Below are 57,671 nucleotides of genomic sequence, written 5' to 3'. Positions count from 1 at the left end.
CTCTTTACGAGCTCTTTCTGGTTTTCCATAAATTTTAACACATTTATCTGAAGATATTCTAAAAACGGCTCCTTGTGCCCCCTTGCCGATTAGCGGATACGACGTTGGATTATTTTTTACTTCTACTTCATTTATCCCTTGAACTACACAAATAGATTTAAAATCCTGCACAAATTCATCAACTCCTTATTGCTATTTTATGTATGTTATGCTTACGGTTTGAGTTTGCAATAGACAGAAGCCATTCATGATAAAAGAGCCTTTCAAAAATGAAAAGGCTCTTACTCACTGTTACATCTTATTTTTTCCTCACAAGTAGTGAACAACATTCCAAATGGCTTGAGTAGTGGTCACAGTAATAATGATGTAGTAGTACTTAACTAAATAACGACTAACTCTAAATAAAAAATATATCTGAAGGTATATAAAATCAAATTCTTCAACCATCACGCCCGATTGTTGAAGAATTTGATACACGGTAAAGTATTAACATGCAGAATAGTTATCTATTTTTTATTACCAAGGTAGCCTAAATTCTAACCAGCATGTGGCCTAAAATTTAATTGATTTACATATGGTTAAAGAATTTCCTCAATATATGTGTCAGTATCAGATTCACTATACTCTTTTGATGACACAGCCAGAATAATCAACGGATCAATGTATTCGTTGTTAAAAGCGTGTACCATATAGGGAGGTATCTTTAGTACAACGTTGTCATCGGCAGACATATAAAACTCCTCACGTACCCCTTGAGACAAATCCTTCAAAGCCACCTTTGCTTTACCACAGATAACCGTGAAATACTCAAAGGTATTTTTGTGATAATGATTTCCTCTAACACTATTTTGGTTTGAGTATAGCAAATATACTTCCCCAACTTCACTACTATCCGGCAGCTGACTTTTCTTGATTATTTTTTTTAGCATGCCTCTTTTATCTTGAAACGGATCAATGTTGATAAATTCACCTAATCTCCCCATAAAAATCACTTCTTTCCGAAAAAATTTGTAGGAGCTAAGCTAACCCTACACCAATATATCTCACGCAAGCTTCTTCTAGTGCCATTTTATTCAGCACTCTGCGACCATCTATTACAATGGATATCCATCAACAAACTATAACCTTTTGGAAGAATATTAATGAACCATGCCATGATGGTTCATCATGACAAGCTCGTGGTCCCTTACAGGATACACTGCCGTTATATTTTTCTGATGTAAGAAAGTTTCGTGGTTGGGTCCACATAAATTTCACCTGTGGAGAAAGATAAAAAGCTCTTAGTATTTTTATTTCTTCCGAGGTCCATTTTACATATATTTTTCTTTGTTTCTTTGATACCACTGTATTGTTCTATCCAGACCTTCATCAAAACCTATTTTAGGAGCCCATCCTAATATTTTTTGTATTTTACTTATATCAGGGTGGGGCTTCCAGACTTCTCCTGACCTGTAGGGTATAGCTCCATAATTAGGCTTCTTAACAGTTTCCATTTTTTCAAAAACCTTATCAACATAGTATTTTAAAGGATGAATTATTCCAGTACCTATATTAAATATCTCGTTTTTTACTGCATCATTTTGAGCAGCCAAAACAAAACCATCGATGAGATTCTCTATATAACTATAATCTCTGTATTGCTCACAACCTGTTAAATCAACATCTGCATTATTTAGAATTGATAAGATAATATGGGGGAAAAACTTATGATTTCCTTCATTTTCTCCAAAAACCCCATAGGCCCTTAAAGTAACAATATCAATATTGTTTTCTCCAGCAATTTGGTGTGCCAAAATAGTACTAGCAGCTTTAGTACTTCCGTAAATATTGAATGGTTCTAAGTGAGTAGTTTCTTTAATTATTTCTTTTTTATCTCCATACTCCATACACGTACCGATGTTTAAGAACTTTTTACATCCTATAGAAATTAAAGGATTTAGCATATTCATTGTGCCTATGATATTGGTATTAGCAGCAATAAAATAATCTTTTTGTCTTGAATCAACACCGTAAGCCGCCATATTAAAAACATAATCAGGTTTTATTTTTCTGATATAGACATCTATTTTTTCTGAGTCCCTTAAATCAGCCCGATGGATTTTAATGTCTTTTAAAAGGCTCTCAATCCGCCATAAATCGGATCCTTCTCTTACTATAATATTTACTTCAGCATTTTCCTCAACCATCCTTCTAACGAGGTGGGATCCTATAAATCCGCTAGCTCCAGTAATTAACACTCTTTTATTGGTAAAAGCACCTTTCACAGTACAACATCTCCACTTCTTTACAATTTTACCATGGCCTATATTAGCCCATCATTCATGATTATTTGTAAATCTGTCATTGTTTCAATACATTGCCAAAATCCCTCATGTTGATAAACTGCCAATTGCTTATCCCGTACTAGGTATCTTAATGGTTTATTTTCTAAGATTGTTTGATCATTATCGATATGTTTTTATAAATTCATACTATGAGTGTAAAAGCTATTTGCTAATTTTTTTCGTAACATTTTTTTCACCAACAACATATTCTAAATTAGTTAGCTGATACAAAGGTAAAGGTTTAGTTAAAAACTAGAGTGTTTTAAGAAGCAATCATTACTCCTTGATGCATTAATATCCAGGAGCTACATTTAGGAAGAAATATTACTTGTGTTAAATAAGTAGTATACTTGCGCTATTAAGGGGTGTTAAGGTTTTGAAACATTACTACTGTACAACCTATAGCAAGGATTATATTTATAAGGGACTGGTCTTATATAATTCATTACAAAAATATGATAAGGATTTTCATTTCTTTATTATATGTGTACAGGATGAAGTGAAATACTTATTGGAAAAAATGGAACTGAGTAACGTAACACTGATAAGTATGAAAAATATAGAAAATGAAGATTTGGAATTGGCAAATATAAAAAGCACACGTAATGATAAAGAATATATTTGGACGAGTAAGGCATCGATTATGTTATACCTATTAAATCACTTTTCTGAGCTGGACCATATTATATGGTTAGACGGTGATACAGCCTTTCTTTCAGATACCCAACCCATATTTGATGAGTGGGGCAATTACTCCGTATTTCTAACAGAGGAGCAATATAAAGGAAAATATGAATGGTTAAGTAAGATATATGGAGTTTACAATACTGGTTTTATGGGATTCAAAAGAGATCAGAATGCGCTTCGATGTCTTCAATGGTTTAGAGAAAAATTGATTGACTGGTGCTTTGATAAACCGGAAAAAGGCAGATGGAGCGACCAGATGTACGTAAATGATTGGGTAACCAGGTTTGGTAATGTTGGTGTTGCAGGGAACCTTGGAATTAACGCCAACCTATATATTGCATCTCAAAATACGGTTACCAAAGAAGATGATAATCTATATATCAATGGAGATAAACTGATATTATTCCATTACTATGGATTCAAATATTTTAATGGAAATGAGTTTGATTTATGTGCGCATGGCCATTTCCCTACGGATCAGATTATACAATGGTTATTTGTTCCTTATATCCAAGCGTGTAATGAGGTAATGGATATCATTTCTCGTATCGATAAGGATTTTTATTATAAACAGACTCCAAACGGTAGAACCATTAAAAATTATTTCAATCTGGCGAGTAATATAGATAGATACGAGGACAGGTATAACTTCTGTACAATCATAAGTGAGAAAGATTTGTCTGAAGGCTTGGATTTTTACAATTCCCTAACAAAGCATGCAGAAAAAAACTGTCTCTGGATATGCTGCTTGGATGATATCACCTATAGTACACTGGCTAATATGGAATTAGAAAATGTAATTCTAATAGATATTAAAAATATTGAGGAGCAGGAACTTTTAAATATAAAGAATACTCGCAGTGCATCTGAGTACCTTTGGACTTTAAAAGCACCATTGATATATTACATTTTAAAGAACAATTATAATATCCACTATATGATATATGCTGATCCGGACGCACGTTTTGATTCTAATGTGACAAATGCATTCAGCAAGTGGAAGGAAAATCCAATTTTCATTTGGAAGAACGAAATTGATCAGGATAACCAACGGGAGTATGGAATCAATTTGACAAGCTTAATAGGATTCAAACGTGAGAAAGACGCATTCAATTTCCTTTGGATGTGGAGGGATAAATGTATTAAAGGTTGTTATGATTGAGTTCAAATAGGTAGGAGGATTGAGTATAAGTATGGAATTCTATCATTTTTGCACTATTATTGGAAAAGAGTATTTATTAAAGGGTCTAGCGCTACACGACTCCTTAGAAAAGCACGCAAAGAATTTTCACCTCTGGATATGCTGCTTGGATGATATTTCTTTACAATTCCTCAAAAGGATGAATTTAAAGAATGTAACCCTTATTCCATTAGAGAGTATCGAAGATGATCAGCTTCTTTCCGTAAAAAAGTCTCGAACACCACATGAGTATAGTTTTACTTTAAAATCCCCCCTTGTACTATATATCCTGAATAACTATAATTTTGTTAACTCCATAATGTATATTGACGGGGATTTATATTTCTACTCAGATCCAAAACCGATCCTTAATCAATGGGGAGATGGGTCCGTTTTTATATGCGAACAAAGACTTGCCAAAAATATTGAAGATTCAGGCACATACCAGGCAGGGTTAATAGGTTTTAAGAGAGATTCAAATGCTTTTCAATGCCTTGAATGGTGGAGAACGAAGTGTTTGGAATGGTGTTTTCATTGGCATGAAGAGGATCTGTGGACAGATCAAAAGTATTTGAATAAATGGCCTGAGCTGTTTTCAGGTGTTATAATTTCAAACGACTCAGGAATCAATGTAGGACCATGGAATGAAGGAAATTATGAAAGTACCCCTGATTTTAACGTTAGTAACGGTGAGGTATATATCAATAATCATAAACTGGTTGTTTATCATTTTAGCGGTTTTGTTATACTAAACGAGCTCGAGTTTGACTTATGTAATTATTGTTGGGTGAACGAAGATACTTTAAATCATGTTTACATTCCCTATATAAGAGCAATTCAAAAAGCAATCGGGAGGGTTAAGTCCATTGATGATACTTTCACCTATGGATTTGCCCTAAGGATGAGCAGAGAAAAAGCTATACATTACTATAAATACAGCAATAACTGAACCTCTCGGCATTATTTAAATACTGAGGTTCTTAGAACTGTGAACTTCGTTAACATTTTGGGGCTCACTTTCAAGTGGTGTGAACCCCCTAAGTTGGACTAAGAAATCCAACTTAGGGGGTTTTTAGTATGGTCAAGTTTTCAAGTGAATTTAGGGAAAAAGTTGTGTTTTAGAGGATCTGTCAGGGGGAGGAGGTTCAGAATTACTGGCAAAGAAATATGGCATAGGTAGTCATCAAACTATCCTTAATTGGGTGAATCGCTATAAGGAATATGGGGGAAATGCGTTTGATATTCGTAGTCCCAAGTATGTTTACGATGGTAACTTTACGATGGAATTATTAAAATGGATGAAGACTAACAGGGCATCATTAACCGAACGAGCTTTACATTTTGATATTTCCACATAAAATATGCAGATCATGATATTTCCTAAACTTGTACATAATTTATCCCAAACTTATTGGCTATAGCATCTACCATCTTTTTGGTGATTTTGTTTGCTTGATTGATTGCCAATGTTTCAACTAGGTCGCTTCCATCTTCAAACTTTGCTAGTTTTAGCCTATCTCTAAAGTTTTGGGTAAGGATCGGATCAGACAAATATTTAATCGTTAAAGAATTAAATAAATGTTTTGGTGCTAACACAAAATTTGGTGTTAGTTGTGATAAGTCTTTCCACAGGAGGGAAAGAAACGAATTTAAAGTAAGAACTCTTTTCCCTCTTGACTAAGAAAAAATTCAATGAAAGGCTCATTTACTTTTAATTGTTTCTCTATATCTGAAACGAACTCTATAATAAAGAATAACGCTATTTTTGCAAGTACTAATGTTAAGATATTCTTTTCTTCAGGTGTCAACCCTTCATATCCTTCTATAAACATTTTTGAATATGTTTGACTCATTTTATTGGGTGAAAGCATATAAATCCAATATATACAATAGGCTACATCATATATTCGTTTTCCTGGACGAACAAGATCAAAATCCAGAATGCAACTAACAGATCCATCCTCACTATAAATAAGGTTCCAAGGATGCCAGTCATCATGAATAATGGTTTCTTGTAAATTATTTTTATCTGCCTTTTTCCAAAGCTCGATGAGAGTAGAGTATAGGGATTTAATTTTAGATAATGAGGATTTGGATATAGATTCTTTATTTTGATCCAAACGATTTAATCTTTTTTTGAGGTTCTCTTCTGTAGGGCAGTTAGATTCATCTGGTAAGGGCCCCTGTTTATATGAGTTTAAAGCAGTATGGAACTTGTTAAGCATTCTTGCATTTGACTTAATATGTTCAGGATCAAATTTAAATCTGGAACCCTCTATAAAAGGATACACTTGGATCATTCTATTATGAATAAATGAGTAATAATCCCCGGATTCATTTTTAATTGAATTCACAACAGGTATAGAGGCATCCTTCAGACATAATAAGATTTCCTCGATAAATTTTATTCGTCCCTTTGGAGCAGAATGAGTTAAATATCGCAACACATATTTTCCTTTTTCTGTTTCAACTAAAATCGGTAAATTGGTCCCACCTTCAAGAACGCCAAGGATTCGCGTAAATTCCCCTAAATGATGTTGTCTGCATATCCATTGAATTTCTTCCATTGAAATGACATTACCATGCTTATCCCTTATTATATTTGATTGTTCGCTGGACACAATATCCCTCCTTTAATTTATTGATCCCAATTTTTCCAAGGAGATTTCTACGAATCCAAATCTCTTGTAAATATAGTTTATCATTTAAAGTATCCATGGGCTGCCAAAAACCAGTATGTTTAAATGCCATAAATTGACCATCCTTGGCAAGGTTCTTGAATGGCTCATTTTAAAAAAATTAAAGGTTACATCCGAATTATTTAAAAAATAGTTAGAAAAGTTCTCTTTAATAACATAACTCTTATAACCTAAACAGATAATGAATTCGTTAAGATTGACCTATTGGAAACTCTTTTTTCTAACATAACTTTGAACGAGTCCATCTGATTTAATGTATTCTCAGCTCCTTAAATTGTTTAGGCAATAACTATATATTTTACAAATTTTTACCACATGGTCCAAACGTGACGAACATTACTGCTACGTATAGGAAAAATATAATGATAATAAAAGTACCGTGGTCAAAATGTGACCAAAACCTTTTTTTCAATATTAATAAGATAGAAAAGGAGGTCCGATATGTGACGTGATATACAACCGAATGAAAGAGCATTCTCTTCCAAGGAAGCGGCAGAAGAAGTGGGGATTGCAACACCCACTGTTCGAAAGTATGGCCAAATCTTAGAGCGGAATGGATATGAGTTTTTCAAAGATGGCGACCTGCGTATCTTTGTTCAATCGGACATCGAAGCGCTTATAGCGTTACGCGATATGGACAAGCCCTTAGATGTTACGGCTAAAGACCTTGTGTATCAACAAAAGGAAAGAATAGAAGGATCCAATGAAACTGAAATTACGATATCCAATACATATGAAAATTTACCCCATGACCCCAATCAATTAAAAGAGGTCTTAAAGTTTCTCGTCAATGAACTCGCGGCCACACGTGAAATGAATGTCCAACTTACAAACGATATGACACAACTTAAAACAGCTGTTTTAAGGCTCCAGCAAGATCATCATGTAATAAGTTCTAGTATTGGAAATTCGGCGCAAAAAACTAATGCTGGCCTTTACAAAATGATTTTAGTAAACGTTTAGAAGAAGCGATACAAAAACCTAAAGAAAAATGGTGAGGACTCTTCTCCTTATTCCGAAAATAAGGTGCCTTTTTAAGGCTTTTTTGCCCTTTTTTTGTTTCGTATCGCTGGGCGATATAACGCAAATATATACCCAGAACCATAGAAAGGGGAAAAAGGTCGTTATGCTACATGATATACAGAGGAATAGAAGAGCATCCTCTCCTCCAAGGAAGGATCAAATTTGCATAAATCACCATTTAAACCCAGGCACCGAATCAAAAGTAGAAATTCCTTTGTTTCGACTATTCGGATTCAATATTTTTCAAACTTCAACAAATTCCCGGGAAATATCTACATATTCTGAGTAGATTTCGACAAAATTAAGCTCTCAACCAATTGGTAGTGTTTTTTATTTGTTTAAAAATGAAAACGGATGTAAGCTCAGCTCAAATCCTTTTTAGTCTACTAATTGATTTCTTACTGCATACTCATAGTTTTTTACTTCGTACGGGTAGACGGTATGCTGAGAAATGATTAATGTATCAATTTGAATAAACGATTATATTCCTCTTCCTCTCCCAACTTTTAAAGAAACTCACCTTAATTTTACAAAAAAGTAACATAAATATTGTTTGAATACTTTGTTAACAATTATGTTTTCATCAGCAAAATCCATCGGATAAAAATTGGCAACTTATAACGGTCAGAACTTTGCATTTCTTCTGAACCGCAGATAAAGAATAGTTCTAAGAGGTGAAAAGTAGTGACAGTAATTACGACCTTTAAAGAAAAAAAACGGGAAAAACAAATGAAATATGAGCGTTCCGTCCTTCGGGAGTTATCGATTAATACATTAAAAGAACGAGTCCAACAATACTTTGGCTCTACAAAAATTGCCTCCAGCCTAATAATGAATACAGGCATAGAAGAAGCATGCTATGACATTGCCCTTGAATCCTTTTTATTGGGGGCAAAATTCAGCAAGTTTGGTTATTATGGAGAAGACTTAGATGAGGTTCGCAAACGCTGCTATCGAGAAGAAAAACATTTAATTGATACCCTATATAATTTTTTCCTTTATTGGGGAAGCGGTGAAGAGGGCACCATGAGTGAATCACTTTATTACCTGTGTGAGCAATATATCCATATCTGGTGGAGAGAAGGTTATGAAAAGGGGCAAAGGCGCCACAAGCTCCGTCTCCACTAATGTCCATCATTTCTTCCTGTTCTAAATCCCCCCTTTGTCCCATATAGTTTAGTGAATAGGGACGAGCGGGAAGGAATGATCTGGGTGTCGAAACGAAGATTAAAAATCATAAGTTTTATTGTGGGGCTATTTGTCTTATTTTTCGTTTTACAATACGATTTTGCTGAAGATGATTCGTTAAATGCGTGGAATCTTCCATTGTCGGGAAAGATCATCTTACTTGACCCGGGCCATGGCGGTCCAGATGGCGGTGCTGGAACGGGTCAAACATTGGAAAAAGACATTGCCTTAAAGATTACAAAGAAGGTCAAGGATTACCTGCAAATGCAAGGTGCCCTTGTGATTATGACGAGAGAAACAGATACAGACTTAGCCGATTCGGATACAAGGGGTTACAGTAGAAGAAAAGTTGAAGATTTAAAAAATAGACTAAAAATGATTAATAACGGTGATAATGATTTCTTTGTCAGCATTCATTTAAATGCGATTCCTTCTGCCAGGTGGAGCGGGGCACAAACCTTTTATGCACCTTATTTTAAGGAAAATGCTAAGGCAGCAAAATTCGTTCAAGAAGAACTTCGGAAAAACTTAGAGAACACCACTCGTAGAGCCAAACCAATCAATAATGTGTATATATTAAAGAATGCAAAGAAGCCGGGTATTTTAGTTGAGGTGGGCTTTTTGTCCAATCCAGCCGAAAAGGAAAATTTAAAAAAGGATGCTTACCAGGAAAAAATTGCGATATCCATCTATCAAGGAATTACTCGTTATTACACGAATGAAAAAGAATTAGTTGAACCAGATTATTGAAGGCGGGATAACCCCTTCTATTTTTTTGCAAAAAGTTGGATTCAACCTATAAAGTACGTGTGATTCAATTAACTGTTTCCGAGCGTGGTTATGATATACTGAGAGATGGAAACGAATTCAAAATGTGAGGTGCTTTTTTATGTTAACAGAAGAAAGAGTCCATGAGGTTCTAGGCAGCCTCAAAGAACCATTTTTACATAAAACATTAGCTGAATTAAATGCTATTGTTGAAATAAAAGTAAAAGAAGAAAAAAATCATGTTAGTGTAAAGGTGGCCATCGCGAAGACAGGTACAGCTGAACAGCTCCAACTGCAAACACAAATTGTCAATTTGTTAAAAGAAGCAGGAGCGGCATCGGTTGGCATCCGTTTTAGTGAACTTCCTGAAGAAGTGTTAGCAGCAAACCGTCATGCACAACCAGAAAGTAATGATACCAACCTGCTTCAGTCAAATAATACCACTTTCATTGCGATCGCAAGTGGAAAAGGCGGAGTTGGTAAATCAACGGTTTCGGTTAACCTCGCCGTTGCACTAGCACGTCTAGGCAAAAAGGTTGGACTAATTGACGCGGATATCTATGGATTTAGTGTTCCAGATATGATGGGAATAACAGAAAGACCGGTTGTTAGAGGAGAAAAGATAATTCCTGTTGAACGGTTTGGAGTACAAGTCATTTCAATGGGCTTCTTTGTTGAGGATAATTCACCTATTATCTGGCGTGGGCCGATGTTAGGGAAAATGTTAAACAGCTTCTTTAATGAAGTAGAATGGGGCGACATTGAGTATCTACTTTTAGATTTACCACCTGGAACTGGAGATGTCGCATTAGACGTTCATACGATGCTCCCGGCTTGTAAAGAAGTTATTGTGACAACACCACATCCAACGGCCGCTTTTGTCGCAGCGCGTGCTGGGGCAATGGCTTTGAAAACTGACCATGAAGTTCTTGGTGTCATTGAAAACATGGCTTATTTTGAAAGCAAGCTGACCGGGGAAAAAGAATATGTATTCGGCCAAGGCGGTGGCGATAAATTAGCGGAAGAATTGAATACAGAAGTTCTTGGCCGTCTGCCGCTAAATCAGCCTGATTGGAACGATGAAGACTTTGCCCCGTCGGTTTATCAAGAAGACCATCAGATTGGAAAAATTTATTTAGACATCGCTGAAAAGGTAACTGGCTTGCTAAAAAGTAAATAAATGAAAATAGAAGCCTCTTCCGAATGTGGAGAAGGCTTCTATTTTTTGATAGGAATGTAACAAGGTCTAGCTTCAGCTGCCACCTTGGTCGCTTTTGCTGCCGCCCGATTGATCGCTGCTGCTCTTTCCTCCTGATGATTTGCTATTTGCTTCTTCAGCTGCCTTTAAGAGTAATTCTTGTATTTTTGCTTTAAATAAAGGACTATCGACCGTTTCCGTAATTACTTTCTGGAGATGCTCGCGGTATTCCTTGCTTTTTAGAGCATCTGCCAATTCTTTTTGTATTTCAGGCTCTTTAAAAACTTCAATCATCATTCCTCTATATTCTGGGTCATTCATTAATTCCTTTAGTAATTTTTTATTTTCAGATTTCAAATTTTTAGAAATGCTTTGTGCAAATTTGGGATCACTAAATGTTTCTTTCCAGTATTGTTTTGCTTTATCTGAGGTTAGTGTTTGCTGGATCGTGTCAGAGACGACCTTTTGGTCCATTACTAGCTTTTCCTTCATACTATCACTTGACATCACATCTTGGATTGCTTTCTTACCATCATCGGTTTTGAGAATATCAACAACCATTTTCTTCGTTTCTTCGTAATCAATTTGTCCTCCGCCGCTGACGTCATTGGAAGAACAACTTGTCAGGAACACCATGATGGGCAGGAGGAGCAACATGCTTTTTGCTTTCATTAATAAGCCCCTTTCACATAAAAATCCTTAAGCTTAGCATGTAGTAACTGCTGAAAGATTATTCGTAAGGAATCATAAAATATGGATTTTTCAAATTCGGCTTGGTACAATCATAATGTTATTTATTTTTCGTAGTATGGAGGTTTGTAGTGTGACGAGCCGTAATTGGGTAAAACTATTTTTAAACACATTATTAGTTGGCGGACTCACAACGGCTATTGTGGGCTTTATTGTTCGTTGGAATGAGTTTCAGCCCTATTTTACTGAATTTAAACTCATTGATATTTTATCAACCTTAATTTGGTTAATTGTCATGGGCTTTTTGTTTAGTGTCATCAGCCAAATGGGCTTTTTTGCATATTTAACGGTTCACCGTTTTGGTTTAGGAATCTTTAAATCTGTTTCACTTTGGAATGCTGTTCAAATTGTTCTGATTCTATTTGGTTTATTTGATTTAGTTTATTTACGATACGAAAATTTTGCTGGGCCAAAGGATGCGCTCCTGCCTTATTTTGGTCCAGCTATCATTCTTTTAGTCGTTGGTCTAATCGTTGCGTGGTACAAAACGAAACAGACAAATCAAGAGGCGTTTATTCCTGCCATGTTCTTTATGATCGTGGTTACATTAGTTGAGTGGGTTCCAGTTCTGCGTGTCAATGAAAAGAGCTGGCTTTACCTGATGATGTTGGCGTTGCTTGCGTGTAATGCCTATCAATTATTAATTCTTCATAAATTAAACCTCCAATCTGAACAGGAAAGACAAAAAAAGGCGAGTCAATCGCCAGGTAAATCAAAAAATAATAAACAAGCAAATATGAAAAAGACAAAAAAACCGTCCATTTAATATATTGGACGGTTTTTTAGCGTCTAACTATTTGATTTCTCTGGAACTTGCCTCTCCATTTGCAATTAATTCTGATACTGAAATAAGTTTTAACCCTTTTTGCTGAATATTCTTCAAAATCAACGGCAGTGCTTTTGCTGTTTGCTTTGCCGAGTCCGAAGCATGGAGCAGAATAATATCACCTTTTTCAGCCTTATTAACATTTTTAACAATGGTTGGTACGCCCGGATTATTCCAATCCTTTGAATCCACACTCCAATGGACAACCGTATATCCATATCTGTTGGCTATTTTCAAGGTTCTCTCATCAAAATGGCCAGTTGGAGCACGGAGTAATTTAATATTCTTTACATTTAACTTCCTGAAGGCCTCTTGTGCTTTTGAGATATCTTGGCCGATTTTTACATCTTCCAAATCCCGATAGTCTTTGTATTCGTAACCAAGAATGCCGATTTCATAACCATCCTTTACAATCCGACTGACAAGATCCGGATGTCTTTCAGCCCATGAACCTGCTAAGAAAAAAGTGGCTGCCTTCACGCCTTCCTTATTTAGCGTATCTAAAATCGGCTCTGCCTTTTCGTCACCCCAGCCAATATTGAAAGTAAGAGCAAGATCCTTTTCCCCTCTATAAACGGCTTTCGGACCATCTTTTGTTGAAAAGACAGGAATTTGTGCAAGATTCTCTATGTAGAGAAACCATGCAGTAAAAAATGCAGCAATTAAAATGAGTGAAATATTCTTCAAAGCCTTCCCGTTAAATACAAAAAAGAATTTCATCGTCCCCACCTCGTCCAATACTGTCCTTGTCTCAACCTATGACCGTATTTTTAAAAATATGATTAGAAAAATTTTATAATAAATTTTCAATAATTGGAAAAGACTACAATAAATAGATATTTCGCTGGAGGTTATTCAATGTTTGGACTTCTAATAAATGATAAGGAAGTAAAAGAAATGGAATACCTTATTAAAAGAGAAATGGATGAAATACTTTTTGATTTAAGAGATGATCGAATTGATCATATTGTAAAAAGAGCAATGGAAGAGAGATATAAGGTTTTATTTACACTTTTTAGACGGGTTGCGTCTCCACATGATTGTTTAAGGTATATGAGGAGGGGAAAAAAGGATAGGAAAAAGGGTTAATAAAAAACTTCATATTTTTTTGTGCAAAGTTCGTTGACAATTATTTAGTATCTTGGTATATTAATAAACGTCGCTGCTGACGTAAAAAACACTTGAAAAAAGTTGTTGACATTACGTTTTGCGGGTGATATATTAATAAAGTCGCCTTTGAGCGAATGGATAAATTGTTCTTTGAAAACTAAACAAACAAAATCGTGCAAACAAACAAAATTTTTAGTTTCAACTAAGAAACTAAGCCAACGTAACAAAATGAGCTAATCAACTTTCTTGGAGAGTTTGATCCTGGCTCAGGACGAACGCTGGCGGCGTGCCTAATACATGCAAGTCGAGCGAATCAATAGGAGCTTGCTCCTGTTGGTTAGCGGCGGACGGGTGAGTAACACGTGGGCAACCTGCCTGTAAGACTGGGATAACACCGGGAAACCGGTGCTAATACCGGATAATCCTTTTCCTCTCATGAGGAAAAGCTGAAAGTCGGTTTCGGCTGACGCTTACAGATGGGCCCGCGGCGCATTAGCTAGTTGGTGAGGTAACGGCTCACCAAGGCGACGATGCGTAGCCGACCTGAGAGGGTGATCGGCCACACTGGGACTGAGACACGGCCCAGACTCCTACGGGAGGCAGCAGTAGGGAATCTTCCACAATGGACGAAAGTCTGATGGAGCAACGCCGCGTGAGCGATGAAGGCCTTCGGGTCGTAAAGCTCTGTTGTTAGGGAAGAACAAGTACCGGAGTAACTGCCGGTACCTTGACGGTACCTAACCAGAAAGCCACGGCTAACTACGTGCCAGCAGCCGCGGTAATACGTAGGTGGCAAGCGTTGTCCGGAATTATTGGGCGTAAAGCGCGCGCAGGCGGTCCTTTAAGTCTGATGTGAAAGCCCACGGCTCAACCGTGGAGGGTCATTGGAAACTGGGGGACTTGAGTGCAGAAGAGGAAAGCGGAATTCCACGTGTAGCGGTGAAATGCGTAGAGATGTGGAGGAACACCAGTGGCGAAGGCGGCTTTCTGGTCTGTAACTGACGCTGAGGCGCGAAAGCGTGGGGAGCAAACAGGATTAGATACCCTGGTAGTCCACGCCGTAAACGATGAGTGCTAAGTGTTAGGGGGTTTCCGCCCCTTAGTGCTGCAGCTAACGCATTAAGCACTCCGCCTGGGGAGTACGGCCGCAAGGCTGAAACTCAAAGGAATTGACGGGGGCCCGCACAAGCGGTGGAGCATGTGGTTTAATTCGAAGCAACGCGAAGAACCTTACCAGGTCTTGACATCCTCTGACACTCCTAGAGATAGGAATTTCCCCTTCGGGGGACAGAGTGACAGGTGGTGCATGGTTGTCGTCAGCTCGTGTCGTGAGATGTTGGGTTAAGTCCCGCAACGAGCGCAACCCTTGATCTTAGTTGCCAGCATTCAGTTGGGCACTCTAAGGTGACTGCCGGTGACAAACCGGAGGAAGGTGGGGATGACGTCAAATCATCATGCCCCTTATGACCTGGGCTACACACGTGCTACAATGGATGGTACAAAGGGCTGCAAGACCGCGAGGTTTAGCCAATCCCATAAAACCATTCTCAGTTCGGATTGCAGGCTGCAACTCGCCTGCATGAAGCCGGAATCGCTAGTAATCGCGGATCAGCATGCCGCGGTGAATACGTTCCCGGGCCTTGTACACACCGCCCGTCACACCACGAGAGTTTGTAACACCCGAAGTCGGTGGGGTAACCGCAAGGAGCCAGCCGCCTAAGGTGGGACAGATGATTGGGGTGAAGTCGTAACAAGGTAGCCGTATCGGAAGGTGCGGCTGGATCACCTCCTTTCTAAGGATAAAGCTGGACCTGTGAGCCAGACAAAACAGTTTGTGACACGATCCTTGTTTGTTTAGTTTTGAGAGTACAATTCTCTCAAAGCTTTTTTTAATCGTTCTTTGAAAACTAGATAATCATAATGAAGAAGTCAATGTAAGAACCGAGTCAATGCCATTTTAGTTTTCTCTCTTATGTAAGTAAGAGAATAACCTTTTAGGTTAAGTTAGAAAGGGCGCACGGTGAATGCCTTGGCACTAGGAGCCGATGAAGGACGGGACTAACACCGATATGCTTCGGGGAGCTGTAAGTAAGCTTTGATCCGGAGATTTCCGAATGGGGGAACCCACTGTTCGTAATGGAACAGTATCTTTACCTGAATACATAGGGTATTGAAGGCATACCCGGGGAACTGAAACATCTAAGTACCCGGAGGAAGAGAAAGCAAACGCGATTCCCTGAGTAGCGGCGAGCGAAACGGGACATAGCCCAAACCAAGAGGCTTGCCTCTTGGGGTTGTAGGACACTCAACATGGAGTTACAAAGGAACGGGGTAGATGAAGCGATCTGGAAAGGTCCGTCATAGAAGGTAAAAACCCTGTAGTTGAAACTTCGTTCCCTCCTGAGTGGATCCTGAGTACGGCCGGACACGAGAAATCCGGTCGGAAGCAGGGAGGACCATCTCCCAAGGCTAAATACTCCCTAGTGACCGATAGTGAACCAGTACCGTGAGGGAAAGGTGAAAAGCACCCCGGAAGGGGAGTGAAATAGTTCCTGAAACCGTGTGCCTACAAGTAGTTAGAGCCCGTTAATGGGTGATAGCGTGCCTTTTGTAGAATGAACCGGCGAGTTACGATCCCATGCAAGGTTAAGTTGAAGAGACGGAGCCGCAGCGAAAGCGAGTCTGAATAGGGCGTATGAGTATGTGGTCGTAGACCCGAAACCAGGTGATCTACCCATGTCCAGGGTGAAGTCCAGGTAACACTGGATGGAGGCCCGAACCCACGCACGTTGAAAAGTGCGGGGATGAGGTGTGGGTAGCGGAGAAATTCCAATCGAACTTGGAGATAGCTGGTTCTCTCCGAAATAGCTTTAGGGCTAGCCTCACGTAGTAAGAGTCTTGGAGGTAGAGCACTGTTTGGACTAGGGGCCCTCATCGGGTTACCGAATTCAGACAAACTCCGAATGCCAAAGACTTATCCGTGGGAGTCAGACTGCGAGTGATAAGATCCGTAGTCAAAAGGGAAACAGCCCAGACCACCAGCTAAGGTCCCAAAGTATACGTTAAGTGGAAAAGGATGTGGAGTTGTTTAGACAACCAGGATGTTGGCTTAGAAGCAGCCACCATTTAAAGAGTGCGTAATAGCTCACTGGTCGAATGACTCTGCGCCGAAAATGTACCGGGGCTAAACGTATCACCGAAGCTGTGGATTGACATCTTAGATGTCAGTGGTAGGAGAGCGTTCTAAGGGCGTTGAAGCTAGACCGTAAGGACTGGTGGAGCGCTTAGAAGTGAGAATGCCGGTATGAGTAGCGAAAGATGAGTGAGAATCTCATCCACCGAATGCCTAAGGTTTCCTGAGGAAGGCTCGTCCGCTCAGGGTTAGTCGGGACCTAAGCCGAGGCCGAAAGGCGTAGGCGATGGACAACAGGTTGATATTCCTGTACCACCTCTTTATCGTTTGAGCAATGGGGGGACGCAGGAGGATAGGGTAAGCGCGCTGTTGGATATGCGCGTCTAAGCAGTTAGGCTGAGAAGTAGGCAAATCCGCTTCTCGCGAAGGCTGAGCTGTGATAGCGAGGGAAATTTAGTACCGAAGTTCCTGATTCCACACTGCCAAGAAAAGCCTCTAGCGAGATAAAAGGTGCCCGTACCGCAAACCGACACAGGTAGGCGAGGAGAGAATCCTAAGGTGAGCGAGAGAACTCTCGTTAAGGAACTCGGCAAAATGACCCCGTAACTTCGGGAGAAGGGGTGCTTTTTGAGGTGAATAGCCTCGAAGAGCCGCAGTGAATAGGCCCAGGCGACTGTTTAGCAAAAACACAGGTCTCTGCGAAGCCGCAAGGCGAAGTATAGGGGCTGACGCCTGCCCGGTGCTGGAAGGTTAAGAGGAGGGGTTAGCGCAAGCAAAGCTCTGAATCGAAGCCCCAGTAAACGGCGGCCGTAACTATAACGGTCCTAAGGTAGCGAAATTCCTTGTCGGGTAAGTTCCGACCCGCACGAAAGGCGTAACGATCTGGGCACTGTCTCAACGAGAGACTCGGTGAAATTATAGTACCTGTGAAGATGCAGGTTACCCGCGACAGGACGGAAAGACCCCGTGGAGCTTTACTGTAGCCTGATATTGAATTTTGGTACAGCTTGTACAGGATAGGTAGGAGCCTGAGAAGCCGGAGCGCTAGCTTCGGTGGAGGCGTCGGTGGGATACTACCCTGGCTGTATTGAAATTCTAACCCGCACCCCTGATCGGGGTGGGAGACAGTGTCAGGTGGGCAGTTTGACTGGGGCGGTCGCCTCCTAAAGAGTAACGGAGGCGCCCAAAGGTTCCCTCAGAATGGTTGGAAATCATTCGCAGAGTGTAAAGGCACAAGGGAGCTTGACTGCGAGACCTACAAGTCGAGCAGGGACGAAAGTCGGGCTTAGTGATCCGGTGGTTCCGCATGGAAGGGCCATCGCTCAACGGATAAAAGCTACCCCGGGGATAACAGGCTTATCTCCCCCAAGAGTCCACATCGACGGGGAGGTTTGGCACCTCGATGTCGGCTCATCGCATCCTGGGGCTGTAGTCGGTCCCAAGGGTTGGGCTGTTCGCCCATTAAAGCGGTACGCGAGCTGGGTTCAGAACGTCGTGAGACAGTTCGGTCCCTATCCGTCGTGGGCGCAGGAAATTTGAGAGGAGCTGTCCTTAGTACGAGAGGACCGGGATGGACGCACCGCTGGTGTACCAGTTGTTCTGCCAAGGGCATCGCTGGGTAGCTATGTGCGGACGGGATAAGTGCTGAAAGCATCTAAGCATGAAGCCCCCCTCAAGATGAGATTTCCCATAGCGCAAGCTAGTAAGAACCCTGAAAGATGATCAGGTTGATAGGTCAGAGGTGGAAGCGTGGTAACATGTGGAGCTAACTGATACTAATCGTTCGAGGACTTAACCAATTTATAAGGTATACACTCGATTTTACAACTTCTTCTGCATTATCTAGTTTTGAGGGAATGAAAAAAATTAATTTTCCTCTTGAAAAATTTCAAAAAGATATTATAATAAATAATGTCTTGAAAATAGTCTGGCAGTAATGGCGAGAAGGTCACACCCGTTCCCATACCGAACACGGAAGTTAAGCTTCTCAGCGCCGATGGTAGTTGGGACACGCGTCCCTGTGAGAGTAGGACGCTGCCAGGCTGAAATATTATTGTTCCGCAGTAGCTCAGTGGTAGAGCTATCGGCTGTTAACCGATCGGTCGTAGGTTCGAGTCCTACCTGCGGAGCCATTTTTATGTAAACTTATATATAGCTATGCTTCCATAGCTCAGTAGGTAGAGCACTTCCATGGTAAGGAAGAGGTCAGCGGTTCGAGCCCGCTTGGAAGCTTTCCTATTTTTTAATAGTATGGCCCCTTGGTCAAGCGGTTAAGACACCTCCCTTTCACGGAGGTAACACGGGTTCGAGTCCCGTAGGGGTCACCAAAGTTTTTTATGCACTAGCGTAAAATAACTTTCATTGCTGTGGAGGATTAGCTCAGCTGGGAGAGCATCTGCCTTACAAGCAGAGGGTCGGCGGTTCGAGCCCGTCATCCTCCACCATAATAAATTATGTTAACTACATGCCGGGGTAGCTCAATTGGTAGAGCAACTGACTTGTAATCAGTAGGTTGGGGGTTCAAGTCCTCTCGCCGGCACTGCTTTTTTAAATTTTAATATGGAGGGGTAGCGAAGTGGCTAAACGCGGCGGACTGTAAATCCGCTCCCTCCGGGTTCGGCGGTTCGAATCCGTCCCCCTCCACCATTAATATTTTTAAAAAAGTTGGACATACTAGATAATATTACATCTCTATTGGGCTATAGCCAAGCGGTAAGGCATCGCACTTTGACTGCGACATGCGTTGGTTCAAATCCAGCTAGCCCAGCCAGAGAGCCATTAGCTCAGTTGGTAGAGCATCTGACTTTTAATCAGAGGGTCGAAGGTTCGAGTCCTTCATGGCTCATATAGTAACAGCAAGGAACTTTGGAGAAATCTCCAAGGTTCTTTTTTATGAAAAAGAAACAAAGTGTCGTCAGTGGGAGATTGGCGGCAAAAATTTATGAAATAAGCATCAAAGTGTCGCCAATAAGGGCTATTGGCACCAAAAATTTATGAAAAAAGCAATAAAGTGTCGTCAATAAGGGCTATTGGCGGCAAAAATTCATGAAAAAGGCATTAAAGTATCGCCAATAAGGGCTATTGGCGACAAAAATTCATGAAATAACAATCAAACTATCGCCAATCATATCTGCGAAGTTTGAATTCGTTAGTCAAAATGGAACCGACGTTCATTTTGACTTATTTTACATCCCTGCCTTAAACCAACCAATGGTCTAAGGTTTTTTATCGTATATATATACATAATTTTGTCGAGTTGAGTCATCGGTATGAAAGCGGTTAAAATAGATACATAAAAGGGTAGGAGGAATTAATATGAGTAAGCTTTCAATTATTGGAATGCCGATGGATTTAGGTCAAATGCGACGAGGGGTAGATATGGGGCCAAGTGCCATCCGTTATGCTGGGATGGTTGAACGACTTAAGCCACTATTTGATGAAATACATGATCTAGGTGATATTCCAATTGGCAGACCTGAAGTTGTGGTGGATAAAGAATCTAATTTGCGGAATCTTGATTTAGTTGCTGAGAAAAGTGCTTTGTTAGCTGAAAAAGTAGATGCTGCTGTCGAGTCAGGTGCGTTTCCGCTTGTCCTTGGCGGGGATCATAGTATTGCTATTGGTACTTTAGCAGGTGTCTCTAAACATTATAAAAATCTTGGTGTCATTTGGTATGACGCACATGGCGATCTAAATACGGCTGAGACAAGCCCTTCTGGTAATATCCATGGAATGCCACTAGCCGTAAGTATCGGGTTAGGGCACAGCTTGTTAACCGAGATAGGTGGATATGGTCCTAAAGTTAAACCTGAAAATGTAGTCATTATTGGTGCAAGAGCGTTGGATGATGGAGAAAAAGATTTAATAAAGGAAATAGGAATCAAAGTTTACACAATGCATGAAATTGACCGGATGGGGATGGCCAAAGTAATGGAAGAAACCATCGCTTACCTGAAAGAAAAGACAGATGGTGTCCACCTTTCACTTGATTTAGATGGCCTAGACCCAAATGATGCTCCAGGCGTTGGAACACCAGTTATGGGTGGAATCAGCTACCGGGAAAGTCATCTTGCTATGGAGATGTTAGAAGAAGCAAAAATCATTACATCAGCAGAATTTGTAGAAGTAAATCCCATTTTAGATGAAAAAAATAAAACTGCTAAAGTGGCAGTTGAATTGATGGGATCATTATTCGGAGAAAAATTATTATAATAAATAAATAAATAAGTAAAGCTGCATTTCGTAAGAAAACGGGCCAACCTGTTCTTCTAGCGTGATGCAGCTTTTTTCTATTTTCTTCTTGTCAAAGAATTAAAACCGTGTCAATTTATCTCCTTCATAAAATCTTTAAACTAATTAGTAAGCCCTTTTAGTATATTTTTGTTAATATTAAAGGTATTGAGAAGTTTTTTCGTGTAAAACGAAACTTTTTTGCTAACGATTCGTATTATCGGATAGCAGCAATGGAGCTGAGGTAACGTAATGGATGCAATTGTAAAAAAGAGAATAAAACAAGTAATCAAAGGGGACCAAGATGCCTTTGGTGAAATCGTTGAAATATATAAAAACAGTATTTATCAACTTTGTTTTCGGATGCTTGGAAATCGTCATGAAGCTGAGGATATGGCACAGGAAGCTTTTATTCGTGCTTATGTGAATATCAAAACCTTTAATCAAGACTTGAAATTTTCAACTTGGCTTTTTCGGATAGCAACCAATCTGTGTATTGACCGAATGCGAAAAAAGAAACCGGATCATTATTTAGATGCAGAGGTTGCAGGGACAGAAGGATTAACAATGTATTCGCAGATCCCTTCGAACACACCGTTGCCAGAGTCAGAAGTAGAAAGCTTAGAGCTGCAGGATACGGTCCAGAAAGAGATATTAAAACTGCCCGATAAATATCGGACAGCCATCGTATTAAAATATATTGAAGAGTTGTCCTTAAATGAAATTAGCGAAATTCTTGATTTACCACTTGGAACGGTTAAAACAAGGATTCACCGTGGCCGGGAAGCGTTAAGACAACAATTAAGATATGTGTGATAAGAGGTGAAACTGTTAATGTGTCCAGAACAAATCATCGAACTAATGCATGAATACTTAGATGAAGAAATTACACCTGATCAAGAACGAATATTAAGAGAACACCTCCAAAACTGCAAAGAATGCGAGGCTATATTTAATGAGCTAAATAAGACGATCGCTTTTGTAAAGAGTGTGTCACATATGCAGGTACCTGATGGCTTTACAGCCAATGTGTTGTCTCGTTTACCAAAAGAGAAACGAAAGATTTGGATGCAGCGTTGGTTGAAAAACCATCCTTTGCTTGCAGCTGCCTCTTTATTTCTCATATTAATGATGGGAAGCGTATTTTCTACTTGGAATCAAGATCGAGAGTTTTCTGTATCGAAGCAAAAAAACTTAATAGTTAAAAATAATACGGTTATTGTACCTAAAGGTGAGACGGTCAAGGGCGATGTCATTGTTCGAAATGGGACATTAGAAATTGAAGGTGAAGTCCAAGGTGATGTGACAGTTATCAATGGTGAAAAATATTTGGCCTCTGCAGGACATGTAACAGGGCAGATTGAAGAGGTAAATGAAGTGTTCGATTGGATTTGGTATCATATTAAAAAGACCGCACAAGATGTGGTTCAAATATTGGAAGACCAACCAGAAACCAAATAAAAAAACAAATCACTCTGATCGGGTGATTTGTTTTTTTACCCAGATACATATAATAGGTACAAGTGGTATTTATGGTATAATAAATAGGTTGTAATTTATTTGTGTTAAAGAAAATTACGGAGGAAGAACAATGCCGTTTGCTGATTTCGAACTATGGAAGTATTTAGCTAGTATTGTTGATATTGTCCTCGTATGGTATGTCATTTACAAGCTGATCAATGTGATTAGAGGAACGAAGGCCGTTCAATTACTAAAAGGCATTCTCGTTATTCTTCTAGTCAGAGTTGTCAGTGAGTTTCTAGGCTTCCAAACATTAAGCTGGATGATGGAACAGGCGATAACATACGGGTTTCTTGCGATTATTATTATATTTCAGCCAGAACTTAGAAGAGCCCTCGAGCAATTAGGCAGGGGGAAGTTCTTTTCAAGAAGCAGTAATCTGGATGATGAAGATCCGGAAAAAACAGTTGAGGCAATTGTTAAGGCAACTGATTATATGGCAAAGCGTCGTATTGGGGCGTTAATCTCGATCGAGAGAGAAACGGGAATGGGCGATTACATAGAAACGGGGATCCAGCTAAATTCCAATATTTCTTCTGAATTGCTGATTAATATTTTTATCCCAAATACACCGCTCCATGATGGTGCAGTAATCATCCAAAAAAATAATGTTGCAGCCGCCGCATGCTATCTGCCGTTATCCGAAAGCCCGTTTATTTCTAAGGAGCTGGGAACCAGACATCGGGCTGCATTAGGAATAAGTGAAGTGACTGATAGTGTCACTGTCATCGTTTCTGAAGAGACAGGTCATATTTCCCTTACAAAGAACGGGGAGCTTCACCGAGCGATTAATACAGAGCAACTGAAAGAATTACTTACGAGTGAATTGTTCATTCATTTGAAAACAAAACAAGCTTCTTCAGCTCGTTGGAACTGGAGGGGGAAAAATAATGGATAAATTGATGGATAATCCTTGGTTTATTAAAATTCTTGCCTTGTTGTTAGCGGTACTTTTATATTCTTCTGTACCACATACAGGTAAAAAAATAACGGATGTGAATGTGCCAGGAGAGCAATCAACAGAAACCATTACCAATATTCCTGTAAAGGTTTATTATGATACGGAAAATCTAGTGGTGTCAGGAATTCCAGCCACGGTTGATATCACTTTAAAAGGACCTATAACGCACATTCAGTCTGCCAAAGCGTTGAAAAATTTTGAGGTTTACGTAGATTTATCAAAAGCCAAAATTGGGAAACAGAAAGTAAAATTAAAAGTAAGAGACCTGTCGGATAAATTGAGTGCGACTGTGAAACCAGCTAGTGTAACTGTATCTGTTCAGGAAAAAATCACAAAGGAATTTAAAGTTGAGGCAGAATTTAATGCGAGCCAAATAGAAGCGGGTTATTCTGCAGGACAACCCGTTGTCGAGCCAAATAAAGTGAAGATTACCGGTGCCAAAAGTGTCATCGATCGGATTACGTATGTAAAGGCTGCCCTTGAGGAAAAAGGTCAACTGAAAGAAACCATTTCAGAAGAGGCTCATGTCCAGGTTCTTGATAAAGATCTAAATAAGTTAAATGTAGTGGTGGATCCGGAAACGGTAGAAATCACGATACCAATAAAAAGCAACAGTAAGACTGTACCGATAAAAATTGTTAGAAATGGTACTGCCCCGGAAGGTGTGACGATTGAATCGATTGATATCGATGAAAAAGAGGCAACAATCACAGGGGATGAAGATGTTCTTAAAAATACGGATAATGTCCGTGTTGAGGTTGATCTCAGTAAAATTACCGATAACACCACCCTTACATTGCCTGTCATTATTTCTAATGGAATTACAAAGGTTACCCCGCAAATCGTAAAAGCAACCGTTGTGGTCAAAAAACAAGAAGAAAAAACAGTTTCGGATGTACCGTTAAACATTCAAGGATTATCCGAAGAATATAAGGCCACGGTTAACGATCCAGGAAATCAAATGATAAATATACTTATTAATGGTCCTTCTTCGGCAGTTAGCAGCATCAGGCCTGAGGATTTCAAAGTCTTTATTGATTTGTCTGGCCTTGTAGAAGGGGATCATATAGTGGACATTCACGTGGAAGGACCTTCGGCTGTAAAGTGGAAACCTACTAAATCATCAGCGAAAATTACGATCGAAAAAAATAATGCCTAATATCTAGCAATACACATGTTGAAGGAGAGATTTTTAAAATGGGAAAATATTTCGGGACCGACGGGGTACGTGGAATAGCAAATAGCGAATTAACACCTGAGTTGGCCTTTAAATTAGGCCGTTATGGCGGATATGTTTTAACAAAGGATAAAGATCGTCCCAAAGTACTCATCGGACGGGATACGCGTATATCTGGCCATATGTTAGAAGGAGCCCTTGTGGCTGGGTTATTATCCATTGGAGCCGAAGTTATGCGTTTAGGAGTTATATCTACTCCAGGTGTTTCATATTTAACCAAAGCTTTAGGTGCCCAAGCAGGAGTCATGATTTCTGCTTCTCATAATCCAGTGGCTGATAACGGCATTAAATTTTTTGGTCCCGATGGCTTTAAGCTTTCCGATGAGCAGGAATTAGAAATTGAGACGCTCATCGATTTACCAGAAGATCAACTGCCTCGACCAGTGGGTTCGGAACTTGGTCAAGTCATGGATTATTTCGAAGGCGGTCAAAAGTATCTCCAATATTTGAAAAATAGTGTGGATGAAGATTTTACAGGAATCCATATTGCCTTAGATTGTGCACACGGGGCAACGTCGTCTCTAGCGGCACACTTATTTGCCGATTTAGATGCGGATCTATCAACAATGGGCGCCTCTCCCAATGGCTTAAATATCAATGCAGGAGTGGGCTCAACTCATCCTGAAGCACTAGCAGCCTTAGTCAAAGAAAAAGGTGCCGATGTAGGTCTCTCCTTTGACGGTGATGGCGACCGTTTGATTGCGATTGATGAAAATGGAACAATTGTTGATGGGGACCAAATCATGTACATTTGCGGTAAATATATGAAAGAGCAAGGCCGCTTAAAGCATGGGACGATCGTGTCAACCGTTATGAGTAATCTCGGCTTCTATAAAGCACTTGAGGCACATGGGATCCATAGTGTACCGACAGCGGTAGGTGACCGTTATGTTGTCGAAGAAATGAAGAAAAATGGGTTTAATCTGGGCGGCGAACAATCAGGCCATATTATTTTCTTAGACTATAACACCACAGGTGACGGTTTATTATCAGGCCTGCAATTAGTCAATATTATGAAAGCAACTGGGAAGCCTCTTTCTGAGTTGGCTGGTGAAATGAAAAAATTCCCGCAAAAGCTTGTCAATGTGAGAGTAACCGATAAACATCATGTAACCGATAATGCAAAGGTAAAAGAGGTTATTGAGCAAGTTGAAGCTGAAATGGCAGGAAACGGAAGAATTCTTGTCCGACCATCAGGAACGGAACCGCTTGTTCGCGTCATGGCAGAGGCACCGACAGAAGAGCTTTGTGAATCTTATGTGAACAGGATTGTGGCAGTTGTCAAAGAAGAAATGGAATTAAAAGAATAAAGCAGAAAAATATATGCATAAGGGAACGATTCAAATCCCTTATGCATATTTTATTATGAATGAGTAATAAGTAATGAGAAAGATGAAAATCCCTGATTTTGGTTGACGGTGCCGCTCAATCATAGTAGTATTAATTTGCTTTGTTTTTTCAAAGCAGAATGAATGCATATTTTTAATGAAAGGTGGGTAGTAAGAGAATTGTTCTTTTAAAAGCGCCTGGACTAACCTAAAGTGGTGAGGTTAGTTGACGAGGAGGAGGAGTATCGAATGTTCGGCGGATACCTCCCGGTTGAGACGCACAACCGAAAATTTCTTCTTTAAAACACAGGGGCAACTCTGTGCACAAAGAGAAGAAAATGCGCATACTAGAAGTAATGTTTCAAAAGGGTATAGACAGATACCTGACCATAAAATTGATCAGGGGGCAAGTATTGCCTCCAAGCATTATTGCCCCCTGGATAGGGAGGAAACAGAAGAATGTGTGGAATTGTTGGATATATTGGGAATAGAGACTCGAAAGAGATTTTACTAAAAGGTTTAGAAAAACTCGAATATAGAGGCTATGATTCAGCTGGAATCGCTGTAAAGAATGAGAACGGAATTCATGTTTTTAAAGAAAAAGGTCGTATTGCTGATTTACGCAGTATTGTTGATGAGGATGTACATGCACATATCGGGATTGGACATACACGCTGGGCAACACATGGGGTGCCAAGTAAAGGGAATTCCCATCCGCACCAGAGTACATCTGACCGTTTTACGCTCGTTCATAACGGGGTCATTGAGAACTACGATCTTTTAAAACAGGAATATTTATCTGACGTAACGTTTGAAAGTGAAACGGATACAGAAGTTATTGTTCAAATGATTGAGTTATTTGTAAACGAAGGTTTGGAAGTATTAGAGGCTTTCCGTAAAACGTTGACTCTTTTGCATGGTTCTTATGCACTAGCGCTTTTAGATGCAGAAGATAATGAAACCATCTATGTGGCCAAAAATAAAAGCCCGCTTCTTGTTGGTTTAGGTAAAGGCTTCAATGTTGTGGCAAGTGATGCAATGGCGATGCTGCAAGTAACTGACCAGTACGTGGAATTAATGGACAAAGAAATTGTTATCGTAACAAAGGATAAAGTAACAATACAAAATCTGAACGGTGAAATTATCAGCCGTGAACCATATACAGCTGAACTTGATGCTAGTGATATTGAAAAAGGAACATATCCCCATTACATGCTGAAGGAAATTGATGAACAGCCGCTTGTGATGCGCCGTATTATCCAAACATATCAAAATGAGCAAGGTGAATTAACCATTGATCGTGAAATCATCGATGCTTTAAACGGAGCGGATCGTCTGTATATTATTGCAGCTGGTACTTCCTATCATGCAGGACTTGTCGGGAAGCAGTTCATTGAGAAAATGGCAAAAATCCCCGTCGAGGTTCATATCTCCAGTGAATTCGGTTATAACATGCCGCTTCTTTCTGAAAAGCCGTTATTTATCTTCATTTCACAAAGTGGAGAAACAGCTGACAGCCGTGCCGTTCTTGTTAATGTAAAAGAGATGGGTTACCCTACACTAACGATTACAAATGTTCCAGGCTCAACGCTTTCTCGTGAAGCGGACTATACGCTTTTATTACATGCAGGTCCTGAAATAGCTGTTGCTTCAACGAAGGCATATACAGCACAGTTAGCGGTATTAGTTATTTTAGCTGAAGTTGCTGCCAAAAGCCGCAGCTTAGAAATTGACTTTGATCTTGTAAAAGAGCTTGGTATTGTTGCGAACGCAATGGAAGTTCTCTGTGATTCAAAAGAGCTTATTGAGCATATCTCTATAGAATTTTTATCCATAACTCGCAATTGCTTCTTCATCGGCCGTGGGATTGACTTCTATGTTGGTTTAGAAGGTGCCTTGAAACTTAAAGAAATTTCCTATATTCAAGCAGAAGGATTTGCAGGCGGCGAATTAAAGCACGGTACGATTGCTTTAATTGAAGAGGGTACACCGGTTGTTGCTCTAGCTACTCAAGAAAGTGTAAACATGAACCTTCGCGGAAATGTGAAGGAAGTAGTTGCTCGTGGAGCTAACCCATGCATCATTTCGATGAAGGGGTTAGATCGTGACGAAGATAGCTTTGTGATTCCAGAAGTAAATGAATTATTAACACCGCTGATCTCTGTTATACCAATGCAGTTACTTTCATACTACGCTGCACTGCACCGCGACTGTGACGTCGACAAGCCACGTAACCTTGCGAAATCGGTGACTGTTGAGTAAATAAGAGTTTTAAATAAAAAACTATGTTGAATTACAACAAAGTTGGGTACCGGACAACTAAGTCGGGAACTAACTTTAAACTGTTTTTCAACAATGTGATCAACCAAGACCCAACCCAATTTTAGAGTTGGGTCTTTTTTTGTTAACCAGGATTCGTGAACTATTAAAAAGTAATGGATAATTATTGCATAATTTTGGTAGAGGATTGTGAAAGAATCTACTTAAACTACTGAGTCAGATTAGTTCAATAAAAATAAAAGGTTATTGACAAAAAAATTTAAAAGTATTATTATTATCTCATATTAAAGATATTTTAATTCGAGATTATTTAGGGAGGTGAAATTAATGGAGAGGAAATGCAATAATTTGCCCTTTTTGATATTAATGCAAGCATCTAAAGCAATTCATGATCGAATAAAGGAAGAAATGACAAAAAACAAGCTTGGTATTACGGAATTTTCTGTTTTGGAGGTACTTTATCAAAAAGGGAAACAAACAATTCAACAAATTGGAAATTGCATATTGGTCTCAAGTGGTTCGATGACCTATGTTATAGATAAACTAGAACAAAGAGGTTTATTAAGAAGAAATGCCTGTCCAGATGATCGCCGGGTGATACATGTGACATTAACTGATGATGGAAACGAATTGATGAACGACATCATGCCGAAATATCATAAGTTTGTTAATCAAATGTTTGACTCATTAGATTCTCATGAGGCAGAGACATTGGTGCGGCTTTTGAAAAAAGTAAAGAACAAAGTGTAACCTTTCATTTTTTTTAATACATTATCTCGAATTCGAGATAAATAATATTTAGGAGGAGGATTTAATATGATAAATATTGGTTTATTAATCATTCGTTTGGTAATTGGTTTACTATTTGTGGGTCACGGTGCTCAAAAATTGTTTGGTTGGTTTGGTGGTTATGGTTTAAAAGGTACAGGAGGGTGGTTTGAATCCATTGGCATGAAACCCGGAGTAACCATGGCCCTTTTGGCAGGATTAGCAGAACTTATTGGGGGAATCTTGTTTGCCTTAGGACTTTTAACCCCACTTGCAGGAATTATGATAGCAGGAACTATGGCAATGGCGATTGTGAAAGTTCATGCTCCTAACGGATTATGGGCAACAGCTAATGGATATGAATACAACTTAACTTTACTTGTAGTTGCTATTGGTATAGCTTTGGTCGGTCCCGGTCAATATGCTTTAGATTCACTTTTATTCTAAAATACACACCAGGATTTGCGAGAGATGAACCAATGGAAACAATGGGGGAAAAATTAGCACTTCCACCATTTTTGGAACCAAATCGAAAAGAGATCGAAGAAAAATTACGACCATTGATTTTAAATTAAATCTTGGAGGAATATATAATGAACCATCTAAAAGGAATACACCATGTAACTGCTATAACAAGCAGTGCAGAAAAGAACTATGAATTTTTTACTTATGTTTTAGGTATGCGTTTAGTTAAAAAAACGGTAAATCAAGATGATATTCAAACCTATCATCTATTCTTTGCAGATGATAAAGGCAGCGCAGGCACAGACATGACTTTCTTTGATTTCCCCGGCATTCCTAAAGGCCTACATGGGACAAACGAGATTTCAAAGACATCGTTCCGTGTACCGAGTGATGAATCATTAGACTATTGGGTAAAACGTTTTGATCGTTTAGAAGTCAAACATACTGGAATCAAAGAGCAATTTGGCAAGAAAACCCTCTCTTTCATTGATTTTGATGATCAGCAATATCAATTGATTTCAGATGAATTCAATAAAGGGGTGGAATCTGGAACACCATGGCAAAAAGGTCCAATTCCACTGGAATATGCAATTACTGGTTTAGGACCCATTTTTGTTCGCATTGCGAACTTTGATTACTTTAAAGAAATGATGGAAAAAGTCCTATTATTTGAAGAGACAGATAAAGAAGGGGCATTCCATTTATTTGAAGTGGGGGAAGGCGGGAATGGTGCATCGGTCATTGTAGAATATAATGCCATTCTTCCTGAAGCCCGGCAAGGTTTTGGCACGGTTCACCATGCGGCATTACGTGTAGAGAATCGCTCTGTTTTAGAAGAATGGATTGAACGGTTGAATAGTTTCGGATTCCATACATCCGGTTATGTAAATCGTCACTTTTTTGAGTCATTATACGCAAGAGTTGCACCGCAAGTTTTATTTGAGTTCGCTACAGATGGTCCTGGTTTTATGGGAGATGAACCTTATGAAACGCTTGGGGAAAAATTATCTTTACCTCCATTCTTAGAGCCTAAACGTGCAGAAATAGAAGAATTAGTACGCCCAATTGATACAGTGAGAAGTACAAAGGAATTCATCAAAGAATAAAAGGAAAATGGACAGATATTAAAGAAGTGAATGCGGGTTTGGCCGTTCCATAGTACTCAATTTAGTTGTCATCCAACAACTAAAGCTAAAGACTCGGTCCAGTGTTTTGGGATCAGGTCTTTTTCCCCTTATTTAAATTCTTTTAGAGATTATCAATGATTTTTTATTGACAATTTCATTAATATATGGTAAAATATTTATTTATTGACATAAAATACATATCATCATACAATAAACTCCTAGCAGAATTTTGCGAGGAGTTTTTTTATTTTTATAAAAAAGGGGGAGCTTGTTTGGAGTCTAAAAAGGAAAGTTTAACCGCAATAGTTAGTTGCTTTGCGAGGGGATATCATGCATCGAACAGCAGAGAGCCGATTTTTAATGACTTTATTGCCAAATCTCTTTTAATGGATGAAGAAAAACAGCTAATCGCCGCCAATTGGGCAAACGCTATTGCCTTCTTTGATCAAGAAAAAAGCGAAACATTGGAAACGTTTGATGATAAACTGCACTGGGTGATGAGCAACCAGACCATTCCACAATTAGTCAGTCGGGCAAGGTATACAGAAGATCGACTCAAGGCAGCAATCCAGCGTGGTTTTAAACAATATGTCATCCTCGGTGCAGGTTTCGATACCTTTGCTTTAAGGCAAGATAGGCTGCCGGAAGATTTTGTTATTTACGAAGTCGATCACCCTGCAACTCAAGCTTTTAAAATAAATCGGCTAGAGGAATTAGGCATTGAAATCCCCGAAAATGTAAGGTTTGTTCCGGTAGATTTTAAAAATGACTCCCTTCATGATGGATTGAAGAAAAGCGGTTATGATGAACAAAAATATACTTATTTTAGCCTGTTGGGCGTTGTTATGTATCTAGATAAAAAGGATTTCTATCAACTTCTATCTTCTGTTTCGGAAATGTCTGTAAACGGAAGCTCATTCATCTTTGATTACCTCGATGATACTGCTTTTGATGACAGTATTGCCTCTAAGAAGCTAACCCAAATGCGACAAATTACTGCACATACAGGTGAACCAATGGTTACGGGCTTTGACCCATTTGAACTCGATAGGGAGCTGCAGGATTGTAATATGTTACTCTATGAAAATCTTTCTCCTGCTAATATCGAGGATATGTATTTTAAGGGAAGAGAAGATGGATTACACGCCTTCGACCATTTTCATTTTGCGCATTTAGTTGTTCATAAATAACAGGAATCTTTAGACACCGTTCATTTGTTATGAACGGTGTCTTTTTACTTTGGCTCATATGTTATTCATTTCTTAAAGGGAGAACAATTTTCACAGTGGTACCTTTATTAGTTTCACTTCCATACTCAATTGCCCCGTTCAATTCCCGGATGATTTTGTTGGTAACCATGCTCCCTAATCCGGTCCCTTTCGTTTTTGTGGTATAAAAGGGCAATCCAATCTGCTTTAACTGTTCTGGTGTCATCCCGCTTCCGTTGTCTTTGATACGGATTTCAACAGTATTTTTGAAGTGGTTAGCATGTAACTCAATCTTAATTCTTCCCCGATTGGATATCGATTCTATCCCATTTTTGATCACATTCATGATCGCTTGCTTTAAATGGGCCTCATCTCCATTTACATAAAATGGTTCAATATTTTCATAGTCGATGATGACATTTGAATAGGAGGCAAGAGGCCTCATTAATTGAACGCAGTCACTCATCACATCATTGATGGGGATAATTGCCAACTGAAAAGGTTCAGGCTTGGCAACTTTCAAATAGTTTGTAATTATACTGTTGGTCCGATCTAGTTCTTCCATAATTAGAGGCGAAAATTTTTTTAATTGCTCATCGTTCGTATCTCTACTTATAAATTGGATAAATCCTCTAATGGTTGCGAGAGGGTTTCTAATTTCATGCGCAATCGAGGCGGTAAGTTGGCCCACCATCGTCAATTTATCAACATAAACCATTTCCTCAAATTGCTTATTAATTTTTATCAAGTTTTCAATCACAAAGATCAGGGCCATAACCGTAATATATAAGGCAATAAAGTAAATCAAATAAAAAGATAGACTTAAAAAATTGATTCTAAAATATAGAATCGTAATATAAATAATAAGATAGCAAACAACGACCATTGTTCCTGCCACAAGCTTAGAAGGTGATTTATGAAAAAATCTCCGGAAAGCAAGGGCACATAAGAAGGCGACAATGGATACCAAAATGCCAATCGCTAGGAATTTTCCACCGATAAAATAGCGGACAAGGCATGCACTTACTAAAACGATGCCCCCGGGTAACCAACCCCCATACAGAGTGAGGATCAGAATGGAGCACATCCTTAAATCAAAATGGGTTGCCCCCAAGGTTTCAATCGGATAAAACATACAAAAAAGCGTTCCTAAGGAACCAATCAAACCATAAATCACTTTTTGTTTTAAAGCATTAGGAACTTTCGTTTGAAAGGGAAAAAATAAGTTGGCATTAAATGTAAAAGATAATAAGATCGTGATGTTAACTAACAGTGGTTTGATTAGAGTAATCAATAAACTTCCTCCAAAATCATAAATGATATGCTTCCACATTTATCCTTCCCTACGGACCGATAAACTTTCCGCACAAAAACATCTACTATGAATAATACCTCAAATCTGTAAGGCATGTAACCCACTTAACCGATAATGAAGTGCTCGTACAAAAAAAGCCCCTCTCTCTGTAAAAAAGTAGAAAGAAGAGCTTTTATATTATAATCATCTAGTTTACCTGAGTAAATGAAGACTTATTAATATGCAGTGAAACTAATAGTTCTGCTAGCTTTTTGTGTTTACTATTCAATTTTGAAGGAGTGCTATCAAAATTTTTCATAAAACTATTAAGTTGTGTTGGGTAAATAATAGGTTTGTTTTTAGGTGCTTGATATAGAGTAAATTCGGGATTGATAAAAACCACCCGTGTTTCAGTGGGAAAGTTGAAACCGTTTTTTTGGAGCAATTGGTGGAGGAGGGATTCACATCGTTTTAGTTGGTCCAGTGGATTGAGAATTTCAGTACCAGACTTCGGGTAGAAATTGTCTGCTTCATAATAATAATTGCCCTTATAATTTTTTACTTCAAAAACGTGAAGAGAGTCCTTGATTATCAATGTATCTATTTGGAACGTGGTATTGTTAACCTTAAGCAACAAATCATTCAGTATTAAACAATCATACTGGAGTTTTTCGGATAACAAGTCAAACATCACTTCCCCTTCAAACCCCTTTTTAAGGATTAAAAAGTACTTCTTGTCATTCTCGGGTAAATTCATACGTGTGTTTAAGTAAGACAGAATCTTTAATTCATCTGATTTGGTGCGGGATTTAAATAGCATCTGCCACTTCCTTTCTAACTTTATAGATTCCCAAGTTCATTTTATAAAATTTATAGGTCTAAATGAGTGTATATTTTGTTAACATTATAAAGAATAGTTATTTTATTATTCAGAAAATTATTGACAACAATAAAGAAAAAATGTTATTATTTTCCTCTGTGACTCAGAATAGATTTGGAGGGGATAACGGTTGATTCATCTACAAGGGATAAGCAAATCTTTTAAGGTGGCCCAGCGCCAGACTGGCTTACGACAGGCAGCGAAGTCCCTTTTTTATCGAGAACATACGGTCGTTGACGCGCTGAAGGATCTCTCTTTTTCGATTAATCCAGGAGAAATTGTCGGTTATATAGGCCCGAATGGGGCGGGGAAATCGACGACGATAAAAATAATGAGCGGGATCCTGGTGCCTGACACCGGGAATTGCACGATCATGGGTTACACACCGTGGAAAGACCGGGTGCATTATGTCCAAAATATTGGAGTTGTTTTCGGTCAGCGCTCACAGCTATGGTGGGATGTTCCTGTAATCGATTCCTTCGAACTTTTAAAAGACATCTACAAGGCTCCCCAGCAAGAATATCAAACTACGATTAATCTACTCATTGAAACGCTAGAACTGCAAAACATTATCAATTCACCCGTCCGACAATTAAGCTTAGGGCAGCGGATGCGCTGTGAAATAGCAGCTTCTCTCCTACATAATCCGAAAATCCTATTTTTAGACGAACCAACCATCGGCCTTGATGCTGCTTCTAAAATAGCTGTCCGCCAATTCATCAAAACAATCAACAAAGAAAAGGGTGTCACCGTCATCCTGACCACGCACGATATGAATGATATCGAAGCGTTGGCTGACAGGATTCTATTAATTGGAAAAGGCAGCTTATTGTACGACGGCGGTTTAGAGGAATTAAGAAGAAAATTTGGTTCCCGAAAAACGATGACCGCTGATTTCCGCAAAAATGAAAATCCAATTGAGATCGCACATGCAACCATGGTTTCGAGATCGCCTGAACGGGTCATCCTCAGCATTGATACGGAGCAGGTTAACACTTCGGAAATCATTACTCAGCTGTCCGATAAGCTTGAGTTGATTGATATTTCGATTGAATCCCAACCGATTGAGGAAATGATTCTCCAGCTTTATAAGGAGTACAAAATATGAGGGTGTATCTATCTGTTTTGAAGCTGCGGTTAAACATTGGAATGCAGTATCGGACTGCTGCATTGGCAGGGGTAGTTACTCAATTTTTCTGGGGTTTTATAACGATTATGGTATTTGAAGCATTTTACGAATTTGCAATGAAAACTCCTCCTATTTCCTTAAAAGAATTAATCACCTACATCTGGCTGCAACAGGCCTTTCTTGTGTTCGTTACCATCTGGTTTCGCGATAACGAGCTATTTGATCTGATAACAAGTGGCAATATTGCTTACGAACTATGCCGACCATGTGAGCTCTATGGTTATTGGTATGCCAAGCTGTTGGCGCAGCGGCTATCCAGTGCCCTCTTGCGCTGCTTTCCCATTCTAATTGTTTCATTCTTCTTGCCAAGGCCGTACAACATGACTCTTCCACCCAGCCCAACAGCCTTTTTATTATTCTTAAGCGCCTTACTGTTAGGCCTGCTTCTCTTAGTAGCGATCTCGATGTTCTTATATATATCCGTATTTGTGACCTTGTCCCCGATGGGATCGCTATTAATATTTGGTGTCCTCGGCGAATTTTTTGCTGGATTAATCATTCCTGTACCGCTTATGCCGGACTGGCTTCAAAAAATAGCTAATGTTCTGCCGTTTCGCTGGACGGCAGATTTCCCGTTCAGGGTTTACTCAGGACATATCCCACTGCATGACGCCATCATCGGTATCATTATCCAATTGATTTATCTTGCGGGTCTTGTCTTGCTAGGGAGGACGGCACTAAATGGAGTATTGAAGAAGGCTGTTGTCCAAGGAGGTTAACCAAAAATGAGAATATATTTTAAATACTTATTGATTCTCTTTAAATCACAAATGCAATACCGGACATCGTTTTGGCTATTAACGCTGGGCCAATTTTTTATTCCTTTTTCGATCTTTGCAGGTCTTTACTTTCTATTCGAACGGTTTGGCCAAATAAAAGGATGGCAATTCTTTGAAGTAGCACTTTGCTTCGGCATCATTCATATGGCGTTTGCGCTGAGTGAATGCTTTGCCCGCGGTTTTGATGCTTTTTCCAGCTTGGTTCGGAATGGTGAATTTGATCGATTACTCGTTCGCCCTCGCAGTACGTTTATTCAAGTACTCGGGTCCAAATTCGAGTTTACGAGATTTGGCCGGCTCCTTCAAAGTGCAATTGTTTTAGTCTGGGCACTGACCAATCTCAACATTGAATGGAGTGTAGTAAAAGCAGCCACCCTCTTGTTGATGATCGCTAGCGGTGTGCTTATTTTTACAGGCATCTACATCTTGGCGGCCACCCTGTGTTTTTGGACGATTGAAGGTCTTGAGGTGGTTAATATATTTACCGATGGCGGGAGAGAAATGGCGCAATACCCATTAAATATTTATCAAAAGTGGGTAGCCCGTTTTTTTACCTTTGTGATCCCGTTTGGAACCGTGAATTACTTGCCGCTTCTTTATATTCTTGGAAAGAACAGTGGGAACGACCTCCTATATATGCTGATCCCGGCAGCTGGCAGCTTGTTTATCCTCCCGTGTCTCCTTGTCTGGCAGTTTGGTGTAAAACATTATCGCTCCACAGGTTCCTAAATCAAAAGCCGAGTTCTTATCTAATCCGGAACTCGGCTTTACTTTTAACCTATTTGGAAACGAAACCTATCTTATGGTATATTTAAGTAAATGACTGGAAAACTGAAATGGTCAGTAGGGGTGTGGACATGGCAACAGATAGAAGAAAGATGATTGTAGAAGCGGCAACAAAGTCTTTTTCATTATTTGGCTATAAAGCAACAACAATGGATCAAGTCGCAAAGCTGGCCAATGTTGGCAAAGGGACGATTTATACTTTTTTTAAAAATAAAGAAGAATTATTCGAAGAGATTATTTCCACTTTGGTCAAAGAAATGATTGCTGAGGCAGAATCCGTCATCAAACCAGAGTTACCCTTCACAGAAAACGTGCATCGGGCACTTTATCGTTTATTAGAGTTTCGCGCTCAGCACCAACTGATGATTAAACTGGTCCAAGAGGAAGCGGAAATGGGGACTCTAGCGGTTTCGGAAATGCTGCAGCACGTTGAGGATGAAATCATTGCCTATTTGAAGCAGAAGATTGACACGGCTATCACGAAAGGGGCAATCCCACCGAACGACACCGAAATTACCAGCTTTCTTCTTTTAAAAATGTATATTGCCTTAGTTTCAGACTGGGAAAGAAATCATCAGCCGCTGAGCTCGGAACAAATCGCGGAAATCATGAAAGTATTTTTAGTAAAAGGCTTGTCCACATAGAAAAAGACTTGTGTGTACCTCAATACAAGTCTTTTAACTAATCGGTGCGTCACTAGGTGGCGCTACCGATTTCTTATTTTAAAAGATAAATATTTTTTGAAGCAGTGGCAATTTTCGGCAACTTCTTATTACGGCTTCCAGTGAGTTCTTCCATTAAACTTAAAAATGTTCCAAAAAGGTAATTGACGACGGAACCGGCAAGTATTCCAAATCCTAGTGCAGTTAAGAAATAAGTCGTATTGTAACCGTTTACAAATTGACCTAACAAAATAAGAATGAGCCCTAGAACGCTTCCAAAGATTGCTGTTTTCTTAAATGTAAATATACTCTTTAAGTGTTTTTCCTGCATCACTATCAACTCCTTGTAAGAATATTCTATCAATTGTCACAAAATTGTCAAACTTTTTTTAAAAAAATTACTTTTTTAAACTTGGCTGTTGATTTCCGCTCCAATCAACTTGGCTATAAAATTAACAATGCCCTGTAACACAGCCTAAAAATTAAAGGAGACCTAACAAATTAGGCCCCGCGCATTACTTTTTCTTTGCTAAGTTTTCTTGTGCCATTTTGACCAACTCGCGGACCATGCTGCCGCCCAGCCTGCCGCCTACCTTTCCGGCTTGCTCAGATGTAAGCTGTCCGTTATATCCCTTGTTCAATGGAACACCCACTTCTTCTGCTGCTTCAAATTTTGCATCCTCAGGGTTCCCGGTATTCGCGACCTTTGCTTTCAACGCATCCAGGCCATTGCGCGCCTCGGGGACAAGGATTTTATTTCTTCTTCTCGCCATAAAAATCCCTCCTTTAGTTGTAGGATTACCTGAATGTAAAAAATAATCAACAATCACTGGAAAAATCCATTTTAATCCAGTATAATACGAGTAATAAATTTGGATAAAATCAATGATAAAGAGAGTAGTTATCTATGATGTACCAGCGATTCAGGGGTGGTGGGAGCCTGAAACAGAACAGATAATGAAGCGCACTTTTGAGATGTGTACCTGAACTTGAGTAGGGTATGCCGGAGGATCCTCCGTTACAAAGGAAAGCTGGTTCTTTTGAACAATTAGAGTGGTACCGCGGGATTATGAACTCTCGTCTCTTTTAATAGAGACGGGAGTTTTTTGTTTTTTTTTAGAGATAAAAGGAGGTATTAAAGATGAATTTTAAGCAGGAGCTTGCTGCCATTTTACATGATTTACTGGACCAAGAGATTTCACAAACAAATCTGGAACTGATGATTGAAAAACCTAAGAATCAGGAGCTCGGTGATTTAGCCTTTCCTTGTTTTACACTAGCGAAGCTAAAGAGAAAATCCCCCAATCTAATTGCTGAGGAGTTAAGTAAGAAGATTAACTCTCCCATTTTTGAAAAAGTAGAAGTGGTTGGAGCCTATCTTAATTTCTTCCTAAACAAAAAGACGGCTTCTGAAAAAGTAGTGAATGAAATCATCTCGCAAAAAGGGAAGTATGGTGCGCTTACGTTTGGGAATGGCGGTGCTGTCACCATGGACATGTCCTCCCCTAATATTGCTAAACCCTTTTCAATGGGGCATTTGCGCTCAACGGTGATTGGCAACTCGCTCGCATTAATTGTCGAGAAATGTGGTTACAAGCCGATTAAAATCAATCATCTCGGTGACTGGGGGACACAGTTCGGGAAGCTGATCACTGCCTATCAATTATGGGGAGATGCCGAAAAGGTCAAGCAGAATCCGATTAAAGAGCTATTAACCCTGTATATAAAATTTCACAAAGAAGCGGAGACGAATCCAAGCCTTGAAGACCAAGGGCGCAGCTGGTTTAAAAGGCTAGAAGAAGGAGACGAACAAGCATTAAAACTCTGGAAATGGTTTCGTGATGAGTCATTAAAAGAGTTTTCGCGAATATACCAGTTAATGAATGTTGAATTTGACTCTTTTGCCGGCGAAGCCTTTTATAATGACAAAATGGACCGTGTCGTCAAGCTTCTTGAAGAAAAACAGCTATTGGTCGAATCCGAGCAGGCACAGGTGGTCGAGCTCACCGAAGTACAGCTGCCGCCATGCCTGATCAAAAAATCTGATGGGGCAACGCTGTATGCGACCCGAGATTTAGCGGCGGCTCTTTATCGCCAGGAGGAATACCAATTTGTCCAATCCCTATATGTGGTTGGCCATGAACAAAGCCTCCACTTCAAACAGTTAATGGCTGTGTTAGCAAAGATGGGCTACGATTGGTCAAAACAAATGCATCATATTCCATTCGGATTGATGCTAAAAGATGGAAAGAAAATGTCCACGCGCAAAGGCAAGGTTGTCTTATTAGAGGAAGTTTTAAATGAATCGATTGCGATGGCTAGGCATAATATTGAAGAGAAGAATCCTAACCTTCAAAACAAAGATAATGTGGCCAAACAAGTAGGCGTTGGAGCGGTAATTTTTCATGACTTAAAGAACAATCGAATGAACGATATTGAATTTTCGTTAGAGGAAATGCTTCGTTTTGAAGGAGAAACAGGCCCTTATGTGCAATATACTTATGCAAGGGCATGTTCTATTTTACGAAAGGCGAATGTAAATGCGGAGTTGGGTGCCGTATCCTACGAAAATACTTGGGAGAAGGAGTGGAAGGTAACCCGCCTCTTAATGGAATTTTCACCAGCCATTAAAAGAGCCTGCATCAACTTCGACCCATCCCAGGTGGCTAAATATATTATTGACTTAGCACAAGCCTTCAATAAATATTATGCAGAGGTAAAAATCCTTGAAGACACTCCAGAACAGCAGGCACGGTTAGCGCTTGTCTATGCAGTAACGGAAGTTTTGAAAGAAGGATTACGTTTATTAGGATTAGAAGCTCCGGTTGAAATGTAGTTTCCAGACAAGGCAAAAATCAATTAAACTATAGCTATGTAATCGAATGGGAGGGAAAACAAAATGAGTGAATTAATATTTAAGCATTATGAGTTAGCAAGGGATAGGTTTGTTAAAAGTGTTGATGCACTAGAAGATGGGATTGCTGATGTTCAGCCGGAAGGGTTTAACAATACTATCCACTGGCATGTTGGCCATGTCTTAACTGTTGCCGAGCAATTTATGTTTGGCTTCCCGAAAAAATCAACCCAGCTGCCAGCAAACTATATGGAGCTATTTGCCTCGAGGACTAGTCCTGCTGCTTGGCAGGGAGATGTTCCTTCGGTACAGGAATTAATTGTGCAGCTGCAAGAACAAGTGTCAAGGATTAAAGAAATTCCAGCGGAGAGTTTTAACCAAAGGCTAAAAACACTATTCCTTGGTCAGGAAACGTTTGGTGAACTAACAAATTTTGCGATTTTCCATGAGAGTATTCATTTAGGCCAAATACAGGCAATGAAACGTGTCATTAATGGAGGTAAAATAGTTTTTTGAAAAAAGCTACTGTAAAAGCATGGAGACTTAATAATGTCTCCATGCTTTTTTGTTAGTGGTAATTGTAAATTTTATATGTTCTTAAATAATAATTTTCTTCATAATCGTGCTATTTAGGATAAGACTAAGTAATAATACTATTTTTAATGGATAGTTACATGAAATATTTGGTACTTCGTCAAAAGAAAACACTTCATATTAACTACTGTCTTGTGTTAAAATCAATCGGTAATTCTACTTCTAATGTGGTGGGTGAGTCAGGTGCTCTCTTCTTTTAAGAGATTCTTAATCGGCCGGCCGTTAAAATCAACGGCACTAGGCGAACAAAAATTAAACATTTTCAAGGCTTTAGCCATTCTTTCTTCCGATGCCTTATCATCTGTAGCATACGGGACTGAACAAATCCTAATCGTGTTAGCAACCGTAAGCGTAATCGCCTATTGGTATTCTGTTCCGATTGCAGTTGGTGTATTATTTCTATTAGCGGCTCTAATCCTTTCCTATCGACAAATTATCTATTCCTATCCTCATGGCGGTGGGGCCTATATTGTTTCGAAAGAGAACATCGGTGAGAAAGCAGGATTAATTGCCGGGGGATCCCTTTTAGTCGATTACATATTAACGGTGGCAGTAAGTGTTTCTGCTGGTACGGATGCGATTACGTCAGCTTTTCCAGCCTTACATGCGCATACCGTTGGGATTGCGTGTGTTCTGGTAGTTCTGATTACAATTCTCAATCTTCGCGGTTTAACAGAATCAGCGTCAATCTTAGCTTATCCGGTCTATTTGTTTGTTGTTGCCCTGTTCATTTTAATTGGTGTGGGTCTCTTTAAAATCATGACTGGCGATGTATCACCGACTGTCCAGCATGCACCAATTGGAGCGCCTGTTCAAGGGATTACGCTTTTCTTGCTGTTACGCGCCTTTGCGTCGGGATGCTCGGCATTAACTGGGGTAGAAGCAATTTCAAATGCGATCCCAAGTTTTAAAGATCCAGCACCAAAGAATGCGGCCAAAACATTAATATTAATGGGTACGCTTCTTGCCTTGTTATTTACGGGGATTACTTTCCTAGCTTATTATTACGGTATATCGCCAAAGCATGACGAAACGGTCGTCTCGCAAATTGCCAAAGAAACCTTCGGGCGTAATTATCTTTACTTTTTTGTCCAAGGAACGACCGCCCTCATTTTAGTTCTGGCAGCTAATACCGGATATTCTGCTTTTCCTTTATTAGCGTATGCACTTGCCAAGGATAAGTATATGCCAAGAATGTTTACGATTAGGGGGGACAGGCTCGGGTATTCGAACGGGATTGTATCCTTAGGAGTAGCCTCCATCTTGCTTATAATCTTCTCTAAAGGGCAAACAGAGCACTTAATCCCGCTTTATGCGGTTGGTGTATTTATTCCGTTCACCTTATCTCAAACGGGAATGATTATTAAATGGTTACGTGAAAAACCAGCCGGATGGGTTGCTAAACTTAGTGCCAATTTAATTGGCGCGCTCATCACCTTAGCCGTGTTAATCATTTTCTTCCTGACGAAATTTAGTCAAGTATGGTTTGTGGTGATCTTCTTACCAATAATCGTTTTTGCCTTCAAACGAATTAATTATCATTATGAAGCGGTGGGTGAACAATTGAGGATTCATCCCGACCATCCAGCGCAGCCAATTGAGGGAAATGTCATTATTGTACCTGTTGCAGGGATTACGAAAGTGGTTGAAAACTCAATTAATTATGCGAAATCACTAACTGATCAAATCTTTGCTGTTTATGTGTCGTTTGACCGTGAGGATGAAAAGCGTTTTGAAGAAAAATGGCAGCAATGGCAGCCGGATGTTAGGCTCGTTACCTTACAGTCACATTATCGAAGTGTGCTTATTCCGTTATCGAAATTTATTGATACAGTAGAACATAAGGCAGAGGAAAATAATTATCGTGTAACGGTTTTGATTCCGCAGTTTATTACCAAAAAGAGTTGGCATAATATCCTGCACAATCAATCAAGTTTATTAATTCGTACCTATCTTATTTTTAAAAAGAGGGTTATTGTGTCCACACTGCCATTTCATTTTAAAAAGTAATAGGTGGGGTGGGATATGGATTTTTTGGTCGAAAATAAATGGACCATACTAGTCAGTCTTGAAGTATTAGCGTGGTCATCGACATTCTTGCTTGTTTATGCCAGGTATGGTTTGAAATCAAGCTTCTGGTTTAAGATAGCAACGGTTTTATTTGCGCTAACAGGGGTTATTCCACAGGTGTTAATGGGGATCGTAAACTTTATAGCAACCAAGAAAGTCGACCTCTTCACGTTAATCATTGTTTTACTCATTTTATATGGATTTACGCTTGGGAGAAACCATGTGAAAATGCTTGATGCATGGGCACAAAGGAAATTTTCAGCAAGGCAAAACCACCGGGATTAATCGGTGGTTTTCTTTGTTTTTTTGATTAAAAAGTAGATCGCCCCTAGAACAATGGCTCCGATGATGGCTGGCATCACATAGGGTTGTGCGTATTCTTTAATATGAGACCAGTTACTGCCTAGGACTTTACCTAGGTATAGAAACAGAATGGTCCAGGGGGTAATGGCTGCCACGGTGTAAAGGGTAAATTTAGTTGCTGACATTTTGGCAATGCCCGCCGGAATGGAAATCGCGTGTCTGACAACTGGAATGAATCTCGCCGAAAAAATCACTCCTGCGCCATATTTTTCAAACCATTGCTCAGCAATGTCAATATGATTCTTTTTAATAAGGACATATTTTCCGTATTTTTCTAAGAAAGGTCTGCCTCCGTAATAACCCGCCCAATATAAAAATAACTGGGCGAGCGTTCCGCCGATCGTCCCGGCAATCACTGCCCCGATAAAATTGAGATGCCCCTGCGAAATCATATACCCGCCATAACCCAAGACGATTTCACTTGGAATAATCTCTATCATTAATCCTATGGCAATGCCGAAATATCCTAATTGTGATAAAAACTCCAAAATATTATTAATAAAGTCTGTCATAATCCACCTTCACTTATAAAAAAATAATCAGTCTAACTTAATAATTTTATAACAGTTTGTCTCATAATGATATAAATATGGTGTTTATCATTGAGACATGCTTAATTTATGAAAATTTTGAAACGTCTACATTACATAACGATTCACTTCAAGAAAGGTTTCATTTTTTATAAAATAAGAAGGTTAAAAATTTTGAACTTAGATTACTGTCTAGCTCCAACTCCCAGCGGCTAGTGTACTTCGCCCTTTTCCCTACGATAAGTCAACATCGGATCGCTAACGCTCTCCGTGTTTCCTTTATCTTAGTCAAAGTGCTCCAGTCCATACGCCGCTAAACGGTCGTTTGCGCTTTTCTTATTACATTAAATATTTTAAAAACATGGTTGCAATACCAAAGTAGGTAAGCAATGAAAAAATGTCATTCAAGGTGGTGATCAGTGGTCCAGAGGCAACGGCAGGGTCAATTTTTAAACGAAAAAGAATAAGAGGTATAATCGTCCCGGCAAGTGTCCCGATGATTAACGTGAAAAAGAGCGAGCAGCCGACAACGGCACCTAAAATGAGACTTCCCTGCCATATATATGCGATAACCGCGATAAGGACAGAGCAGGTGATCCCGATCGTAATCCCAACACCAAGTTCCCTTGCGATTAAGCGGGTAATTACGCCCTTATCAATATCGTAAGAAATCAGCCCTCTTACTACGACCGCAAGGGATTGGGTTCCAGTGTTTCCCGTCATTCCTGCAATCATCGGCATAAAAAAGGCAAGTGCCACAACCTGCTTGAGGGTATCTTCAAAACTGCTGATAATTCTCCCAGAGATGACACCGATGAACAATAGCAGGATGAGCCAAGGGAGTCTTCTTGCAGCCGCAACTAATGTTTTGGTTTCAAAGTCGATTGATTTCCCAGTAGCGGACAATTTTTCGATATCTTCATTTGCTTCCTGAATGACGATGTCGATAATGTCATCGACCGTGACAATCCCAACGAGGACATTATTCTCATCCACAACCGGGATGGCTAGGAAATCATACCGCTCCACGATTTGCGCCACAACCTCTTGGTCTGTTGCCACCGTGACGGAAATAATCCTTTCATACATAATCGTCCGTATCTTTTCGTCTGGCTCTGCTAATAGTAAATCACGATAGGAAACTACGCCGACAAGTTTTCGGTCTTCATCAATCACATATAAATAGTTAATAGATTCGGCAAATTCTGCAAATACTTTAAACTTATCAACTGCTTCTCGAACCGTAAAATAGCTTCGAATCCAAACAAATCGGTTGGTCATGATTCTTCCTGCTGTTTCCGGAGGATATTTCATGATATCCTGGACGGCATTAGACTCCTCTGCTTTCATCCCAGATAGGAGGGAATCCTTCTTCTCCGGTGATAATTCATGCAGCAATAACGCCAAATCATCATTATCCATTAAATCAAGGACCTTACTTGATTTTTCAATTCCTAAAATATTTAATAAGCCGAGCTGGTCTTCTTTATCAAGCTCTTCCATTAGATCAGCTAGAATATCAAATTTTAAAAGCAGGAGAAATCGTCCTTTATGTTTTTCAGGTAGATCTTCATATATCTTTGCTATATCATAGGGCTGGAGTTCTTCGAGTATTTTTTCGAATTCAGTTTTTTTATTTTCTTTTAAGGTTTTAATAATATAAAGACTTAATTCATCTTGAGTCATATCTTTAATCATAGGTGATAGACCAACTCCTTATCTTGCTAATGCATAGATTCTAATTTGATAAAGAAATATAGATGAAAAAGGAAAGTTAACAAATAATAATCAATAGGCATAATTCTAGTATGTGTTAATCAAACTTATTATTTGTAAAAGAATTGAAATAAGCTATTTGGACTATTATTTGATAAAATAAGGAAGTATTGACTAAATCATTTCATGTGTTGATCGGAGGAGTTTTGCTTTGAAGAAGCATCATCAAGACATACAGGATCTCATCTATGTCCATTTGAACCAAACAGACCAGTATGTAATGTCTTCCGGTATCGAATTTGCTGAATTCGCTGCTGCTTTTTCAGGTTCATTAAATCACTTGCTTTTACTAAAGCACCGCTTTGATGATGCTGATTTTAATATGCATACACAACTCGAATATTGCCCTGAAGAAAGAATTAAAAAGTTAGCGGCAGACAATGTTTATAGTTACGAAAACTTTTGCTGGATTGATTTTATTGAGGAAGATGTGTTGAATGAACTGACGGGACAGGAAATCGCTGAATTATTGTACTTAGGTCATCAAAAGCATCATTTGAAAATGCCTTTTTATAATAAATTAGGGAACCGTTTTGTTTATTTAGCACAAGATGATGGCTGGTATAACAAAACTTATTACCGCAGCTTCAAAGATTTTTTTCATGTGCTTAGCGAAGTAGTGGCCGTAAAATTAGGAGATCTTAAGATTGAAAAATCGATCCTAGGATTCCGTAAAAAAAGAACGTATCCTCAGGTGAATAAAGAAATCCTGCTTTCATTAACACCCTTCATTAAAGAAGGAATTTGCATTTCATTACGGGCTGCAGATCACCAGCGGGGCAAAATTGAAATTCCCATCTGGGTAATTGGTGATTTCGCCAATATGGATGACATGGTGGAGGAATATGATCAAATATCATCTAAACCATATCACGCGAAAATTATTTTTGACAAGAAGACAAAAGAATGGAAATTAAATGTCATCTAGATCATTTGGCTTGATAAAAAAGTCCCACTCCATATGGGTGGGACTGTTTTTTATGGTGCTTTCGCTTTTCTTATGAAAACCATAGGTTAAATAATCCTTCGTTCACGCCTAAGTTATACATATAATAAATTCCGAATAATATGCTGATAATGCCCGCGAGATGATTCAAATACCTATTCAACTGTTTACCGGATGTCAAAACAAAGGGGATACCAATAACAGTTGAAAAGCTGAGCATACCAACAACGGTGCCGCAACCGAAAATAAGTATGTATAAAGCACCTTGCCACGCGGTCGAAACGGTACTCATTGTAAGTAGAACCATTGCTGCACTGCCGGCAAGCCCGTGAATGAGCCCGATGAAAAAGGATTTATAATGGGTACGGCCTTTTTTTTCAATGGTCTGGCTACCGTCGGTGTGTGGGTGATGATGGCGATGTTTCAGAAACGCTACAATACTATTTAAGCCGAGACTAACTAGCATAATTCCCACAATAAACTCAAGACTCAGGGCGACCGTATCTGTGATTGTGTTTTTGGCTACAATCAAAAACATTCCGACAATGAAAAGAGTAGCCGTGTGCCCGATACCCCAGTAGACACCGGCAAAGATTGAGCGCTTTAAATTTTTTGATTCGCTTGCGATGGTTGAAACTGCAATAACATGATCAGGCTCGATTGCATGCTTAATTCCCAGCAAAAAGCCTAATAATAATATGGATAAAAGTGAACCCGTCATTATGTGCCTCCAGATTAGCGTTTTAAAATAATTATACATGAAATATTAGGATAAACGAGAATAAGAAAATTGACAATTTAACCAGCTCTAGTTTTTAAGCAAGCTATGGCCATCATAAAATATTCAGTAGGAAAAAACATATAAAAAATTGGTGGACTACATTTCCTTTCTTTTTAAAATAAGTGTTAAAATATAACCGTGAATGAGAAAATGGAGGTTTTCGTATGAAAACAAAATTAGGTTTATTATATGGAGGAAAATCAGCCGAACACCAGGTGTCTCTGCAGACAGCACTGGCTGTCATTCGAGCGTTAGACCTTGAAAAATTTGAAATTCATCCTATTTACATAAATACAGAAGGAAAATGGATTAAAGGACCGCAGTTAAGTGAACCGGTTGAAAACGTGAAGGCGCTTGAATTTGCAGAGGGGAATCAATTATCGCCTTTATCGCTCGCACCCGCACTTTTCCAAGCTGAGAAGCAGGAAACACTTGATGTCATCTTTCCGTTGCTCCACGGACCAAACGGGGAAGATGGAACCGTACAAGGATTATTAGAACTATTAAACCTGCCATACGTCGGCAATGGAGTGCTAGCTTCAGCAGCAGGAATGGATAAGGTTATGATGAAAAATGTATTTGCACAGGCAGGGCTTGCTCAAGTAAACTATGTTGCCTTTATTAAAAGTGAATGGGAGAAAGCAAAAGCAGAGGCTTATAGCAAGGTCGAAACAGAACTTGGCTATCCTTGCTTTGTAAAGCCCGCAAACCTTGGTTCCAGTGTCGGAATCAGTAAATGTACAAATCGTGCGGAATTAGAAACCGCTTTTGCCGAAGCTTTTCAATTTGACCGCAAAGTCATCATTGAAGAAGGCGTCGTTGCTCGTGAAATCGAGGTGGCGGTTCTTGGGAATGATGAGCCTGAATGTTCGGTTGCAGGTGAAATTGTACCGAAAAAGGATTTCTATGATTATAAAGCGAAATATGAGAGCGGGGATACAGCGCTGATCATCCCTGCTGACATAACAGACGAAGAATCACAACAAATTAAACAAATGGCAATCCAAGCTTTTAAATCTTTAGATTGTTCTGGTTTGGTCCGTGCCGATTTCTTCTTAACAAAAGATGGAAGAGCGCTAATTAATGAGGTAAATACAATGCCAGGCTTCACCCCATTTAGTATGTTCCCGCTCTTGTGGAAGCACACAGGCTTAGAGTATCCACAATTGATTGAGCGGCTTGTAAGTCTTGCGAAAGAAAGACATGCAGAGAAACAACAGATAAAGTTTACTTTCTAAAAAACGGAGACACGGCTGTAGCTGCCGTGTCAGTTTTTATTTAATAAAGCGGAATATCCGATTAGCGGAGTCCCAAGATTATTTTAGAAAAAGGAGGATATCAATGATAAAACGATCGTTAAAACAGATTGCTGAAATGGTTTCTGCTCTAAATGATATGAGTACGTTTGCTGAAACGATAATCACGGGTGTTTCCATTGATTCCCGTAAGATTGAAAATGGTAACCTGTTTATTCCTTTTAAAGGAGAGGTTTCAGACGGACATAAATATGTCGAAGAATCCATCAGTAAAGGTGCAGCTGCGGCCCTTTGGCAAAAGGATGTCCCGAACCCGCCTACCCATTTACCTATTTTGATTGTCGATAATTGCCTCGTGGCCTTACAGGAATTAGCAAGAAACTACCGGCAGCAATTAGACGTAAAAGTGGTCGGTATCACTGGAAGTAATGGGAAAACGACGACAAAGGATATGACTGCCGGCATTCTTGCCACAAATTATAAGGTTCAAAAGACAGAAGGAAATTATAATAATCATATTGGTCTTCCATTAACGGTTTTAGGATTACACGAAGACACTGAAATTGCCGTCCTTGAAATGGGAATGAGCGGCAGGGGTGAAATTGAATTCCTAACGAAGCTTGCCTGCCCGGATGCTGTAGTGATTACCAATATTGGTGAATCACATCTTCTCGACCTCGGTTCAAGGGAGGGAATCGCGGAAGCGAAACTTGAAATTCTCCAAGGGTTAAAAGAAGGGGGACTTGCTGTCCTCCATGGCGATGAACCACTGCTGATGGAACGAATTCAACAACATAAAGTTAATGTACAGGTTAAAACATTCGGCAGAAATGAAACAAATAATCTATATCCAACCGATATTACTCAGTTAGAGAATGGGAATCGTTTCAACATCAACGCTTCAAAGACTACATTCGAACTTCCAGTATTAGGAACGCATAATATTTTAAATGCACTTGCCTCGATGTTGATTGCTAACTATTTTTCAATCCCTTTCGAAAAAATGAATGAGGGGTTAGCTAGTATAAAGTTAACGAATATGCGTATGGAGTTAGTAGAAGGGGATCAAGGCGAAAAAATAATTAACGATGCTTATAATGCAAGTCCCACTTCCATGATGGCGGCGATCGAATTAGTTTCCAATCTTAAGGGGTATGATCGAAAAATCCTTATCTTAGGGGACATGTTAGAGCTTGGCCCACAGCAAGAACAGTATCATCAGCAAATTGGAACTGCTTTAAACCGTGATAAAGTCGATCTTCTGTTTACCTATGGAAACTTAGGGGGGCATATTGCAAACTCAGCCCGAACTGTTTTGGGAGAAGAAAGAGTGTTTGCTTTTACAGAAAAAGCACCACTTATTCAAGAATTAAAGCGGCATGTAAATAAAAATACTTTAATCCTTGTTAAAGCATCAAGAGGTATGAAATTAGAGGAAATCGTAACGGCTTTGCAAAAAAAATAAAAGAAATTAAAACTGACGAATTAATGAATGATTTAAGCTTGATAAAAGAAAAATAACTGAGACCCCCCTTGTGTGGAGAAGTTGCCCTTCTTATCGAGTATTGGACAATTTGATGAAGTAATAGGATCGGTTTGAACCTGTAACAAACTTGTCTTTATTGCAAAATACTAGCAACAGTGGTATGATATTCATCAACGTGTCTAAAGAACGATTATTAAAGGGCATACTCCTTGAGGGAGCATGTTTTTTTTTGGTAAAATAAAGATGTTACCTATTTACGGCATTTTGATGCGTGTCCGCTCAAGCGCCAAGGGAACCGAGCCGTTTCGGTCCTGCCTAAGATGAAGTATAAAAATCCACTGCCATCATGTGATAAAATTAAAATTTATTTTATCCGTGATGAACTTTAAACCTACTTGATCAAAGATGAAAGATAACCTATAGCATTTTTATTAATTCAAAATAGGACTTCACTTGGGCCCTCAAGCGCTTTTCGCCTCTAAGAGCAGGCGCTTCCGCTTTTCTGAGTATCAGGCGAAAATATTCAGCACTTAAAAAATATTTTCACATAGATGAAGGAGAATGAAAACATTGACAAAGTTTGAAGAATTAGGTCTAAGTCAGGCCACGTTACAATCCGTCCTCAAAATGGGTTTTGAGGAGGCAACACCAATTCAGTCAGAAACTATTCCATTGGGGCTAAAAGGTATTGATTTGATCGGGCAAGCTCAAACAGGAACTGGTAAAACAGCTGCATTTGGGATTCCATTGATTGAAAAAGTCGATATTAGTGCGGATGCAATCCAAGGTATCATTATTGCGCCAACTCGTGAACTTGCGATTCAAGTATCAGAAGAACTATATAAACTTGGTTCAGGCAAAAGAGTTCGCGTATTGCCAATATATGGCGGGCAGGATATCAGCCGTCAGATTCGCTCATTAAAGAAAGCACCACATATCATTGTGGGTACTCCAGGCCGTGTATTAGATCATATCAACAGAAAAACGATGCGCCTCGAAACAGTAAACACAGTGATTCTTGATGAAGCAGATGAAATGTTAAACATGGGATTCATTGAAGATATTGAATCGATTCTTGCTTCAACACCAGCAGAACGTCAAACATTACTTTTCTCTGCAACCATGCCAGGGCCAATTCAAAGAATGGCAGAAAAGTTCATGAAGGATCCGCAAATTATTCGTGTCAAAACGAAAGAAATGACCGTTCCTTCAATTGAACAGTATTACCTTGAAGTAGTGGAAAGAAATAAGTTTGATGTATTAACAAGACTTCTTGATATTCAATCCCCTGAACTAGCGATTGTTTTTGGTCGTACAAAGCGCCGTGTCGATGAATTATCGGAGGCATTAACTTTAAGAGGTTATACGGCAGAAGGTATTCACGGCGATTTAACTCAGGCAAAGCGTATGTCAGTTCTTCGTAAATTTAAAGAAGGAACAATTGACGTGCTTGTAGCAACAGACGTAGCAGCAAGGGGACTTGATATCTCCGGAGTAACTCACGTATACAATTTTGATATCCCTCAAGATCCTGAGAGCTACGTTCACCGTATTGGACGTACAGGTCGTGCCGGTAAAAAGGGTGTAGCTTTAACATTTATTACACCACGTGAAAAATCATATCTTGCTGTCGTGGAAAGAACTACTAGAAGCAAGATGGAAAAAATGAAAGCTCCTACGCTTGATGAAGCTTTAGAAGGTCAACAAAAAGCAGTTGTAGAAAAGATCGTTGCAACGATTGAATCGAACAACTTACATTATTATAAGGCAGCAGCTCAAGAATTGTTGGAAGAAAATGATGCAGCAACTGTTGTCGCAGCTGTGTTGAAAATGTTAACAAAAGAACCGGATACAACACCGGTTAAGCTGACAGAAGAACAGCTTCCACAAAGACGAGAAAGAAAACCCCAAGATCGTGACCGTAGAAGAAGAGATGATTCTAGAGGTTCAGGTTCATACGGCGGGGACCGTAACAGAAAAAAAGCACCAACAAAGCCACGCAGTGGTGAAAAAAGAACTGGCGGTGGCGGTAAGTCAACATCAAAGCCAAGAACTTTTAACCACTAAAATACAAAAGCATGGACGATATCGTTCATGCTTTTTTTATTTGACCAAAAGGGGAACAGTAAACATAAACGCATTCTAGTTGGGGTGATTTTATGACGATTGTAAAACTTGGATATGTTGCAATGAGTGTGGAGCTTCAGAATGCTTCCCCCTCACAAACGATGACATTTGCTCAATTTGAAAAAATAAAAGACCGGGACGCAGCGATTCGGAAATTAGAGAGAATCGCTATATCGAACTTAGAAAATTGCTTGCGGTTATTAAAGCACAATGAGGGTAACCAAATTCATTTTTTCAGGCTAAGTTCGCGGGTCATTCCCCTGGCTAATCATGAGGAATTACTTGACTGGGACTACATCAAACCATTGAAAGAACCACTCAAAAAACTAGCCTATTATATAAAAGAGCACCCTTCAAGGATTGACTTCCATCCAGATCATTTTGTGGTGCTTAATTCACCGAATAAGGATATTTTGATTAATTCCTTAAAGACGCTTTCAATGCATGAAAGACTCCTAAAAGGAATGGAAATTGATACGGAACACCGTTGTGTACTTCATGTCGGTGGAGGGTATAACGATAAGGAGAAAGCCCTGGAATACTTTATTCATAATTGGGCCTATGTTTCCCCTTCAATCCAAAAAATGATTATGCTCGAAAATGATGATACGACATTTACAATGAAGGAGACACTATACCTTTGTGAAAAGTTGGGTCTGCCGATGGTGTTTGATTATCATCATCATCTTGCTAATCATGAAGAGGAAGACTGGACTGCTGATTGGGAGCGGATTGTTGTGACCTGGGCACAGTCTCCTCTGCCAATAAAGATACATATATCCAGTCCGCGCTCCGAAAAGGATTTTAGAGCCCATGCGGACACAATTGACCCGCAAATGTTTCTTCGATTTCTAAATCAAGTTAAGGGAACGGTTCCAGAGATCCACTGTATGATTGAAGCGAAGAAAAAAGATGCGGCGCTTTTTCAGCTGGTAAAGGATTTGCAAGAGTGGGAAGGAGTTACGTGGATCGACCAGTCCAGTTTTATTATCGAATAAGTAGTAGTGCCGTACTCCCCAACCATGTATACTTAAACTGATTTTGAGATTGTGAAGTAGGGGGAGAGATGAATGGTTGAACCGCAAAATCGACTTTCGGAAAAGGCCTTAAAGGTATGGAGAATCTCTGCAGTAATCAAGGTTGTCATAGAATGGTCGATCACAGCTGTTATTGTTTTACTATTAGATATTTTCGATGGTCCCTTCTGGATTTCGCTTACCCTTATTATATTAGGAGTTATTTTTACATTTTTACATATTTTTCTATTTCCTACACTCAGATGGAAATGGTGGAGATATGAAGTTCGGGAGGAAGAAATAGAGCTGCAGGAGGGTTTCTTTATCCGAAGTCGTACCTTAATTCCAATGGTTCGCGTCCAGCATGTAGATACCATCCAAGGACCTATCCTAAGGAAGTACAAATTAGCCTCGGTGATTGTTCATACGGCGGCCACAGCCCATCAAATTCCTGCTTTAGAAGAAACAGAAGCAGAACAATTAAGGCTCAATATATCGAAACTAGCAAGGGTTGCTGAAGATGATGTCTAAACCAAAACGACTTCATCCCATAGCAATTTTGGGATATATGGGTAAAAGAATAAAAAACTTTATTTTTCCAATTGCTGCTTTTACATTTTCGGTTACTCGTGATAGTGGCCGCCCGTTACTCTTCGCCTTGGGTGTGTCCTTAATAGCGATTATTATTATTTTTATCAGCAGTCTCCTCTCATGGTTACGGTATACATACCAATTGGAACAGGATGAACTCCGGATTAAAGATGGGATTTTCATTCGAAAGAAAAGATACATTCCATATGAGCGAATTCAAAGTATCGATCTTTCCGAAGGTATTTTACAACGATTGTTCGGGTTGGTAAAACTCCAAATTGAAACAGCTGGCGGAATGGGAGCAGAAGAAGCGGAAGCCGTCCTTTCTGGGATATCGAAAGAGGAGGCTCTGGTAATCCAGGAATTTACGGCAGCAGCTAAAGGGAACGGGGCAATCGAAGGAAAAGATCTACCTGAGGGTCAATCTGTTTATAAAATTTCCACCGGACAATTATTGATACTTTCCCTAACCTCAGGTGGTGTTGGGGTGGTCATCTCTGCTGTCCTTGCGTTATTAAGTCAAGTGGATGACCTGATTCCCTTTCGAAGATTAGCCAGCGGTATTGAAAAATGGACGGCCCCTAGTCTGATCCTGCTTATTATCCTTGTGGTTATTGGATTTTTCCTGGCATGGGTAATCGCGCTCATTGGTACGATGCTAAAGTATGCTAATTTTACTGTGATCAAAAAAGACAATGATTTAGTTATTACTCAGGGTTTGTTGGAGAGAAGACAAATAACAATTCCGTTGAAGCGGATCCAAGCGATTCGCATCAGTGAAAATATGGTCAGACAACCCTCGGTTATGCGACCGTATATGCGGAAAGTGCTGGCGGGTCATCGGCCAATCATGAAGGTTCTAAAGTGACCCTTTTGCCGATCGTCAAGCTAGATCAGATCGCTTCCATCCTTGAACCGGCCATTACAGATTATCTTGTCCCGACCACCTTTACCCTACTACCGAAACGGTCGATGTGGCGCTATATATTCAGGCACTGGTACATTGCTATTCCGATCGTGATTGTGTCCCTGATATTTTTGAAGACTTGGGGCCTTCTTTCCATCATTCTGCTTGGTGCGATAACGTTTGTGGCTGTTTTAAAATATAAGGCAGCTGGCTGGACACTTGCTGAACAGCAGCTAACGCTAAGATACCGGACGTTAATGATGATTCGAACGACGGTTATAATGAAGAAAAATAAGATTCAAAGCTTGGAAATAAGAGAAAGTTATTTTCAGCAGAAACAAGAATTGGGAACATTCGAAGCCTTTGTGAAATCGGGCGTCGGTGATGCAGGCGGCACTCTTGTTGATATGGAAAAGGGCGATCTAAAGAAAATTTATGATTGGTATTCTAGCGGCAAAGAAAAAAGGATTTGCAGTGAAAGGTAGTTTCGACTGCAAATCCCTGTTATTTCAAATTAAGAAAGTATAAATTTCGACTTTGAAAATTGTCCAGCTCCAGCGCCCTAGCGGCTAGTGTCCTTCGCTCTCCGCCCTACGATAAGTCAACATCGAATCACCTTCGGCTCTTCGTGTTTCCTTTATCTCAGTTGGAGCGCTCCAGGCCATACGCCGCTGAACAGGGCGCTTGCGCTTTTCTTATTGTGCTAGTAATCCGAGAATAGCAATGATAATAATCGACGCCCAAATGATCACTTTCAATGGAGATTGATAGGAGATGCTGCTTTTCTTACTGCTGGCCCAGTTCGCGGTGCCTCGAATCGAATCGGATAAATCTTTTTTATTAAAATAAGGAATCGCCCCCATTAAAAAACCACCAAGTAATCCAAAAAGATGGGCGGTAATATTAATATTTGGCTGTAAGAATGTCATAATAAGACTGACAACACAAAGAGTAAGGATTATTTGCGAGTTTTGCTTGGAAAGCATATGTTTTCGAAACATAATAACCGCCAGGTAATAACCAAACAAACCAAATATCGCTCCACTTGAGCCAACGTGGGTATAGGTGAGCGGCTGGAGCAGCAGTGTGGCGACATTTGCAATAAAACCTGACAGCAGATAGACAAATAAAAATCTGCCGCTTCCAAGCATGCGCTCCAGTGCCGGTCCAAATAACACAAGTGAAAAGCTATTAAACAGCATGTGCGAAAAACCACTATGAATAAAGGTCGGTGTAATCAGCCGCCAATATTCCCCTTCCTTAATATAAAGATTAACTCCAGAAAAATTTTCAAAGAACCAAGAGTTAGGAAAGATGGTTATACTCGTTAAAAGATATAATCCTACATGAATGGTAATAATAATAGAAACAATCGGATAAAGGCGGATAAAATCGCGAAAACTTTCCGTTCTCGTAAACATGATAAAAACCTCCTGAGTTTCACATTAACTATAAATAATCTAATTTCCGTCCTCGTACACTATTACTTATGCTCATTGTATATTAAATAGAAGGAAGATGAACGATGATTAAAGGGATTGGGATCGATATTATTGAACTTTCAAGGATTGAGGACATCCTCAATCGACAAAAGAAGTTTGTGGACCGCGTGTTAACTCCGAATGAGCGGCTAAAATTTGAAGGTTTATCGGCTGTCAGAAAAGTAGAATTTTTAGCAGGGCGCTTTGCAGCGAAAGAAGCGTATTCTAAAGCGAATGGCACAGGTATTGGAGAAGAACTGTCATTTTTAGATATTGAAATAGAAAATGATAGATCCGGAAAACCCTTTTTTGCAAAGCCAGAGAGGCATGCTCATTTATCTATTTCACATAGTAGAGATTACGCCGTTGCGCATGTAATTATTGAAGAAATTTAGAGCATATAAATTTTTGTAAAAATAAATAGCTTGGCAACTCCTTATCATATTCCTTTAGGTTGTCTCATATATTCATAGGGAAACAGGAGAGACAAGGTCAGCTATGGTCATTTTGGAAAGCAAACTCCATTGCCTGACCCCTGCCTTTCTCTTCTCTATAATCATATGAAATGAGACAAGAAGGGGTTGAAGGAATGAGGAAAAAGTTATTGCTGCTAATCACGGGGCTCATGGTCATTTTTGTACTAGCGGCCTGCGGTTCTAAATCACAAGGTGATGTGGTAAAAGAGCTAACGGGAAAACTAGATGACTTAAGTGGCTATAAGGTGAATGCAAAAATGACGTTGAAAATGGGATCTGATTCACAAATTTATAAGGTTGAAATTTGGCATAAAGATCCTACCTTTTATCGCGTGAATTTGAAAAATGCTCAAAAAGACCAAAGTCAAATGATATTAAGGAATAACGAAGGGGTATTTGTTCTTACACCTGCTCTAAATAAGAGCTTCCGCTTCCAAAGCGATTGGCCGCAAAATAGCAGCCAGGCCTACTTGTATGAATCGCTGATTAAGGATATTGTTGCCGATAAAAGTGCAAAATTCTCCACCACTAAAGAATATTATGTATTCGAAACGAAGACCCGCTATCAAAACAATACAATGCTGCCATTCCAAGAAATCAAATTGAATAAAAGTGATTTATCACCTGCTGTGGTAAAAGTAATGGATCCGGATCGAAATGCCCTTGTAACTGTTGAGTTTTCCAAAGTGAAATTTAATGCCAGCTTTGACAAGGATGATTTCGATATGAAGAAAAACATGACACGTGCGCAGCTTAATTTGCCTGCTATGGCAGATGGCGGCGATGATGCCTTTACCGTTATGTATCCAACTACAG

Annotated in this window: 52 protein-coding genes, 8 tRNA genes, 3 rRNA genes and 1 other annotated feature (2 of these 64 only partly in view); of the genes, 48 read left to right on the top strand and 15 right to left on the bottom strand. The window is 39.5% G+C overall.

Annotated elements, in window-relative coordinates; all coding sequences use genetic code 11:
* The 3 genes from QF028_RS27055 to QF028_RS27045 all read right to left on the bottom strand — a co-directional run.
* On the bottom strand, window positions 1-171 hold the beginning of the coding sequence (locus QF028_RS27055; protein WP_215009954.1) for a serine/threonine protein kinase. Its footprint begins 399 nt before the window's first position; 171 of the gene's 570 nt are visible here — the first part of the coding sequence; it begins with the start codon at window positions 169-171; its stop codon lies off the left edge, out of view.
* 407 nt (window positions 172-578) lie between these two features.
* Complete coding sequence (locus QF028_RS27050) at window positions 579-983, bottom strand: WxcM-like domain-containing protein (protein ID WP_429470491.1); 405 nt, start codon at window positions 981-983, stop codon at window positions 579-581.
* 327 nt (window positions 984-1,310) lie between these two features.
* Window positions 1,311-2,264 (bottom strand): NAD-dependent epimerase/dehydratase family protein, encoded by a 954-nt coding sequence (locus QF028_RS27045; protein WP_429470489.1) that lies wholly within the window; start codon window positions 2,262-2,264, stop codon window positions 1,311-1,313.
* Window positions 2,265-2,700: 436 nt separating this feature from the next.
* Here QF028_RS27045 and QF028_RS27040 point away from each other — a divergent pair, with 436 nt between their 5' ends.
* Together QF028_RS27040 and QF028_RS27035 are read left to right on the top strand one after the other, a co-directional pair.
* Window positions 2,701-4,173 (top strand): glycosyltransferase, encoded by a 1,473-nt coding sequence (locus QF028_RS27040; RefSeq protein WP_429470487.1) that lies wholly within the window; start codon window positions 2,701-2,703, stop codon window positions 4,171-4,173.
* Between the two features lie 19 nt (window positions 4,174-4,192).
* The gene (locus QF028_RS27035) at window positions 4,193-5,140 is read left to right on the top strand and encodes a hypothetical protein (RefSeq protein WP_429470485.1); all 948 of its coding nucleotides are present in this window, start codon (window positions 4,193-4,195) and stop codon (window positions 5,138-5,140) included.
* A 700-nt stretch (window positions 5,141-5,840) separates the two neighbouring features.
* Here the strand turns inward: QF028_RS27035 and QF028_RS27030 are convergent.
* Window positions 5,841-6,758, bottom strand: coding sequence for a phosphotransferase (locus tag QF028_RS27030; RefSeq protein ID WP_429470483.1), 918 nt, complete (start codon window positions 6,756-6,758; stop codon window positions 5,841-5,843).
* Between the two features lie 19 nt (window positions 6,759-6,777).
* A complete protein-coding gene (locus QF028_RS27025; protein WP_429470481.1) occupies window positions 6,778-6,942 on the bottom strand; it encodes a hypothetical protein in 165 nt (54 codons plus the stop codon).
* 449 nt (window positions 6,943-7,391) lie between these two features.
* On the opposite strand from QF028_RS27025, the gene QF028_RS27020 reads away from it, so the two are divergent.
* The 4 genes from QF028_RS27020 to QF028_RS27005 all read left to right on the top strand — a co-directional run bounded on the left by QF028_RS27020 (window position 7,392) and on the right by QF028_RS27005 (window position 11,049).
* A complete protein-coding gene (locus QF028_RS27020; protein ID WP_429470479.1) occupies window positions 7,392-7,853 on the top strand; it encodes a hypothetical protein in 462 nt (153 codons plus the stop codon).
* 744 nt (window positions 7,854-8,597) lie between these two features.
* Complete coding sequence (locus tag QF028_RS27015; RefSeq protein WP_429470477.1) at window positions 8,598-9,041, top strand: YbaK family protein; 444 nt, start codon at window positions 8,598-8,600, stop codon at window positions 9,039-9,041.
* Between the two features lie 84 nt (window positions 9,042-9,125).
* Window positions 9,126-9,851 carry an N-acetylmuramoyl-L-alanine amidase CwlD gene (cwlD, locus tag QF028_RS27010; RefSeq protein ID WP_308162626.1) on the top strand — a complete coding sequence of 242 codons (726 nt, stop codon included), beginning with the start codon at window positions 9,126-9,128 and terminating at the stop codon, window positions 9,849-9,851.
* Between the two features lie 139 nt (window positions 9,852-9,990).
* A complete protein-coding gene (locus QF028_RS27005) occupies window positions 9,991-11,049 on the top strand; it encodes an Mrp/NBP35 family ATP-binding protein (protein ID WP_429470474.1) in 1,059 nt (352 codons plus the stop codon).
* A 72-nt stretch (window positions 11,050-11,121) separates the two neighbouring features.
* On the opposite strand, the gene gerD is transcribed toward QF028_RS27005, so the two are convergent.
* Window positions 11,122-11,739: a spore germination lipoprotein GerD gene (gene gerD / locus QF028_RS27000; protein ID WP_429470472.1), complete on the bottom strand. Its 618-nt coding sequence runs from the start codon at window positions 11,737-11,739 to the stop codon at window positions 11,122-11,124.
* Between the two features lie 151 nt (window positions 11,740-11,890).
* Here gerD and QF028_RS26995 point away from each other — a divergent pair, with 151 nt between their 5' ends.
* Window positions 11,891-12,583: a KinB-signaling pathway activation protein gene (locus QF028_RS26995; protein ID WP_429470470.1), complete on the top strand. Its 693-nt coding sequence runs from the start codon at window positions 11,891-11,893 to the stop codon at window positions 12,581-12,583.
* Between the two features lie 27 nt (window positions 12,584-12,610).
* Here the strand turns inward: QF028_RS26995 and pdaB are convergent, their stop codons facing one another.
* Window positions 12,611-13,363 (bottom strand): polysaccharide deacetylase family sporulation protein PdaB, encoded by a 753-nt coding sequence (pdaB, locus tag QF028_RS26990; RefSeq protein ID WP_215006949.1) that lies wholly within the window; start codon window positions 13,361-13,363, stop codon window positions 12,611-12,613.
* Between the two features lie 138 nt (window positions 13,364-13,501).
* Here pdaB and QF028_RS26985 point away from each other — a divergent pair, with 138 nt between their 5' ends.
* From QF028_RS26985 to QF028_RS26875, 23 genes are all read left to right on the top strand, one after another.
* Complete coding sequence (locus QF028_RS26985; protein ID WP_214733023.1) at window positions 13,502-13,732, top strand: hypothetical protein; 231 nt, start codon at window positions 13,502-13,504, stop codon at window positions 13,730-13,732.
* Window positions 13,733-13,996: 264 nt separating this feature from the next.
* A 16S ribosomal RNA gene (locus QF028_RS26980) occupies window positions 13,997-15,546 on the top strand.
* A gap of 204 nt (window positions 15,547-15,750) precedes the next feature.
* Window positions 15,751-18,685 (top strand): 23S ribosomal RNA (locus tag QF028_RS26975).
* A gap of 127 nt (window positions 18,686-18,812) precedes the next feature.
* Window positions 18,813-18,929 (top strand): 5S ribosomal RNA (gene rrf / locus QF028_RS26970).
* Together the 16S, 23S and 5S rRNA genes with 8 tRNA genes alongside form the textbook arrangement of a ribosomal RNA operon.
* 14 nt (window positions 18,930-18,943) lie before the next feature.
* Window positions 18,944-19,018 (top strand) — tRNA-Asn (locus QF028_RS26965).
* A 27-nt stretch (window positions 19,019-19,045) separates the two neighbouring features.
* A tRNA-Thr gene (locus QF028_RS26960) sits at window positions 19,046-19,118 on the top strand.
* Window positions 19,119-19,138: 20 nt separating this feature from the next.
* Window positions 19,139-19,213, top strand: a tRNA-Glu gene (locus QF028_RS26955).
* A 41-nt stretch (window positions 19,214-19,254) separates the two neighbouring features.
* Window positions 19,255-19,330 (top strand) — tRNA-Val (locus QF028_RS26950).
* Window positions 19,331-19,352: 22 nt separating this feature from the next.
* Window positions 19,353-19,425: transfer RNA gene (locus QF028_RS26945), tRNA-Thr, on the top strand.
* Between the two features lie 22 nt (window positions 19,426-19,447).
* Window positions 19,448-19,532: transfer RNA gene (locus QF028_RS26940), tRNA-Tyr, on the top strand.
* A 49-nt stretch (window positions 19,533-19,581) separates the two neighbouring features.
* Window positions 19,582-19,656, top strand: a tRNA-Gln gene (locus tag QF028_RS26935).
* A gap of 2 nt (window positions 19,657-19,658) precedes the next feature.
* Window positions 19,659-19,731, top strand: a tRNA-Lys gene (locus tag QF028_RS26930).
* Window positions 19,732-20,201: 470 nt separating this feature from the next.
* On the top strand, window positions 20,202-21,098 hold the full coding sequence (gene rocF / locus QF028_RS26925) for an arginase (RefSeq protein ID WP_214713468.1): 897 nt from the start codon (window positions 20,202-20,204) through the stop codon (window positions 21,096-21,098).
* Between the two features lie 270 nt (window positions 21,099-21,368).
* Window positions 21,369-21,932 (top strand): RNA polymerase sigma factor SigW, encoded by a 564-nt coding sequence (gene sigW, locus QF028_RS26920; RefSeq protein ID WP_088085027.1) that lies wholly within the window; start codon window positions 21,369-21,371, stop codon window positions 21,930-21,932.
* Window positions 21,933-21,950: 18 nt separating this feature from the next.
* Window positions 21,951-22,577, top strand: a complete 627-nt coding sequence (locus QF028_RS26915; protein ID WP_429470467.1) for a zf-HC2 domain-containing protein — start codon at window positions 21,951-21,953, stop codon at window positions 22,575-22,577.
* A gap of 130 nt (window positions 22,578-22,707) precedes the next feature.
* A complete protein-coding gene (gene cdaA, locus QF028_RS26910) occupies window positions 22,708-23,535 on the top strand; it encodes a diadenylate cyclase CdaA (RefSeq protein WP_168241545.1) in 828 nt (275 codons plus the stop codon).
* A complete protein-coding gene (locus tag QF028_RS26905) occupies window positions 23,528-24,757 on the top strand; it encodes a CdaR family protein (RefSeq protein WP_429470464.1) in 1,230 nt (409 codons plus the stop codon). Before cdaA ends, QF028_RS26905 begins: the two co-directional genes overlap by 8 nt.
* A gap of 38 nt (window positions 24,758-24,795) precedes the next feature.
* Window positions 24,796-26,145, top strand: coding sequence for a phosphoglucosamine mutase (glmM, locus tag QF028_RS26900; RefSeq protein WP_429470462.1), 1,350 nt, complete (start codon window positions 24,796-24,798; stop codon window positions 26,143-26,145).
* A gap of 477 nt (window positions 26,146-26,622) precedes the next feature.
* Complete coding sequence (gene glmS, locus QF028_RS26895) at window positions 26,623-28,425, top strand: glutamine--fructose-6-phosphate transaminase (isomerizing) (protein WP_429470460.1); 1,803 nt, start codon at window positions 26,623-26,625, stop codon at window positions 28,423-28,425.
* A gap of 345 nt (window positions 28,426-28,770) precedes the next feature.
* Window positions 28,771-29,193, top strand: a complete 423-nt coding sequence (locus QF028_RS26890) for a MarR family winged helix-turn-helix transcriptional regulator (protein WP_429470458.1) — start codon at window positions 28,771-28,773, stop codon at window positions 29,191-29,193.
* A 66-nt stretch (window positions 29,194-29,259) separates the two neighbouring features.
* The gene (locus QF028_RS26885) at window positions 29,260-29,658 is read left to right on the top strand and encodes a DoxX family protein (RefSeq protein WP_429470456.1); all 399 of its coding nucleotides are present in this window, start codon (window positions 29,260-29,262) and stop codon (window positions 29,656-29,658) included.
* 146 nt (window positions 29,659-29,804) lie between these two features.
* On the top strand, window positions 29,805-30,782 hold the full coding sequence (locus QF028_RS26880; protein ID WP_429470454.1) for a ring-cleaving dioxygenase: 978 nt from the start codon (window positions 29,805-29,807) through the stop codon (window positions 30,780-30,782).
* 293 nt (window positions 30,783-31,075) lie between these two features.
* Window positions 31,076-31,993, top strand: coding sequence for a class I SAM-dependent methyltransferase (locus QF028_RS26875; RefSeq protein WP_429470452.1), 918 nt, complete (start codon window positions 31,076-31,078; stop codon window positions 31,991-31,993).
* 61 nt (window positions 31,994-32,054) lie between these two features.
* On the opposite strand, the gene QF028_RS26870 is transcribed toward QF028_RS26875, so the two are convergent.
* A complete protein-coding gene (locus tag QF028_RS26870; protein ID WP_215006386.1) occupies window positions 32,055-33,305 on the bottom strand; it encodes an ATP-binding protein in 1,251 nt (416 codons plus the stop codon).
* 208 nt (window positions 33,306-33,513) lie between these two features.
* Entirely contained in the window at window positions 33,514-34,125 is a 612-nt protein-coding gene (locus QF028_RS26865; protein ID WP_429470450.1) for a nuclease-related domain-containing protein, read from the bottom strand.
* 190 nt (window positions 34,126-34,315) lie between these two features.
* Here QF028_RS26865 and QF028_RS26860 point away from each other — a divergent pair, with 190 nt between their 5' ends.
* From QF028_RS26860 to QF028_RS26845, 4 genes are all read left to right on the top strand, one after another.
* Window positions 34,316-35,293 (top strand): ABC transporter ATP-binding protein, encoded by a 978-nt coding sequence (locus tag QF028_RS26860; RefSeq protein ID WP_429470448.1) that lies wholly within the window; start codon window positions 34,316-34,318, stop codon window positions 35,291-35,293.
* Complete coding sequence (locus QF028_RS26855) at window positions 35,290-36,093, top strand: ABC transporter permease (protein ID WP_429470446.1); 804 nt, start codon at window positions 35,290-35,292, stop codon at window positions 36,091-36,093. Before QF028_RS26860 ends, QF028_RS26855 begins: the two co-directional genes overlap by 4 nt.
* A gap of 6 nt (window positions 36,094-36,099) precedes the next feature.
* On the top strand, window positions 36,100-36,882 hold the full coding sequence (locus QF028_RS26850) for an ABC transporter permease (RefSeq protein WP_429470444.1): 783 nt from the start codon (window positions 36,100-36,102) through the stop codon (window positions 36,880-36,882).
* 128 nt (window positions 36,883-37,010) lie between these two features.
* Complete coding sequence (locus tag QF028_RS26845) at window positions 37,011-37,583, top strand: TetR/AcrR family transcriptional regulator (protein ID WP_429470442.1); 573 nt, start codon at window positions 37,011-37,013, stop codon at window positions 37,581-37,583.
* Between the two features lie 73 nt (window positions 37,584-37,656).
* Here QF028_RS26845 and QF028_RS26840 read toward each other — a convergent pair whose 3' ends face one another.
* The gene (locus tag QF028_RS26840) at window positions 37,657-37,932 is read right to left on the bottom strand and encodes a hypothetical protein (RefSeq protein WP_429470440.1); all 276 of its coding nucleotides are present in this window, start codon (window positions 37,930-37,932) and stop codon (window positions 37,657-37,659) included.
* Window positions 37,933-38,116: 184 nt separating this feature from the next.
* Entirely contained in the window at window positions 38,117-38,374 is a 258-nt protein-coding gene (locus QF028_RS26835; protein WP_168241563.1) for an alpha/beta-type small acid-soluble spore protein, read from the bottom strand.
* Window positions 38,375-38,477: 103 nt separating this feature from the next.
* Window positions 38,478-38,689 (top strand) — a binding site (T-box leader).
* A 53-nt stretch (window positions 38,690-38,742) separates the two neighbouring features.
* Here QF028_RS26835 and argS point away from each other — a divergent pair.
* From argS to QF028_RS26815, 4 genes are all read left to right on the top strand, one after another.
* Window positions 38,743-40,437 carry an arginine--tRNA ligase gene (gene argS, locus QF028_RS26830; RefSeq protein ID WP_429470437.1) on the top strand — a complete coding sequence of 565 codons (1,695 nt, stop codon included), beginning with the start codon at window positions 38,743-38,745 and terminating at the stop codon, window positions 40,435-40,437.
* A gap of 63 nt (window positions 40,438-40,500) precedes the next feature.
* The gene (locus QF028_RS26825) at window positions 40,501-40,971 is read left to right on the top strand and encodes a DinB family protein (protein WP_429470435.1); all 471 of its coding nucleotides are present in this window, start codon (window positions 40,501-40,503) and stop codon (window positions 40,969-40,971) included.
* Between the two features lie 261 nt (window positions 40,972-41,232).
* A complete protein-coding gene (locus tag QF028_RS26820; RefSeq protein ID WP_429470433.1) occupies window positions 41,233-43,059 on the top strand; it encodes an APC family permease in 1,827 nt (608 codons plus the stop codon).
* 15 nt (window positions 43,060-43,074) lie between these two features.
* Complete coding sequence (locus QF028_RS26815; protein WP_429470431.1) at window positions 43,075-43,404, top strand: hypothetical protein; 330 nt, start codon at window positions 43,075-43,077, stop codon at window positions 43,402-43,404.
* Here QF028_RS26815 and QF028_RS26810 read toward each other — a convergent pair.
* Together QF028_RS26810 and mgtE are read right to left on the bottom strand one after the other, a co-directional pair.
* A complete protein-coding gene (locus tag QF028_RS26810) occupies window positions 43,401-43,994 on the bottom strand; it encodes a DedA family protein (protein WP_429470429.1) in 594 nt (197 codons plus the stop codon). The two genes, QF028_RS26815 and QF028_RS26810, sit on opposite strands and share 4 nt — an antisense overlap.
* 357 nt (window positions 43,995-44,351) lie before the next feature.
* Window positions 44,352-45,710 carry a magnesium transporter gene (gene mgtE / locus QF028_RS26805; protein WP_429470427.1) on the bottom strand — a complete coding sequence of 453 codons (1,359 nt, stop codon included), beginning with the start codon at window positions 45,708-45,710 and terminating at the stop codon, window positions 44,352-44,354.
* A 229-nt stretch (window positions 45,711-45,939) separates the two neighbouring features.
* Between mgtE and QF028_RS26800 the strand changes: the two genes are divergently transcribed.
* The gene (locus QF028_RS26800) at window positions 45,940-46,716 is read left to right on the top strand and encodes a hypothetical protein (RefSeq protein WP_168241568.1); all 777 of its coding nucleotides are present in this window, start codon (window positions 45,940-45,942) and stop codon (window positions 46,714-46,716) included.
* Window positions 46,717-46,786: 70 nt separating this feature from the next.
* Here QF028_RS26800 and QF028_RS26795 read toward each other — a convergent pair whose 3' ends face one another.
* Window positions 46,787-47,455 carry a sulfite exporter TauE/SafE family protein gene (locus tag QF028_RS26795; RefSeq protein WP_429470425.1) on the bottom strand — a complete coding sequence of 223 codons (669 nt, stop codon included), beginning with the start codon at window positions 47,453-47,455 and terminating at the stop codon, window positions 46,787-46,789.
* Window positions 47,456-47,679: 224 nt separating this feature from the next.
* On the opposite strand from QF028_RS26795, the gene QF028_RS26790 reads away from it, so the two are divergent.
* The 7 genes from QF028_RS26790 (at window position 47,680) to QF028_RS26760 (ending at window position 55,383) form a co-directional block, all read left to right on the top strand.
* Window positions 47,680-48,753 (top strand): D-alanine--D-alanine ligase, encoded by a 1,074-nt coding sequence (locus tag QF028_RS26790; RefSeq protein ID WP_369449230.1) that lies wholly within the window; start codon window positions 47,680-47,682, stop codon window positions 48,751-48,753.
* A 103-nt stretch (window positions 48,754-48,856) separates the two neighbouring features.
* Window positions 48,857-50,236, top strand: a complete 1,380-nt coding sequence (locus QF028_RS26785) for a UDP-N-acetylmuramoyl-tripeptide--D-alanyl-D-alanine ligase (RefSeq protein ID WP_429470423.1) — start codon at window positions 48,857-48,859, stop codon at window positions 50,234-50,236.
* Window positions 50,237-50,827: 591 nt separating this feature from the next.
* The gene (locus QF028_RS26780; RefSeq protein WP_410889069.1) at window positions 50,828-52,324 is read left to right on the top strand and encodes a DEAD/DEAH box helicase; all 1,497 of its coding nucleotides are present in this window, start codon (window positions 50,828-50,830) and stop codon (window positions 52,322-52,324) included.
* A gap of 92 nt (window positions 52,325-52,416) precedes the next feature.
* Window positions 52,417-53,382 carry a UV DNA damage repair endonuclease UvsE gene (uvsE, locus tag QF028_RS26775; protein WP_429470420.1) on the top strand — a complete coding sequence of 322 codons (966 nt, stop codon included), beginning with the start codon at window positions 52,417-52,419 and terminating at the stop codon, window positions 53,380-53,382.
* A gap of 72 nt (window positions 53,383-53,454) precedes the next feature.
* Window positions 53,455-53,931 (top strand): PH domain-containing protein, encoded by a 477-nt coding sequence (locus tag QF028_RS26770; protein ID WP_429470418.1) that lies wholly within the window; start codon window positions 53,455-53,457, stop codon window positions 53,929-53,931.
* Window positions 53,921-54,859: a PH domain-containing protein gene (locus QF028_RS26765; RefSeq protein WP_429470416.1), complete on the top strand. Its 939-nt coding sequence runs from the start codon at window positions 53,921-53,923 to the stop codon at window positions 54,857-54,859. Before QF028_RS26770 ends, QF028_RS26765 begins: the two co-directional genes overlap by 11 nt.
* On the top strand, window positions 54,856-55,383 hold the full coding sequence (locus QF028_RS26760; RefSeq protein WP_429470414.1) for a PH domain-containing protein: 528 nt from the start codon (window positions 54,856-54,858) through the stop codon (window positions 55,381-55,383). The genes QF028_RS26765 and QF028_RS26760 overlap by 4 nt, the downstream gene beginning before the upstream one ends.
* Window positions 55,384-55,593: 210 nt before the next feature.
* On the opposite strand, the gene QF028_RS26755 is transcribed toward QF028_RS26760, so the two are convergent.
* A complete protein-coding gene (locus QF028_RS26755) occupies window positions 55,594-56,319 on the bottom strand; it encodes a rhomboid family intramembrane serine protease (RefSeq protein WP_429470412.1) in 726 nt (241 codons plus the stop codon).
* A 104-nt stretch (window positions 56,320-56,423) separates the two neighbouring features.
* Here QF028_RS26755 and acpS point away from each other — a divergent pair, with 104 nt between their 5' ends.
* Complete coding sequence (gene acpS / locus QF028_RS26750) at window positions 56,424-56,774, top strand: holo-ACP synthase (protein ID WP_215006442.1); 351 nt, start codon at window positions 56,424-56,426, stop codon at window positions 56,772-56,774.
* A 194-nt stretch (window positions 56,775-56,968) separates the two neighbouring features.
* Window positions 56,969-57,671 carry the 5' portion of a LolA family protein gene (locus QF028_RS26745; RefSeq protein ID WP_429470410.1) on the top strand. 311 nt of this gene lie beyond the right edge of the window, so the window shows 703 of its 1,014 coding nt (coding positions 1-703); the start codon lies at window positions 56,969-56,971; its stop codon lies off the right edge, out of view.

The sequence above is a fragment of the Neobacillus sp. B4I6 genome (genome assembly GCF_050434045.1).
Taxonomy (GTDB): Bacteria; Bacillota; Bacilli; order Bacillales; family Cytobacillaceae; genus Neobacillus.
This window is presented reverse-complemented; position numbering and strand designations above follow the sequence as displayed.

Bases quoted from the DNA above. Each gene is read 5' to 3' on its own strand.
- uvsE (WP_429470420.1), top strand. From the start codon at position 52,417: ATGACGATTGTAAAACTTGGATATGTTGCAATGAGTGTGGAGCTTCAG.
- QF028_RS26880 (WP_429470454.1), top strand. From the start codon at position 29,805: ATGAACCATCTAAAAGGAATACACCATGTAACTGCTATAACAAGCAGT.
- rocF (WP_214713468.1), top strand. From the start codon at position 20,202: ATGAGTAAGCTTTCAATTATTGGAATGCCGATGGATTTAGGTCAAATG.
- QF028_RS26850 (WP_429470444.1), top strand. From the start codon at position 36,100: ATGAGAATATATTTTAAATACTTATTGATTCTCTTTAAATCACAAATG.
- QF028_RS26795 (WP_429470425.1), bottom strand. From the start codon at position 47,455: ATGACGGGTTCACTTTTATCCATATTATTATTAGGCTTTTTGCTGGGA.
- QF028_RS27005 (WP_429470474.1), top strand. From the start codon at position 9,991: ATGTTAACAGAAGAAAGAGTCCATGAGGTTCTAGGCAGCCTCAAAGAA.
- mgtE (WP_429470427.1), bottom strand. From the start codon at position 45,710: ATGATTAAAGATATGACTCAAGATGAATTAAGTCTTTATATTATTAAA.
- QF028_RS26905 (WP_429470464.1), top strand. From the start codon at position 23,528: ATGGATAAATTGATGGATAATCCTTGGTTTATTAAAATTCTTGCCTTG.
- QF028_RS26810 (WP_429470429.1), bottom strand. From the start codon at position 43,994: ATGACAGACTTTATTAATAATATTTTGGAGTTTTTATCACAATTAGGA.
- glmS (WP_429470460.1), top strand. From the start codon at position 26,623: ATGTGTGGAATTGTTGGATATATTGGGAATAGAGACTCGAAAGAGATT.
- QF028_RS26865 (WP_429470450.1), bottom strand. From the start codon at position 34,125: ATGCTATTTAAATCCCGCACCAAATCAGATGAATTAAAGATTCTGTCT.
- cdaA (WP_168241545.1), top strand. From the start codon at position 22,708: ATGCCGTTTGCTGATTTCGAACTATGGAAGTATTTAGCTAGTATTGTT.
- QF028_RS26985 (WP_214733023.1), top strand. From the start codon at position 13,502: ATGTTTGGACTTCTAATAAATGATAAGGAAGTAAAAGAAATGGAATAC.
- QF028_RS26840 (WP_429470440.1), bottom strand. From the start codon at position 37,932: ATGCAGGAAAAACACTTAAAGAGTATATTTACATTTAAGAAAACAGCA.
- sigW (WP_088085027.1), top strand. From the start codon at position 21,369: ATGGATGCAATTGTAAAAAAGAGAATAAAACAAGTAATCAAAGGGGAC.
- QF028_RS26915 (WP_429470467.1), top strand. From the start codon at position 21,951: ATGTGTCCAGAACAAATCATCGAACTAATGCATGAATACTTAGATGAA.
- gerD (WP_429470472.1), bottom strand. From the start codon at position 11,739: ATGAAAGCAAAAAGCATGTTGCTCCTCCTGCCCATCATGGTGTTCCTG.
- QF028_RS26765 (WP_429470416.1), top strand. From the start codon at position 53,921: ATGATGTCTAAACCAAAACGACTTCATCCCATAGCAATTTTGGGATAT.
- QF028_RS26790 (WP_369449230.1), top strand. From the start codon at position 47,680: ATGAAAACAAAATTAGGTTTATTATATGGAGGAAAATCAGCCGAACAC.
- QF028_RS27025 (WP_429470481.1), bottom strand. From the start codon at position 6,942: ATGGCATTTAAACATACTGGTTTTTGGCAGCCCATGGATACTTTAAAT.
- QF028_RS26770 (WP_429470418.1), top strand. From the start codon at position 53,455: ATGGTTGAACCGCAAAATCGACTTTCGGAAAAGGCCTTAAAGGTATGG.
- QF028_RS26845 (WP_429470442.1), top strand. From the start codon at position 37,011: ATGGCAACAGATAGAAGAAAGATGATTGTAGAAGCGGCAACAAAGTCT.
- QF028_RS26890 (WP_429470458.1), top strand. From the start codon at position 28,771: ATGGAGAGGAAATGCAATAATTTGCCCTTTTTGATATTAATGCAAGCA.
- QF028_RS26885 (WP_429470456.1), top strand. From the start codon at position 29,260: ATGATAAATATTGGTTTATTAATCATTCGTTTGGTAATTGGTTTACTA.
- QF028_RS27050 (WP_429470491.1), bottom strand. From the start codon at position 983: ATGGGGAGATTAGGTGAATTTATCAACATTGATCCGTTTCAAGATAAA.
- QF028_RS26835 (WP_168241563.1), bottom strand. From the start codon at position 38,374: ATGGCGAGAAGAAGAAATAAAATCCTTGTCCCCGAGGCGCGCAATGGC.
- QF028_RS26785 (WP_429470423.1), top strand. From the start codon at position 48,857: ATGATAAAACGATCGTTAAAACAGATTGCTGAAATGGTTTCTGCTCTA.
- argS (WP_429470437.1), top strand. From the start codon at position 38,743: ATGAATTTTAAGCAGGAGCTTGCTGCCATTTTACATGATTTACTGGAC.
- QF028_RS26815 (WP_429470431.1), top strand. From the start codon at position 43,075: ATGGATTTTTTGGTCGAAAATAAATGGACCATACTAGTCAGTCTTGAA.
- acpS (WP_215006442.1), top strand. From the start codon at position 56,424: ATGATTAAAGGGATTGGGATCGATATTATTGAACTTTCAAGGATTGAG.
- QF028_RS26855 (WP_429470446.1), top strand. From the start codon at position 35,290: ATGAGGGTGTATCTATCTGTTTTGAAGCTGCGGTTAAACATTGGAATG.
- glmM (WP_429470462.1), top strand. From the start codon at position 24,796: ATGGGAAAATATTTCGGGACCGACGGGGTACGTGGAATAGCAAATAGC.
- QF028_RS27030 (WP_429470483.1), bottom strand. From the start codon at position 6,758: ATGGAAGAAATTCAATGGATATGCAGACAACATCATTTAGGGGAATTT.
- QF028_RS26755 (WP_429470412.1), bottom strand. From the start codon at position 56,319: ATGTTTACGAGAACGGAAAGTTTTCGCGATTTTATCCGCCTTTATCCG.
- pdaB (WP_215006949.1), bottom strand. From the start codon at position 13,363: ATGAAATTCTTTTTTGTATTTAACGGGAAGGCTTTGAAGAATATTTCA.
- QF028_RS26825 (WP_429470435.1), top strand. From the start codon at position 40,501: ATGAGTGAATTAATATTTAAGCATTATGAGTTAGCAAGGGATAGGTTT.